Origin of the sequence: Pseudomaricurvus albidus (assembly GCF_018863235.1) — a bacterium.
Classification (GTDB): domain Bacteria; phylum Pseudomonadota; class Gammaproteobacteria; order Pseudomonadales; family Cellvibrionaceae; genus Pseudomaricurvus; species Pseudomaricurvus albidus.
This window is the reverse complement of the sequence record NZ_JAHKRS010000006.1, coordinates 173,014-230,684: the sequence shown is the minus strand read 5'-3', so window position 1 is coordinate 230,684 and position 57,671 is coordinate 173,014. Positions and strand designations below refer to the sequence as shown.

Below are 57,671 nucleotides of genomic sequence, written 5' to 3'. Positions count from 1 at the left end.
CGGCTTTGCAGTTGGGGGCTGAGTGACACATTCAGATATCTGCATCCCGAAGAGAATCAGGTATTCAGCTGGTTTGACTATCGCAGTAAAGGCTTTGAGCGTGAACCTCGCAGGGGGCTTCGCATCGATATGATTCTGACGTCTGACAGCCTGTTGTCACGCTGTAAGTCAGCTGGTGTCGATTATGATGTAAGAGCTATGGAAAAGCCCTCCGATCATGCCCCAATTTGGGCTGAATTTTCAGTTGATTGATCTTTATTTTAATTGAAAGCGTAACAAATCAGCATAACTGACGTCTAATCCTTAAATATCCAAGTCGTGCTTCTCGTAGCAGTACGAGAGACACGCTTGCTTAACGTATCATGGATGGAAGTGGTGACAGAATGCTGATCAAAAAACGAGTTTCACATGAAATTGCTGAAAACAGCGTAACGCCTGAAAATATCTATCTTAACCGCCGTTCCATTTTAAAAAGTTTCGGCATAGTGACAGCATCGGGCCTGGCCATGCCTTCCCAGGCCGGCTTTCTGGATAATCTTTTGGGGGGCTCTGCTTCTGAAGTGCCTCAGGCTCCCAGAAAGCCTTTGGAATACCGTCCAGATAAACCAACAGATTTATCGTTAACACCCGAGCCGAAAGTTATTAACCACAATAATTTTTATGAGTTCGGTACGTCCAAAACAGATCCGGCAGAAAATAGCCAACACCTTAAAACAGAGCCTTGGACATTAACCATTGAAGGGGAAGTTGAAAACCCCGGCGTGGTTGATGTGTGGGAATTGATGCAACAATCCAATCTGGAGGAGCGTATCTATCGCATGCGTTGCGTAGAAGCCTGGTCAATGGTTATCCCCTGGTTAGGCTTGGAATTGAACACTCTGCTTAAAAAATTCAAGCCCACAAGTCGAGCCAAGTACGTAGCATTCGAAACACTCTATGACCCAAAACAAATGCCGGGTCAAAGATCTCGTCACTTCGGCGGTGGCATCGCCTACCCGTATGTTGAAGGCTTGCGCATAGATGAAGCGATGCACCCTCTAACTATCCTGGCTGTAGGTCTCTACGGTAAAACATTACCGACTCAGAATGGGGCTCCAGTACGTTTGGTTGTACCCTGGAAGTACGGCTTCAAAGGGATCAAGTCAATTGTCAAAATTCGTCTTACGGAAAAGCAACCTCCAACATCCTGGAACCTGTTGGCACCCCATGAGTATGGTTTTTATGCCAATGTTAACCCTGAGGTTGATCATCCACGTTGGTCACAAGCCAGTGAGCGTTTTATTGGTGAAGGCGGCCCGTTCTCCTCTACTCGACAAAAGACACTGATGTTTAATGGCTACGCTGAACAGGTAGCTTCATTATATTCAGGTATGGATTTGAAAAAATACTATTAGTATGAAGAATACTATGAGGGTATGGGAGTCACACTGGTGAAAGGGTTCAGGCCGGGCAAGAAAACGTCTCTGACTTTGCGTATCGTAGTTCACGTTGGCGCTTTTCTTCCTTTGCTTTGGTTATTCTGGGCAGTTCCTCAAGGGGCACTTGGGGCAGACCCTGTCAAAGAGCTCATTCATTTTCTTGGAATGGGTGCCCTGCGCCTTTTGCTGTTGACCTTGTGCGTCTCACCGCTAGCCAAAGCTTTAAAGTTTGGTTTGTTGGTGCGGTTGCGAAGACCACTTGGGTTGTGGTGCTTTGTGTGGGCCAGCCTTCATTTTGTAACTTGGTTGGCGCTGGATCTGGGGTTTGACTGGTCTCTGATTGGCGAAGAACTGGTAACCAGAACGTACATTGTCGTGGGTTTTGTGGCTCTGTTTTTATTGTTAGCACTGGCAGTCACTTCTATCCCAAAGATACTCCGTTCAATGGGTAAAAACTGGAAGAAACTCCACCGTACAATTTATTTAATTGTTGTATTGGCCAGCATCCATTTTTGGTGGTCAGTGAAAAGTGGATGGATCGAACCCGCCATTTATTTATCCCTCGCCCTCTTCCTCTTGTATCTGCGTCGACGGACGATTCTTCCCGGGTTGTTTACAAATGAGAAGCTAACTGATCTGAAAGGAAGCTTGCAAAAATGAAAGGTTAGCTAACGCTATCAGGTCAGTTCTTCGTCATTGATACTGTTTCCCAGCCATCGCAAAAGGTGGCCCTGCAAAGTATCGTATTTCACAGGTTTAGCAATGTAATCATCCATGCCACAGGCAAAACACTGAGATTGGTCTTCATCTCCTACGTGAGCGGTCATGGCTATGATTGGTGTACGTTGATTGCTGGCATTTTCACTTTCTATTTGACGAATACGCCGTGTGGTTTCAAAGCCATCCATTTCTGGCATCTGACAATCCATCAATATTAGATCAATCTGACGATTCTGAAACTCCTGAAGAGCTTCCAGCCCATTTCCCGCCAGCCTGACATGATATCCCAGCTTTTTTAGCATGCCCTGCGCTACCATTTGGTTGACGCGGTGATCATCAACCACGAGCACACTAAAATCCTCGGCCCCTAAATGTTCCTGATTGAGTACTTGTTCATCGGCTATAGGCTTGCCGAGCAGATTAAATGCGATCAGGTCGTGAAAACTCTGAGGTGAAATGGGTCGATAGTGAAAAGAGACGCTCTCGTTCTCGTCTACCAGGAGCCGAACAGACCTCTCGTTCAAATGATTATAAGACAGCAAGTAAACCTGCGGGATCGGGTGCTCATGAAACTGCGTTAGCAGTCTTTGGGAGAAAGACAGGGGTGCATCAACATTCTGAAAAAGATTAACAAGCACCATGTTGTATGGTGTGCCTTTCTCATGCGCATCGAGCAATTTCTGATAGGCCGCTTCATAGTCAGGTGCATGATTGAGAATCATCCCCCACTCTTGCATTTCCTCCAGATGAAAGCGACCCACGGGAAGTTCAGGCGCGATCACCAACACCTTTTTGTCACGTAACTTTGGTTGACTGTTTATGCTGATGGATTGCTGAGCGGCTACCAGGGGCAGGCGAAGACGGTATTGAGTTTCTTTACCTGGAGCACTGTCCACATCAATTGAGCCGTTCATGCACTCAGACAGGCCCTTACAGATCGTAAACCACAAGCCTTTGGTGCGAGCCCCGTTATCTGCTTCTGTAGCATCTTGGTTAACGGTTCGGACCGAGCTGGATCGATCAACTATAAGTACTTCGAGACATCCCCCCTTCTCGCTTTCTCGCTTAAAATCGATGTCAATGAACACGTTGCCATGCTCTGAAAACTGCACGGCATTATTGAGAAGGTTTTTGAAAATCTGCCCAATACGCTTGGCGTCTCCATGAACTCGCAGTGGTACTTCATAGTGCATGTCGTAATCGATTTCGACGGCTTGCTGATGTGCGTTGACTGCAATATCTGTAATCCAAAGCTCCAGCTGTGAGCGTAGATTGAACACACTGTGGTCCAGAATCAACGTTCGATTGGTGATTCTCGAAAAATCGACAATATTGTTTACCAGATCCAGCTGCCGCTCACCAGCTTTCTGTGCGAGTTGTAACAGCTCGTGTTGATGAGAGTCCAGTTTGCTGTCTGTCAGCAACGATAAACCGCCGAGGATATCGTTAAGCGAGGTTCGAAATTCGTGCCCCAGATTGACTAAAAACTGAGAGTTAAGGTCAACAGAGGCGTCAATGCCTCTTTTCTCAACTTCAAGACTGATGGTTTTTTGCTTTAGTGCGTAATTCGCTTCCAGGCGTTCCCAGTAACCGTGGCACAAAGAATTGACCAGATGCAAAAGCAGTCCGAGGAAGATTAGCATCATCACACTGTACGTATAGCTCTGAACGCCACCGACATAAAAAGCGGCAAACACAGGCGGTAACAGTGTTATCAGCAGGTACACCTGGCTAAAAACGCGATAAGGGGAAGTCGCATGAATGGTCGTTGCGAAGAAGATAATGGTATAAAACCACAGAAGAGGTGTTTCGCCACTCATGCCCAGGGTCAGAGTTGAAACAACCAATATAACGCTCCACCAGCTTGCACCAATCAGCGTGGCAATGAAGAACATCGTTCTCCAGCGGGAGGGTCCGGTTGAATAAATCTGCTCGAACCGGGCGAGAAAAAAACCTCTGATCAGGGCGGTAATGATCAAGCCTGTCGTCAGTGCCACCGTCGTTGTTGGAGCAATACTGGTGAGATCGCCTATCGACAGACAGAGAAAATACGTAAAGACATTGACGATAAGCCCCCGACCGCTGAATTTCGCCAGGCGGGAGTCGGTGTCGTGCATGACCTTTCGGTCTTTCTGAACCTTGCTTTGAGGTTTAAATAAAATCACGTTTTACCCGTTCAACTGCTGAGATCATTCTCTTCTAAGAGTATAGACTCAAAATGCAATCTCGAAACGACTTTAAAAGTTTGTGCTTTTTATTTAAAAATCAATTAGTTACTTGGTAAATATAAAGCTATTTCTCGACCACTTCGACGAGCACGGTTTTGATGATAAAACCGAGTAAACCCAAGCCAAGGGCAACAAATAAAATAAACGTCCCGAATCGTCCCGCTTTAGATTTTTTAGCCAAGTCCCACATGATGAAAACCATAAAGGCAATCAGGCCGCCTACCCCAAGAATCAGAGACCATTGCTCAAATGTATCTATGTCCATTTATACCTCTATGAACCATGCATAACGTGCCTTTCACTGCCTCTGGGTGAGACACTGTATCAGGCTGATAATTCTGTAGTTGTTCGTTAATCTGACAATTTAACGAATTAGTGACAAAAAAGCCGGCAATAATGCCGGCTTTTTGGGAATCAATCGCAAGATCGATTACAGGCTGCTTTCCAGTTCAGGAACAGCGTCGAACAGATCGGCAACCAGACCGTAATCAGCAACCTGGAAAATAGGAGCCTCTTCGTCTTTGTTGATTGCAACGATTACTTTACTGTCCTTCATGCCTGCCAAGTGCTGGATGGCACCGGAGATACCAACGGCAACGTACAGGTCAGGAGCAACAATCTTACCGGTCTGACCAACTTGCATGTCATTGGGTACGAAACCAGCGTCTACTGCAGCACGGGAAGCACCAACAGCTGCACCCAGCTTGTCAGCAACTTTGTACAGCATTTCAAAGTTGTCGCCGTTCTGCATGCCGCGGCCACCAGAAATCACAATGCTTGCAGCAGTCAGGTCTGGACGATCGCTAACAGCCAGCTCTTCACCAACAAAACTGGAGGTGCCAGCATCGTCTGCAGAGGACAGGGCTTCAACAGCAGCAGAGCCGCCTTCAGCGGGTACAGGATCAAATGCAGTACCACGAACAGTCAGAACTTTAACGGCGTCAGAGCTCTGAACGGTAGCAATCACGTTACCTGCGTAAACTGGACGCTTGAAGGTGTCAGCGCTTTCTACGGAAATGATGTCGGAGATAGCTTGTACATCCAGCAGAGCGGCAGCACGAGGCGCAACGTTCTTACCGTTAGTGGTCGCAGGGAACAAAATGTGGGTGTAGTTTTTGCCGATTTCAGCAACCAGCAAAGAAACGTTTTCAGCCAACTGGTGTGCGAAAGCAGCGTTGTCAGCAACCAATACTTTGGCTACACCGTCTACTTTAGCAGCAGCTTCACCGGCAGCGGCACAATCAGAACCAGCAACCAGTACTTCAATGTCACCACCAATGGCTTTAGCAGCAGCAACAACGTTCAGAGTAGCGCCGTTGAGGCTGGCGTTGTCGTGTTCAGCAATTACTAAGATGCTCATGAGATTACCTTCGCCTCGTTTTTCAGTTTGTCGACCAGTTCAGCAACGTCAGCTACCTTGATGCCAGCTTGACGCTCGGCAGGTGGCTCAACTTTCAGGGTCTGAACGCGAGGAGCAGTATCAACACCCAGATCGGCTGGGGTGGTAGTGTCCAGAGGCTTTTTCTTGGCTTTCATGATGTTAGGCAGGGATGCGTAACGTGGTTCATTCAAGCGCAGGTCAGTGGTAACAATCGCAGGCAGAGTCAGCTCAACCGTCTGCAGACCGCCATCGATTTCACGAGTGACTTTGGCTTTACCGTCAGCAATTTCTACTTCAGAAGCGAAAGTACCTTGAGGCATAGAGGTCAGAGCGCCGAGCATCTGGCCAGTTTGGTTGTTGTCGCCATCGATGGACTGCTTGCCCATGATAACCAGATCAGGACTTTCGTTGGCGATGATCGCTTTCAGGCACTTGGCAACAGCCAGTGGCTCAAGAGCATCATCAGACTCAACCAGAATGCCTCGATCAGCACCTAAAGCCATTGCAGTGCGGATTTGCTCCTGCGATTGCTTAGGTCCCATTGAGACCGCTACGATTTCGGTAGCAACGCCCTTCTCTTTCAGGCGAACCGCTTCTTCGACAGCAATTTCACAAAAGGGGTTGATGGACATTTTAGCGTTGGCGATATCAACGTCGGTGCCGTCGGACTTTGGACGGACCTTCACGTTGTAATCAACAACGCGTTTAACTGCAACAAGAATCTTCATGGATTTCCCATTCGCTTATCTGTTAAGGATAAAAACCAGCCATTACCACGGCAATATACTAGCGTTTCCATGGCTCGGAAGCCTGACCCGACCTCTTAAATAAGGTTCTATCGGTCTTTTGAGCGGCGGATATACTGACCGTTTCGCCCTTTAAAATCAATACCCACGCATTTTTAGCTGCCTAAACGGCAGATAAAAAAACGTCTTTCATGTATGCAACACCCATAAAATAAGGGGCTTTGGGGATTTAACTTCTCTTTGGTCATTTGGCGGCGAAGGTAAGTATGGACTCTCATCTGACAATAGAAAGTGCCCAAAGTGCCCTTTTTAAGGGGCAAATGGTAGAAATTGCCATTGGTATCAGCTAGTTAGCTTCTATATAATCCGCCGCAGGTAAAGCTACCTTAGTGAAACTACCGTGACAGCCTAAGATTAGCCAAGGCTTTCTGTTTTGCAAAACGATTCATAACAGCCAGGAGAGAAGACTGTGGAACGTGAATATATGGAATACGATGTCGTCATCGTCGGTGCCGGCCCCTCTGGTTTAGCCGCTGCATGCCGTATTCGCCAACTGAACGAAGAAATTAGTGTCTGTGTGGTTGAAAAAGGCTCTGAGGTTGGTGCGCACATCCTCTCAGGTGCTGTGTTTGAACCCAAAGCACTGAATGAACTCTTTCCTGACTGGAAAGAAAAAGGTGCTCCGGTCAACGTTTCTGTAACCGGTGATGACATCTACGTTCTGAAGAACGAAGAGAAAGGCCAAAAAGTACCTAACTTCTTTGTGCCCAAGACCATGCACAATGAAGGCAATTACATTATCAGTCTGGGCAACCTTTGCCGCTGGCTGGCTGAGCAGGCAGAAGCTTTGGGCGTAGAGATCTACCCTTGCTTTGCTGCTTCTGAAGTTCTGTACCACGAAGATGGCAGCGTCAAAGGTATCGCCACTGGTGATATGGGCATCGGCATGAACGGTGAGCAGAAAGACTCATACATGCCCGGTATGGAACTGCACGGCAAGTACACCCTGTTTGGTGAGGGCTGTCGCGGTCATTTGGGTAAGCAGCTGATCGAGAAGTTCAACCTCAATGAAGGTAAAGAGCCTCAACACTATGGTATCGGCATCAAGGAAATCTGGAAAGTTCCCCCAGAGCAGCACAAAGAAGGCCTGGTTGTTCACACGGCTGGCTGGCCTCTGGCTGAAAACGGCGCTGCCGGCGGTAGCTTCTTGTACCATATCGAAGACAATCAAGTGGTTTGTGGTCTGATTACAGATCTGTCTTACGACAACCCTTACCTGAGCCCATTTGATGAGTTCCAGCGTTACAAACATCACCCTGTCATTAAGCAGTACCTCGAAGGTGGTGAGCGCCTGGTTTACGGTGCTCGTGCAATCACCAAGGGTGGTATTCAGTCTCAACCCAAAATGCACTTCCCAGGCGGCATGCTGATTGGTGATGATGCAGGTACGTTGAACTTCGCCAAAATTAAAGGCAGCCACACGGCCATGAAGTCCGGTATGGTTGCTGCTGAGTGTGTGGTAGATGCGATCAAAGCCGAGCGCGCAAATGATGATGTCACCGAGTTTGGCGAAGCCTACAAGAACTCCTGGGCCTATAAAGAACTTTGGGCGCAGCGTAACTTTGGTCCTGCCCAGCACAAATGGGGCAATATCATTGGCTCGGCTTACGCGTTTATTGATATCAACATCTTTAACGGCAATTTGCCCTGGACCCTTTCAGATCCGGTTGCAGACCACGCTCAGATGAAGCCTGCATCAGACTTCACTCCAATCACTTATCCGAAGCCTGATGGCAAGTTGAGCTTTGACAAGCTGTCTTCTGTGTTCCTTTCCAATACGAACCATGAAGAAGACCAGCCTTGTCACCTGACCTTGAAAGACAAAGATGTCCCCATCAACTTCAATCTGCCAACTTACGCAGAGCCTGCACAGCGTTACTGTCCGGCCGGTGTGTATGAGATTGTTGAAGAAGACAGCGGTGACAAGCGCTTCCAGATCAATGCTCAGAACTGTGTACACTGTAAGACGTGTGACATCAAAGACCCAACTCAAAACATTGTCTGGGTCGTGCCTGAGGGAGCTGGTGGCCCTAACTACCCTAATATGTAATCTTTGTATTAGGCACGTGAAAAAAGGAGGCATAGCCTCCTTTTTTTATACCCGTTAAGCGCCCTGACAAGGCGGGCAGTCGACCTTGTATGCTATTCGATACTGCCGACGCTATAAGTTTCCCCCGCACTTTCGAAGGTCCATAGCTCTTTGCCATCTGCACTCTGGACAGGACTGCAAAGCTCCACCAGCTCGTAAAATACATTCCGGCTTAACAGTCCTGGCAGACCGTTTCTCACCATCATCATCGGCAAAGGGGTACTCTCCAGACCCGACTCGATCCAAAAGGGGTTTTCAGGCCCGATCAGTACATCATTACCTACATTGCTTGTGAGAACCACACCCTGCTGGCCTTTCTCTTCTTCAGTGCGCAGGGAAAGCATGACAAAGGGAGCTACATCGACAGTAATGCGCCACTTCTCTACAGGGGTTACCAGAAAGTAATCATCGCCTTCCCGCTTGAGGATACTGGAGAACATCTTGACCATGGCTGGACGTGTGAGCTTGCCACCCTGATAAAACCACTGCCCTTCACGGTCAATGCGCATATCGAGATCGCCGTTAAGCTCGGGGTTCCATTTCTCGACGGGTGGCAGGCTGCTTTCATAATCGTGCTGTATGTCCTGCAGAGACTGGAACAGTCTCTCGGAGGCATTTTCTGTCATCATATCTGCTCTTTATAGTCGCTTTAATCTCGAGTCACTCTGCCGCTATTCGTCTGGCTGAGGAGTTTTAACCCCCATGTGCAAGCCAAGATCCATTATGAATTTCATGAAATCCGGCTTGTCAGCAATCAAGTCGTGAAAGGAGTGATTGTGATAGAGCTCTACTGCACCATGGGTGAGCGCCCAGTAAGCAAGGTAATAATAATATGGAGGAACATCCTTGATCAGGCGCCCTTCTTTAATGCGATTGGCAAAGGACTGATTCAGATTGACCAATGCTGCCTGACGAAGGCTTTCCAATTCTTCCAGCTTTTCTTTTTCTTCACCATTAGCGACCATCTTTTCCTCGAGCCGCTGGAATAACCTGGCCCTTACTGGATCGGACATGCGCTTGCCGAAATAGACTCGTGCAGGCGCACTGTAATCACCGGCTTCTGCGTCAATAATGGCCTGATCCATATCGGCTTTAAGTTGCTGCTCATAATCAAACAGCAAGCGGATGTAAATCTCCGACTTGGAAGTGAAGTGCTTATAAATTGTGCCCTTGCCAATATCGACACGAGCTGCAATTTGTTCAACAGTGACCCTTTCTTCACCGTGCTCGATCAATAGCTCCAGAGCAGTATCGAGAATGGCTTGTTCCCGCTGCCTGAATTGCTGAACTTTCTGTTTTGCCTTATCCATTAGCTCACCTTCTATAGCGGTACAGTACAAATTGAACGGCTGGACGCTGCACCTGTACTTGATACAGAGTAAATGATTTGAAAGTTAATAAGTAGTGAACATTTTGGCATTTCCGGTCACAAACCGAAAGAAGTGAAATATATTTGGCTATATTAATAAGCCGTTTTATAGACTATAGAACACAGGCTGCGGGAGGCATGACATAATATTCCGGCTTGAGACAAAGTTCTTGGTTGTCCGTCTATGCCATAGGAGTTCACACTGATAATGAAGATTATGCCTTTCCTCGGCTTGGCCGGGCCGGACAACTCCGAAAACCAGCGGGCATTGATCTGCTACCGAATACTTGAATGGCCACTGTTGGCCGCCGGTTTCTGGATGCTCGGGATATGGTATGAAGGCAGCGTGCTGCATAACCCTCAGTTTATGAATACCCGCCTGGATATAGCACTCTGGTCGATGTTTGTTTTGGAAACCTCGTTAATGTTGTTGCTGGTGGATAACAGGCGTCGATATATCCGCAATAACTGGATGAATATGGCGATTATTGTGGCCGGGCTACCGATGTTGCTGGGCGTTGAATCATACTTCGGAGCACTGCGCTTATTGAGGTTGCTGATTCTGCTGGATTTGACTGTCCATATGGGGTCATCACTGGCACGACTGTTAACGCGAAACGCATTACTTCCCACGTTTTTGGGCTCAGCCATTGTGGTTGTGATGGCCGGCTTTGTAATCAGTGAGATTGATACCGCGATAGATGATGCAGGTGATGGCATCTGGTGGGCCTGGGTGACGATTACCACCGTAGGCTACGGAGATATTGTACCAACGAGTACCGTCGGGCGTATTTTTGCCGGGCTGTTAATGTTGATCGGATTGGGGCTGGTTTCTTTGCTAACCGCAAATATAGCAGCATTCATAATTGAGCGGTCCTCTCACGCCGACGCTCGGCGCATACGCAAGGCTGAGGCCAGAGACATTGCCCGGCTCGAGCAACAGCTTAACCGGCTGGAGAAAAAACTGGATCAGCTCACCAAGGATAGAGAGAATTAAAAGATATAGCCTTTTATACGAAGAGATGTATAAGGATATTGCAAATCCGTTTAAGAATCGATCTGTGCTGACTGGAAGTTTCTTCGAGCTGGATAATACTTAAATCAACTGGTGGCACACATCCCCCAAGTGTTAGTAAGCACCGGTTGAGCCTGAGGGTGAGCCCAAAGGTTCAATTTTAAGGATCTGCCTTCACAGACGCCTGAGGCACCTCCTTAAAATGTTTCACTCCTAATGGTCTTACGGACAGTCCCTCCCCCTGGGCTGTCCGATTTTTTTTGTCTGTTACTTTTATCTAGCATGTCGTCCATCAATTTATGCAGCATCTGCTACTTTGCTGCTTCACGAATTTTGCGATACCAATCGGCTGGGTTAATGATCTCCCCCTCCTCATCTATTGGAGGGTATTCCAGTCCGCGCTCATCACAGAATTTGGTTACAACAGGCTGACACCACTGAAACAATTTGATGTTGTACACCTCGTCAGAAAGTCTACGGGTATCATACAGTCCGGCTTTTTTTCGCTGCCTCTGCACTTCGGTCAGTATGATGGCGCAAGCCACCGATACATTAAACGACTCCACCATCCCCATCATGGGTATTACCACCTCTTCATCGACAAGTGCCAAAGCCTCGGTGCTGACGCCCTCTTTCTCTGTCCCCATCAATAAAGCAGTTGGGACGGTGTAATCGACCTCTCTGAAATCCACCGCGGCATCAGAGAGGTGAGCAGCGACTATCTTGAAGCCCTTCTGTTTAAGGTGATTGATTCCGGTTGAAACCTCTGAGTGCAAGACCGTATCAACCCATTTATGACTGCCCAGTGCCGTGCCCCGGAAAGCACGATAACCTTTGCGCGGTTCTACACAGTGAAACTCCTGGATTCCTACGGCGTCACAGGTTCTGACAATCGCAGACAGGTTGCGCCCCTTATGGACCTCGTCAGTGATGACGGTTAAATCGGGCTGTCTTTGTGACAGGACTTTGCAAATGGTTTCAAATCGTTCGGGAGTCATAGTCAATCAGTCAATAAGTGGCGAAAAAGTTTAGCTGGGCAGATCACGTTGCAACCCAAAAAACAGGTAACGAAAAGTAACGCTTTCCGAATTGAATTTCATCAAAAATTCACAAACAAATTCATCCACAGAAACGGTGGATAACATTGTGTGTAACTCGATTTGAACGCGTTTTTATACTGCATATAAAGGTTATTTTACAAATTGGTTAAAAAATAGACTGGCAGAAAAATACTTTAAATATCAGTATATTAGCGAAGTCAATGTCAATTTTTGGTCATTTTTACAGGTTTTCGTTGCCGTTTTGAACCAACATTAGCGGCGTGTGCATAAAACGTTAGTGTGCCTTAACGCTCGAGCCAGCATGGTCACAAAAGATTCACTGCAACCACTGTCGAAGTGTCACAAACCCCTGATTTGTCAGGTCAAAAAAAACCCGGCTATTTGCCGGGCTGTAAAGGTGGAAAGAGTAATTGATCGGGCGAAAATGTTACTGTGCTTTGTACTCGATGCGGTAAGCGTGTAACAGTGGCTCAGTATAACCGGAAGGTTGCTCTTTGCCTTTAAAGACAAGATCGCAAGCCGCTTTAAAGGCAATACCGTCAAATGAAGGCGCCATGTTTTTGTAGTCAGGGTCGCCAGCGTTTTGTTCATCAACAACCGCAGCCATACGCTTCATGGCTTCGAGTACCTGCTCTTCTGTGCAGATGCCGTGCTCAATCCAGTTGGCCAAATGCTGAGAAGAAATCCGCAGGGTTGCACGGTCTTCCATCAGGCCAACGTTGTTGATGTCGGGTACTTTCGAACAACCCACGCCGGCATCAATCCAGCGAACAACGTAGCCCAGGATGCCCTGTGCGTTGTTGTCGAGTTCGAATTTAATTTCTTCTGGCGTCAGGTCTGACGGATTTTCCAGCAGTGGAATATGCAGGATATCGTCCAGGCTCGCACGGGCACGCGAGGCCAACTCTTTTTGACGTTCAAATACATTCACTTGGTGATAGTGAGTGCTGTGCAGTGTCGCGCCATTGGGTGATGGTACCCAGGCGGTGTTAGCGCCAGACATTGGATGGCCAATTTTTTGCTCCAGCATAGCCGCCATTTCGTCTGGCATGGCCCACATGCCTTTACCGATTTGAGACTTGCCTGGCAGTCCGCACTCAATACCAATGTCCACGTTCCAGTCTTCGTAGGCACCAATCCAGGCCTGTTGTTTCATGACGGACTTGGGTACAAAAGGCCCGGCCAGCATGGAGGTGTGGATTTCGTCACCGGTACGATCCAGGAAGCCGGTGTTGATGAATACCACACGATCCTGAGCGACACGGATACATTCTTTCAGGTTGATTGTGGTACGGCGCTCTTCGTCCATAATGCCGACTTTCAAAGTGTTTTTGGCCAATCCAAGGGCTTGCTCAACACGCTCGAACAGCTCAACGGCAAAAGCCACTTCTTCTGGGCCGTGCATTTTGGGCTTCACAATGTTGACACTGCCTGCGCGACTGTTTTTTCGAGTCGTGGTGTTGTTCAGGTCGTGGATTGCTGCCAGTACAGTGATCATGGCATCCATAATGCCTTCCGGCACTTCATTGCCGTCTTTGTCGAGAATCGCCGGGTTGGTCATCAAGTGTCCAACGTTGCGAACAAACAGCAAGCTGCGGCCGTGCAAAGTCAATTCAGAACCGTCAGCGGTTTTGTAAGTGCGGTCCGGGTTCATGGCGCGAGTGATGGTTTTGCCGCCTTTCTCAAAAGACTCGCTGAGGGTGCCTTTCATCAGGCCCAGCCAGTTTTTGTAGACTTCCACCTTGTCTTCTGCATCAACGGCAGCCACGGAATCTTCACAATCCATAATGGTTGTGACAGCAGCTTCTACCAGCAGATCCTGAACATTGGCGGCATCGGTTTTGCCGATGTTACCTTCAGCGTCTATTTGGATTTCGATATGCAGGCCATTGTTTTTCAGCAGTACGGCAGATGGTGCCGCCTCACTGCCATTGTACCCAACAAATTTCTCAGGTTGAGCCAGGCCGGTCTCGGTACCATCACTCAAGGTGACACTGAGCTTGCCGTCTTTAATCGTGTAGGCGGTGGAGTCTGCATGGCTGCCATTGGCCAGAGGCGCTGCGGTGTCGAGATGTTTACGGGCAAAGGCAATAACTTTTGCGCCGCGAACGGGATTGTAGCCCTTCCCTTTTTCAGCGCCATCGTCTTCAGAAATTGCGTCTGTACCATACAGCGCATCGTAGAGGCTGCCCCAGCGAGCATTGGCGGCATTCAGTGCAAAACGGGCATTTTTAACCGGTACCACCAATTGAGGACCGGCTTGCTCGGCAATTTCCTGATCGACATTTTGAGTCGTGATTTTGAAATCTGGTCCTTCTGGTAACAGGTAACCGATTTCCTGCAGAAACGCTTTATATTCTGCTGCATTGTGAGGCTGACCGGCACGCTCGGTATGCCAGGCGTCAATACGGGCCTGCAGATCGTCACGTTTGGCCAGCAGTGCTTTATTCTTTGGAGCGAGATCATTCAGAATGTTTTCAAATTCTGTCCAGAAGTGATCGACGTCGACACCGGTTCCCGGGGCTATATCGTTGGCTACCAGGTTATAGAGTTCCTCTGCGATCTGAAGACCGCCTTTCTGGATACGTGAAGTCATAAACAATCCGCCTTTATGAATGGGTGGGAGATGAATCCCCAGTTGAGATAGGCCAAAAAGCCTGAGATTCAAACAGCTATCGCAAAAGTGTAGCCCAGCGGATCACCATTAAACTAATTTATCGTTTTTATTCTCGCTATTCATGGGTTTGATAATGGTTGGTTGTTCCAACACCACTGCCCCATAAATCAGGATTGATCGAGGGTTTCAGCAGTTTCTGTGATCAGGCGACGCATCCATTGATGGGCAGGATTGTTTTGCAATAATGGGCTCCAGGCCATTTTCAGCTCAAGTGGAGGTATTTCAAAAGGCGGAGGCATAATACTGACTTTGCTGTTGGACATTTGCAGTTTCGCGAGCTTACTAGGAACGGTAGCGATCAAATCTTTTTGTTCTGCCATTAAAGCGGCAGCCTGATAGTGTCGTGTAAAGACGGTAATTTGCCGCTTTTTGCCCAGAGACTTCAGTACCTCGTCTACCCACCCCAAACGCTGGACATCTGACGGGTTGACCCCGACCCCAATACCCATGCCGGTTTTACTGACCCAGACATGCTGAGACTCAAGGTAACTATCCAGATTAAAGGAACCCAACACAGGGTTGTCTTTACTGAGCAGGCAACTGAAGCTGTCCAGCCATAAGGTTTTCTGGTGGAAGGACTGAGGCATACTGTCAAACCGGTTGATCACCATATCAACCCTGCCCTGCTCTACATCCAGAAACGTAACATCGCTGGGTGTCAGAATGTCCAACACAATATTCGGCGCAAGAGTCCTCAAACGCCGCAAAATGGCGGGTATTAACGTACACTCTGCATAATCACTTGCCATAATACGGAAGACTCTTGAGCTGTCGAGAGCGCTGAATTCGGTTCTGGGTTGTACGGTCTTCTCCAGACTGACCAGAATTGAGCGCACTTCCGGTTCCAGCTCCTGAGCTCTTTCCGTGGGGGTCATGCCTTCGCTCGTTCTTATCAGAAGTGGATCATCAAACAGTGCTCGCAGGCGTTTGAGCCCGTTACTCATCGCCGGCTGGCTGATTCCCAGCTGATTGGCGGCTTTTGTAACATTGCGCTCACGCAGTAAAACGTCCAGATAAACGAGCAAATTCAGGTCAATGCGAGCAATATTCATAAGAGAAATACCGAATATAGAAACTATAAATTAGTTAAATTCTGACAGACTCTCTACACTTTGTCAGGTAACAAATTCACCCACCGTTGTTAAAGTAAAGGATCGATCATGTCTACTTACACTCAGGACATCGAAGCCGTTGCAGGCCTGAAAGCCGAAGCTGGCAGCCCTTGGGACGCTATCAACCCAGAATACGCCGCTCGCATGCGTGCTCAGAACAAATTCAAAACTGGTCTGGACATTGCCAAATACACCGCGGGCATCATGCGTCGCGATATGGCTGAGTTCGACAAAGACAAAACCAAGTACACTCAATCTCTGGGTTGCTGGCACGGTTTTGTTGGTCAGCAAAAACTGATCTCCATCAAGAAGCATTTCGGTTCCACTGAGCGTAAGTACCTGTACCTGTCTGGCTGGATGGTTGCTGCTCTGCGTTCTGAGTTCGGTCCTCTGCCTGACCAGTCCATGCACGAAAAAACTGCTGTTGCCAGCCTGGTTGAAGAGCTGTACACCTTCCTGCGTCAAGCTGACGCTCGTGAGCTGGGTGGTCTGTTCCGTGAGCTGGACGCTGCTCGTGAAGCTGGCGATGCTGCTAAAGAAGCTGAAATCCAGTCTCAAATCGACAACCACGAAACTCACGTTGTGCCTATCATCGCTGACATCGACGCTGGTTTCGGTAACGCTGAAGCCACTTACCTGATGGCCAAGCAAATGATTGAAGCTGGTGCTTGTGCACTGCAAATTGAGAACCAGGTTGCTGACGAAAAGCAATGTGGTCACCAGGACGGTAAAGTTACTGTTCCTCACGCAGACTTCCACAACAAACTGCGCGCTCTGCGTTACGCTTTCCTGGAGCTGGGTGTTGATGACGGTATCATCGTTGCCCGTACTGACTCTGAAGGCGCTGGCCTGACTAAAGAAATCGCTGTTGTTAAAGAGCCAGGCGATCAGGGTGATGTATACAACTCTTACCTGGACTGCGAAGAAGTCTCTCCTGAAGACACCGCTGAAGGTGACGTACTGATCAGCCGTAATGGCAAACTGGTTCGTCCTAAGCGTCTGCCTTCTGGTCTGTACCAGTTCCGTCAGGGTACTGGCCACGAGCGTTGCGTATTCGACTGTATCGAAGCCATCAACGCCGGTGCTGACCTGCTGTGGATCGAAACTGCCGTTCCTACTGTTCACGAAATTAAAGGCATGATGGACGAAGTTCGTAAAGTTCACCCAGATGCTAAGCTGGTGTACAACAACTCTCCGTCTTTCAACTGGACCCTTAACTTCCGTCAGCAAGCCTATGACGCTTGGGTTGAAGCTGGTAAAGACGTTTCTGCTTACGATCGTGACCGTCTGATGTCTGCTGACTACGACGATTCCGAGCTGGCTGCAGAAGCTGACGCACGCGTTAAGACTTTCCAGGCGGATACTTCTCGTGAAGCGAACGTTTTCCACCACCTGATCACTCTGCCTACTTACCACACCACTGCTCTGTCTGTTGACAATCTGGCTAAAGAGTACTTCGGTGAAGCTGGTATGCTGGGTTACGTTGAAGGTGTTCAGCGTAAAGAAATCCGTCAAGGTATTGCGTGCGTTAAGCACCAAAACATGGCTGGTTCTGACATCGGTGATGACCACAAAGAGTACTACGCTGGTGAGCTTGCTCTGAAAGCTGGTGGTGCGAAAAACACTTCTAACCAGTTCAACAACATCTAATTGTTGCTGAAAGGTTAAAGTATGAAAAAGGCGGCTTCGGCCGCCTTTTTTGTTAGAATGTCACATATTTAGTCTTAATTTTGTCGAGGTTCGTTATGAGCACCACTCCATCTTACTTGCGGGATTCCAACCAGCTGTTGACATCTGACGGCTTTAAAACCGGCGATGTGTGGTATCACGGTACCTCATCGGCACTAATCCCCTCCATAAAAGAGCATGGTTTGATTCGCTCTGGTGACAAAGCCATGAATCAGGCAGCAAAGCAAACCATGGCTACGATTGGCAACAGCTATACAGAATCCATAGAGCCGATCTTTTTGACACAAAGCAAAGAACTGGCCTATTACTGGGCCGAGCAAACTGTCCGTAATCGCAGTGTGCGTATTGAGGGTGAAGAGTCTCCGGCCGTTGTTGAGGTCAAACTGCCAGAGGATTTGCAGGCTGGCGTAAAGCCCGATGTAGGAGCTGCAAGCTTGTTGATGATCAAGGATGGCGAAAAGTTTCTGGCGTTTGTTACTTCGCTCTACGAGGCAGCAAACCTGCCGGTACCGTCCATCGATCTGATGAAAGCTGACCGCCTCGATTACCTGAACAAGCTCGGCATGGCCTATTACAACCAGGATATCGACGCTCAGTATGTGAGTGAAATAACGTCCTGACGGCTTAAGCTCGTCCCATGCTCTATTCCATAGGTTATGCTACCAAGCCCATAGGCACTTTTTTGGAACAGCTGCAGCGTTACAACATTACCGCTGTGGCCGATGTGCGTTCTGTTCCTTTCAGTAAAGTCTTCTACGATTATCATCAGGGAGCCATTGAAGGCCATTTAAAGCGTGCCGGCATTGATTATGTGTATCTGGGCGAAGAGTTGGGCCCCCGCTCGAAAGACGACAGCCATTATGATGAATGTCGACAGGTACAGTTTGACCGCTTGATGTGTGCCCCTCTCTTTCAGCAAGGGATTGATCGCTTAAAAAACGGCCTGGCGAAAGGTTACAACATCGGTTTGATGTGTGCTGAAAAAGACCCAGCCACCTGTCATCGAAGCTTGTTGATTGGCTATGCCCTCAAGCATCAACTGAATATGGAGTTGCAGCACATTACTCATGACGGCGAACTGGAAAGCCAGCAGGCTCTGGAAGAGCGCCTGCCTGAACTTCACAGTGTGGAAGAGGATTTATTTCTTTCCCGTGATGAAAAAATGCAGCAAGCTTACCAGCTGCAATTAAGAAAAACCTCGTACCGTCGCCCCGAATAACGTCGGTGTCTCCCAAGACGAATGATTACAGCTGCTTTTCCAGTTGCGGTAATTGTGCATAGAAAACATCCAAAACGCGCTCAATCAACGATTGTATTTCGCTTAGAGGCGGTAATCTGTGCGCTGCTCCCTGAGCCATTAACGGTGACCTGAAACCACCGTCTTTCCCAGCGTAATACTGAGAATTTTCCAGCGTTGTGGTGGAATGGGATAAGACGTTGTCGCGTTGTTCGAGCAGGTATCGATGCAGCAAATGATCTTCTTCAGAAGCCAGAGGCAGTCCTAAAGAGTGCCGTTTCTGCTGTACGCCAGAATCCTTGAAGGGTTTGGCATACTCGATCAGTGCCATATTGATCGCCGCGGTCGCCAGAGACGGTGGCAGAGGCTGGCTTTCCAGATCCGACAGGATCGCCCATGCACGATTCAGGCTCGCCAGGCATTCCTGGAAATGAGTGTATAGCTCTTCTTCACGGGACATGGTTTATTCCACTACTATTTGACTACAGGCTGCTGACTTTGAGAGTCAGCAGCGAAATCAGTCTTTCAGGCTTTTTGACACAACCTCATAGACGTCTTTCGACAGTTCTGGCTCGGACATGATGCGCTCAAGAGCTGCACGCATAAGAGCCTGTCGACCACTGTCGTATTTGCGCCACTTGGTCAGCGGTGTCAGCAGTCTTGAGGCAATCTGAGGGTTGAGTTTATTCAACGTCAGAATCTGATCTGCGAGAAACTCGTACCCCGCCCCATCTTCTCGATGGAAATTAACGGGGTTACCGCCACAAAACGCACCAATAACAGCCCGTATCTTGTTGGGGTTTTTGATGTCAAAAGCTTCGTGCTGCATGAGCTGCTGAACGCGCTCAAGGCCACCGACTCTAGAGACTTGCGCCTGGGCCGTGAGCCACTGGTTAACCACCAGGGCTTCATCGGACCAGCGTAGATAAAAGTCCTGCAGAACCTGATCGCGAAGGGATTCCCCAGCATGCTCGCTGTTAATTATAGCGGACAATGCGGCGAGCTCGTCGGTCATGTTGGTGGCTGCATCCAGCTGAGCCTGAGCAAGGTGCAGACTTTCGTCGGTTTCTGTGACAATCAGGTAACTCAATACGGTATTTTTCAGGCTGCGTTTGGCCATGGCAGTGGCAGACGCTGAAAACGGTTCTGGATTACTGTTTGCTCGATAGACTGACTCCAGCTCTTCACTCAGCGATTCTGCCAGAGCCTTGCGAACGTATTGACGTGCAAAGTGAATGGCTTCTACATCAATCTCGGTAGCGATTTCACTCAGGTAGGCCTCGGTAGGCAGCTGAAGCATCAGAGCAACCATGGCTTTATCCAGCGATTGGTCAATTAAGATGGCTCGGCAAGTTTCAATAAAAGCATGGTCTATGTCGTATTTCTGATCGCCACGATAAGCATTCATCACATCTTCAATCACGGCTACGGCCAGTTTCTGACAGGCATCCCAGCGGCTGAAACCGTCACTGTCACGACTCATGATGGCTGTAAGTTGCTCACGGCTGTAGTTGTAATTGAGTTTTACTGGTGCTGAGAAGTCACGCAACAATACCGGAGTGGGTTTTTCGTTCAGGCCTTCAAACACAAAGGTTTGTTCAAAGTCTGTCAGTTCCAGTACCAGATTGGTATTGTCTTCTGTATCAGCATCAATCGGTTGCCCCTGAAGCTTCAAGGGCAAATTACCCGCATCTCCAAGAAGACCCATGGCGACAGGTATATGGAACGGCTGCTTTTCTTCCTGCTTTGCTTCGGGCGTGGTTGGGCAAGACTGAGTCAGGGTTAAAGAGTAGGTTCCACTCTCTTCATCATAGGCATCTGTGGCGTTGATACGTGGAGTACCCGCCTGGCTGTACCAGCGAGTAAACTGGGTCAAATCACGTCCGGAGGCATCTTCCATGGCTTTAACGAAGTTTTCGATGGTTGCGGCTTCTCCATCGTGGCGACTGAAATAGAGGTCACTGCCTTTACGGAAGTTCTCTGCGCCCAGCAGCGTGTGGATCATACGCACAACTTCACAGCCCTTCTCATAGACAGTAAGGGTGTAAAAGTTCGAGATTTCGATAAACGATGGTGGACGTACCGGATGAGCCATAGGACCACCGTCCTCTGCGAACTGCAAGGTTCTCAGCAGGCTGACATCCTCTACTCGCTTCACAGTGCGTGAGTTCATGTCGGCAGAGAACTCTGAATCACGGAATACCGTGAAGCCTTCTTTCAGACTCAGTTGAAACCAATCGCGACAGGTAACACGGTTGCCTGACCAGTTGTGGAAATACTCGTGCGCTACAACGCCTTCAACTCTCTGGAATCCTGCATCGGTCGTGGTTTCGGGTTTGGCCAGGACGCAGGAAGTATTGAAAATGTTCAGGCCCTTGTTTTCCATGGCCCCCATATTAAAATCATCCACCGCTACGATCATGAATATGTCGAGATCGTATTCCAGTCCGTACACCTCTTCGTCCCAGCGCATGGCCTTTTTCAGCGACAGCATGGCGTGGTCACATTTATCGAGATCCTTGGTTTCAACAAAAATGCGCAAGGTAATATTGCGACCGCTTTTTGTGGTGAAGGTGTCTTCGATAAAATCCAGTGTTCCGCCAACGAGGGCAAATAAATACGCTGGTTTTTTAAACGGGTCGTGCCAGGTGGCAAAGTGTTGACCATTTTCTCTTTTGCCGGAATCAATCAGGTTGCCATTGGACAACAACACCGGAAACTCAGACTCACTGGCTTCAATGGTCGTGGTAAATTCACTCATGACATCCGGGCGATCCAGATAATAAGTAATCTTGCGGAAGCCTTCTGCTTCACACTGGGTGCAGTACATGGTGCGCGACTTGTACAAACCTTCGAGACTGGTATTCCCCTCCGGGTTGATTTTGACCTCAGCTTCAAAGACGAACTCGTTAGGCACGGTATTGATTGTCAGAGTTTCTGGGCCGATTTCATATTCAGAAGGCTGAAGCGTTTTACCGTCAATGTGGAGGGAGATTAATTCCAGATCCTGGCCGTGAAGTGTCAGCGGAAGTGACGGAGTATGAGCTTCGGGGTTTCTACGAATTTTCAGGCGAGATTTGACCACAGTTGCACTGGGATCAAGATTAAAGTGCAGTTCCGTGGTTTCTATCAAAAAATCAGGCTTACGGTAATCTTTTAAATAAATGCTTTTAGGCTGTGCGTCTTTCATGAACTTCTCTACCTTCTGTTCGCGAGTCTCGTCAGAGGTGCCAGTGTAATTGTTAAGTATCAGACCTCGGTCTGAGCGTAAAATTCGATATGGTATGCGCCAAATTTACGAATATTGATGACGCCAGAGTCCAGAATCAGGTATTGCCCCTTGATGCCTTTAAGCACACCTTCGACTGTGGGTGTTTTATCCAGATTGTGAGTTGTCACTTTGACCGGATATTCATCAACTGGATAATCAAATTCATAGACATCCCCATCGTCAATTGCCTGAATGGCAGACAGCCCAAAGCGTTTCTGCAGAGCAACAATATCATTCCAGGCGTTGTCCAGAATCTCGTCACGAAGGCTTTCCAGATCCAGGTATTCCACTTCCCCTTTCAGCATTTTGCGCCAATTGGTTTTGTCAGCCACTTGCTGTCTGAGAATATCTTCGACAAAGCCCGATTGCTGTCGGGTGGCTACGCGAAAAATGGGCAATGCCTGAATTGCGCCCTGATCCATCCAGCGTGTAGGCACTTGGGACAACCGTGTAATGCCGACCTTGATACCTGATGAGTTCGCCAGATAGACGATATGGTCGGTCATGCAGAATTCTTCACCCCACTCCGGTTGACGGCAGGTGCCAGCGTCATAATGGCACTTTTCAGGGCTCATAATACAGCTGTCACACTGGGCCAGCGCCCTGAAACAAGGATAGCAGTATCCCTGATTAAAACTCTTGTTGGTTTTGCGTCCGCAGTGGTGACAATGGATGTCACCGCCGTACACCAGCTTGATTGACTTTCCTATTAAAGGCATCAAATCAATGTGAGTGTCGCTTAACGGCAAGCTGTAGTTTACCGGCTGGGCATGATCGGTTTTCATTTTGGCAAGATGGCCGCTACCCAATAGTTCAAAGCTCATAGGGTCATTACTGCCATTTCAACGGTTTATCTTCAGGCTCGGCAACTTCGCCATCGCCGCCACAATGGCTGTGTGGCTTGGGAGGCACATATCCGGTTCGCTCTTCAGCGGGTACATGCTTTAACTCATAGGCAATGACGGCCTGCATGCAACTTTCTTTTTGTTCCTGAGTGAGTTTTCGTCCGTCAGCCCACTTGCCCAGCTCAATGGCGCGTTTGAGGTTTTCATAAACCTCGGGGGTCATGGCGTTCAGAATGTCGTCAATGTTCATAGCAGTTGATCTCATGATTGTAAGCATTGTCGCTTGTAAACGGTCTTATAAAGTGAGTGGTTATGAGGCATGGATAACCGGGATTAAAACCAAAAAATATGGGCAAATACCCGACTCAAAACCCTGGACAGCTACTTTCGCATTGCAACGATAACTGCAATCAGCATGCCCGATATTAATCCACCCACATGTGCAGCGTTGGCTATGCTGCCATCCATGAAAAAGTCCACCGCACCTGTCATACCCAATACGACCCACACCAGCATAAAGCCCACAATACCAGGCTGAAGAGTGAATACAGGATGCGGTTTGAAACGGTTGTAGATCCAGAGAAAACCCATCAAACCATAGAGGACCCCGGAAAGCCCGCCAAACAGTGAGGGCCCTCCCCACAGGTACTGAGTCAGATTACTGGCGATGCCGATAAGCAAAATCAATGCGGTCAGAGCAAAGCTGCCTAGCCCGATTTCTATACGGCGTCCAAACTCCCATATCCACATGGCATTAAACAGGATATGAAATAAGCCAAAGTGAAGAAATATCGGGGTAATCAAACGCCAATATTGTCCAGCTTCGAGCCCTGCGCCCACAGAGGCTAGCCCGAGATACTCTCCCATGACACGGACAGGCTGGAAGGTTAGCCAGCTAACCCAGTCCAGTTGTTGATCGTAGTGAACCAACAGCGCTCCAAGAACCCCCAATAACAAGGTCAGCAGTGTAACCGGGTAGCGCCCCAGAGCCCCATGGAAGTCAACCAGTTTGCGGGTTAAAAACTGTTCACCATCCTGGAGGCTGGCAGTATTCCTGTGGGAAGACTCCGCCATGGATGGAGGTGAAATGCTGTCCAGTCCGTTCTGACGTATAAATTCCCTGAGCTGTTCGGCCTGCTGCTGATCATCTAGCCACAGGCACTGGCCTTTGGGCTCTTCCGTCACCCGATAGAGAATGCCTTTTTGTTGCAACTGGGTTAATAGGGGGCTCAAATCCAGCGATAGCGCAAACAAGTCGACCTTGTACCAATTCATTGTGTGTCACCTTTTTGGTCACGATCGACATAGACCCATTTGAAGTGCTCTTCCTTAAGATCGCTCTCCCCCTCAAATCGATAGGCTGTTAAACGACCAAAACCAACAGCACTGTAATCCAGACAGGCAACATTTGGCTGTAAAGGTTTCGGACGTCCCTTTAACCAATAGTGACCGAAAAAGACGGGTACAGCATGGGTATCGTATTGCAGCAAGCTTTGTTTGTGTTTGGTCTGGATTGGATGTTCAGCCAGGTCATACGGCAGCGGGTCTGGTTGAAACACGATGTCTCCATAGGTTTTGGGGCTTTCTTCCCAGAATTTGGTGCGGAAAAAACGTCGGATAAACCCGTCTTTGCTTTCAAGTTGAATACCGTCGGGCAGTGGCATGCTGGTACCGCGGGTCAAGCGATCGACCGTGCGGCTTTCAAGAGAACCTTTCTCTCGGGAGGCCTCAATAAATTCAGGAGTAATCCCGTCCGTAGGGTAATGAGCCTTGTATTCATTGATCAAGTCTTCATCCCAACAGGCATGCACAACCCGGAAGTTTGGGGTCTCAATAAACAGGGGTAGCCTTGAAAACCACTGGATGAATTGTTGCCACTGCTCGGGATAATCACGGAACTGTTCCAGGGTTTCCTTCATCAGCTTTTTCAAACGCTGGGGGATAGTCTCCGATTCCTCATCCATCAGGTAATCCAGCGTTTCCTGCTTAAAGCGGATGGCGTTATATTCGTGGTTCCCCAGCACCACCATGGCGCTTCCGGCCTGATGCATATCGTGGACAAGCTGAAGCGTTTCCCGAATATGAGGGCCGCGGTCAATTAAATCGCCAACAAACACCGCTGTGCGCTCGGGGTGCTGATAAACGCCATCCACAAGTTCGTAGCCCAAACGCTGCAACAGTTTGAGCAGTGGTTTGTAGCAACCGTGAACATCACCAATGATGTCGACTCTAACGGGATCTGGAGATTCAGAGCTGTAATTCGCCGGGGACTTCGTCATGACCTTGTTTGATGCTCCGCGTCAATTACCCAGATGACTACCCCACCCCAGCTTGGTGCGGCAGGTCTCATAAAAGTTATGGTTTAGCGGGTGTATCAAATGCAGCTTGTGGGGCTTTTTGTGGATGTGAATCTCATCGCCGGGATTTGTCACAACATGATTCTGACCGTCACAGGTAACGTGCGGATAGGCAGAATTTTCCTCACCGATAATGATCTTAATTTCGCTGTTGCCATCCACCACAATCGGTCGACTGCTCAGTGTATGGGGATTCATAGGCACAATCACAATAGCATCCAGCTTGGGATGCATAATCGGGCCCCCGCCACTCAGGGCGTATGCGGTTGAACCGGTAGGTGTCGAAATGATCAGTCCATCGGATCTCTGACTGTAAACGAACTGCCCGTCAATGTAGAGTTCAAATTCAATCATACGGATCAGACGGCCGGGATGAATAACCACGTCGTTGAGCGCGTCTCCGCCACCTATGAGTGCCCCTTTACGTATGACAGACGCATCCAGCAGAAAGCGGGTTTCCATCATATACTTGCCGTCCAGCACATCCGCCACACGGACCTCGATATCGTCCGGGGTAATGTCGGTCAGGAACCCCAGACGTCCTCGGTTAACACCCAGCAGAGGTACCTTGTATTTGGACAGTGAGCGTGCAGCACCTAAGAGGCTGCCATCGCCGCCAACAACAATAACCAGGTCACAGGTTTTACCCAGAGTTTCGTTATCCGAGATCTCCAGCTGGTGCCCGGGTAATGCAGTAGCGGTGTCTTCTTCAAGTACAATGTCCAGTCCGCGGGATTGCAAATAGCGTATAAGCCGCTTGAGGGTACTCAAAGCATTTTCACTGCCGGGGCGACCGACCAGACCAATTCGATTAAATTCCGACATATTCGGGCTCTGTAGCGGGAAAGTTAGCTATTATAGCGGTTTAAGCCATTGTCGTCAGGGATACCCGAGGTGTTAATCCGGTGCAGTCTAGTCGAATACACAGTGAAATAAGCGATTGTTCAAAAAACTCTCAAACTGACCTCCACAGGCCTGATTTATGAGTCGTGAGACAACCGCAGAACCCTGGTCCGAGCTCAGACACCCCCTGGTCAGAAATCTGGCCTGGTGTATTTTCAGTCCTTCACTGGCCCAAACGCCTCAAAATCTGCTCGGTTCGGATCAGGACGCGTCTGCTTTTCGTATGTGCCAACCGTCGTTTACAGAGGAGGACAGGCAATTTCTCGGTCTTCTGGATCAATCGCCCGCTCCGCTAGAGAAATGGATAAGCAGTAACCACACCACTCGCCTTGGGTTTCAGTTCGAATATTATTGGCAGTTTTGGTGGCGGTATCGACAGCCGGGATATGAACACCGCTTTAATGTTCAGCTGACTCAAGGAGGCAAAACATTGGGTGAGCTGGATGCATTAAGCTGGAACCCGGAGACTCGTGAGCTCATTCACAGCGAAATGGCAGTGAAGTTCTATTTGGGAATTGAAAGCAAGCTGCTCCCGGCTCACAAACGCTCGCAGGAGAGTTTTAGCTGGGTTGGGCCCAATATTATTGATCGATTTGATCTGAAATGGGATCAGTTGAGTCATCGCCAATTGCAGCACTTGCAAAGCAGCGAGATTAATATTGATGACATTGTGCCAGTACACTGGGAGTGCTCGCAGTTGCACACGCAGCTCATCATGAGAGGCAGATTATTTTACCCCTTTGATGGAGGTCTTGAGGGGAGCCAACTACCCTACATTAACCCCCACCATCATCGTGGTACCTGGATGAGGCAGAGTCAATTTTTTGAGCATATTAAGGGCAATTGTGCAGATTCCGATCACGCCCGAAGACGCTGGATGGCGCTGCAGAGAAGCCAGTGGTTTGCCCCGTTATCTATTGACCCTCGGGTTGTTGATGTTGCGGGCAATGCCTCCGTCAATAAAGAGGAGGTAATCGGGACGTTAAGCAATCACTTTGAGTCATACCGCCAGCCGGTTCAAGTAGCGGCGCTATTTCTGACAAATGGACTGTGGCAGGAGACCGAGAGGATATTTATCGTACCTGATCAGTGGCCAACAACCACCTGACCATCTTTCAAAATAAAGTCTTCTGTGCTCCAGCAGGCTTCAAGCTCTGCTTGTGGCAATTGGTCCAGCCCCTCCTGCAGCGCTTGTGCAGAATAGCCTAACTCTTTTAGAAACTGACAAGCCACTTTTGCACGGGTCCCGGTGTTACAGCAAGTGATGTAGGATTGCGCCGGGTCGAGAATTCGACTCTTCAAATGCATCAAATGCAGTGGCAGGTTAACAGCACTGGCAAAGTGTCCCAGGTTGTATTCGACCTCGGTTCGCACGTCCAGCATGATGGGGTTTGAAGTATCCTTTTCGATGCTATCGAACTCAATTCTGTTGATGACAGGCTCTTTCAGAAGTGACAGAAACTCCTGCTTGTCAAGGACCAAGAGTACCCCGGCGGTTTTCATGACAACGTTCGCATTGCGAACAGTTTCCTGAATCAGGGCATCCTCCCCAAAACAACGCCCTTCCGAAATGTTTGCAACGTGATTGGGTGCCGGGTCGTGGTCTGTATTTCGTGTGACCTCTGCCACCCCCTCTTTAATAAAGTAACAGCTGTCACCCAGCTCACCCTGACGAATAATGATTTCACCTGGATCCACCATTCGCGTCTGGAGATGCTTCAGAATATGACCGACATTTGTCGGGGGAACCTTAAGAAACAGGTTTGAACGCAGGACCGTATCCAGCCAAACGGCGTCTTCATCAAGTTCTCTGCGAGCAGCCAGATCCACCAGCAGATACTCAGCTGCCTGACTCCAGGCCAGCAGCTGGTCTTGCCGCTCACGGTTGACTTTCAGCAGTGTTGCATCAGTAGCAGCTGTTGCCCGACATGATCGAGGCTGCCGTGGACTAATGGCTGTGAATGTGCTCCGGGCCTTGATGGTTTGACGTATACCCTGAGGATCTTCCAGAAGAACTTCACCGCTAAGCAAATAGTAGTCAACACGGTCAAACTGTCCGAAATCAAAAAGCAGATCGCCTTCAAAAGCATAGATAATTTCGCAATGGTTGAGTAGATCCTCGCGGTGAGCAGGCATCAGGCTCTGTAACGGCACTAGTGTATTGAACAATTCGCCATTGAGTGGATGAGGGTCAGATAAAAAGTGAGTCATGCCTGTATATCCATGTCGGTCAGTTCCCTGTATCCACGCCGTCCCTGAAGCCCCCCGGTGTGAATGACGACCAGTTCATGTCCTGGAGCCCAGTATCCTGCTTTAGCGAGATGATTTGCACTAAACAGCAGCTTGGCAGTGTATATCGGATCGAGCAAAATCCCTGTTTCTGCTTCGAATTCGCCCATAAATTCAAAGAGTTTCGGCGTGGTTTTGGCAAAACCGCCGAAATGCAATTCATCAATAATATCCCATGTGGCGCAATAATCACTACTGAAAATGCTGTTTTCGATGCCGGACTTATAGCTCTCAAGCTGATTTCCCAACTTGAGAGCGGAAAACCCCAATAGATTCTCGCCCTCTTCTGAGTGCGACAAAAGTCCCGCCAGGGTGGTTCCGGTTCCACAGGGGACGCAAACCGTTGAGTTCGAAAGATCCAATTCCTCGCGAATGGCTTGCATAATGGCCCCGCAGCCTACGGTGCCGGCCAGGGTGCCGCCGCCCTCAGGAATGATCAGGCTATCGGGATGCTGCTCCTGCAGGACTGCGATACTGGATTCCTTTTGAAATTCTCGATAATCCTTGCGACTTAAAAACTCAAGCTCCATCCCCTGTGAAAGACAGTCCTGAAGTGTTGGAGATAGCTGGTCTGGCTCGTGCCCTCTAATCAAACCACGGGTTTTCATGCCTGCCGCCTGCCCCAGGTAAGCCAGAGCATGGAGGTGATTTGAATAATACCCGCCGAAACTGATCAGCCGGGTGGCTCCTGTTTCACGCGCCTTTTGGAGGTGGCCATACAATTTATAAAGCTTATTGCCTGACAAGCGGTGATCAAGGCAATCCTCTCTTTTGACCCTCAGAGTAATGCCCAACCTGTTTAGAGGGGGGTAACTCACAAGCTGGGCTGGGTTTTTTCGTGCCCAGACAATCGGACTTTCAGAGCAAAGCTGTTTTAGGCTGATCACGAGTTAAAAACCTATAGTTACTGATCCTGTCAGCCTTACATTTGAGGTCAAATTGAAGCAGCCTGATCAGACTGCGAACGTGTGACATTATGCTCCGAACAACGATCGCTATCACCTGGAAAAAACTCTCCTGGGCGCTCAACCCTGTCAATGGGGCGCCGACAAGCTGTACCGTCCGTATTTTTATGGATGCACCGAGGATTATGGTAATGATCACGCCACAACCTGAAGGCAGCCTCATCGACTTTACAGCGTTGCGCCGTATAGGCATCTGCATCCGCCATAAACCGGGCAATATCGCCTATTGGGAGTGTCATGTGACCCGCCCCCGGCTGGAAAGTCACAAAACTGATGCCGGATTTGTGGAGCTGCTCTAAAAGACTGTCGCCACTGCTACTGAGGAGCTCTTCTTTTTCTTTTTGCAGTCTTTCGATTTCGTCCTCAAGCCCCGCAATTCGAGTATCGCGGTACATAACCTCAATGTCGCGCATCTGAAGTTGTTCGGTCAAAGATTCTGTCGCTTCACGTAATTCAGCCTGTTTTTCATCCTCGATACGGCTTCGCATGGTCTCAAGTGACGCATCATCAAGACTTTTCAGTGAACTGAGCTTGTGTTCAAAATAATCCCGGAGGCCACTAATCTTCTGAGCCTGCCCTTCTGTCAGAGCTTCAAGCTCGCGGCAGCGCTCCTGGGATTCAGCCAGAGAGTCGCTAAGTGTCGCAATCTGCTGGAGTTGTTGCTGATTTTTGGCCGTCCATTCGCTTTCAAGCTGTTCGAGAGCCTGTCGATGCTGTTCTTGCAAGGTGGCAACCCGAAGACGCTGCTCCTTGATAGCTTGCGCCATTCGTTTCCTGAGCAGCTCTTTATCAGCCGCACTGGCCTCTACATCCGATGTCGCATCTGTATCTGACTCGGGTTCTGGAGTGCTGAGATTTAAACGGAGACGATTGCGCTTGAGCGCTTTTTTTATGAGACCGAAGTGGTTGCACTCCGGAGTCATTTGCGGATCCCATAGCTGTTCTTGATGCCAGGCAATTGAGCACTGACTCCGGCAGGCCAAACGAATCGGACCGGCGCCCATATCAGGACCTTTAAGAGCGGTATCGGCCAGTTGTTCCAGAGGAACCCCCCAGCGCTTGTCCGGGTACCCCTGGTCATCGAAATCAATTTTGAAAAATACAGCTGCTCCAGCGTGATAGCCGCTGGCAATACGAAGGTAGACTGCCGCGACTGTCTCCCCGGCCTGCTCCGGGAGGGGTATGAATCCATCCAGAACCGCCTCGAATTCCGAGTACAATAGCTCTCTGACAAGTAACTTGCCGGAAAAAAACAAAACCGCTTCAGCTTCAGTGGTTGGGTAACTCATGTGATCAAACAGCTCATGATGTTGGGGCTCTTCCAGAATTCGTTGTTAATCTTCTTCTGCGCAAGTTTACAGCAAAGTCTCAATTCGGGCGTGGAAAAGGGTATCCCGGGATCTGAAAGCTTGAGGAAAGCTCCCTGAGGTCCTCAGCTTTTTAACCCCCTGTAATACACATTAGACTGCCTTAAAGCTGTATGGCGCATTTTTCTATGGTTAATTATCGAACTTGCCATCGACGGGATCTGTGATGGCGTCATCAAAAGAAAGAATCAGGTGGCAACCACTCCGAGCCATATCACAGAGATTAGGCATAACAGATCAAATACTGAGTGAATTCCGGGCGGTGATGGCGAATTAAGACGGGAAAGGAATATGTAATTTCATATAAAAAAAGGCTTGGGGAGCCCAAGCCTTTTAAACGTCGCTGTAATCTTCTGTCCAATCGTCATCTTCGAATTCTTCGAAGGCATCGTCGAGAAGCTCTTCCAGATAATCTTGCATAGCGTGACCTCCTTGCTATTCATCTTTGGTAGCTTGTGAGACACCTGTTTTGTCCATTCTATCCATAGGAGTGTCAGGATAACTCTCAAGCGAGATCAGCTGGTTATTTAAATAAAATGAGTTTCGGAAGGGTTGCGTTAGAGCTCATCCAAGTATCGATCGAGATCTATATAACAAAACACCTTCAAATCCAGCCTTAAACTAAAGATAGCCAAGACTTGTGACATTTCTATGAATCAATTAGATGAATCGGTTATAAGAAAATAGCTGGAAATGCAGTGGTGCAATTCAGATTAGGAATAAATAATGGAAGTGATGTCTAGCAGAAGATGCTGAAGGAGGTCTTGATTTAGGGTTATTGGCGGACCGGACGGGACTCGAACCCGCGACCTCCGGCGTGACAGGCCGGCATTCTAACCAACTGAACTACCGGTCCGCTGTATAACCATTTCTTGCTTGGTGGGTGGTGAGGGGATCGAACCCCCGACCCTCGCCTTGTAAGGGCGATGCTCTCCCAGCTGAGCTAACCACCCCCGTTCTGCAAGAGAGGCGCATTCTACCTAAACCATTCGGAGTGTCAAACCTTTTTGACAAAAACTCTAATATCCTGCTAACTTGCTGATTTTATGAACAAATTGCGAATACAATTACAGATTGGGAGCGTCCTGAAATTTTAACTTCAGCCGCCAGCAATAAAACGCTAACGATGTACGCTTGCCCTTTATCTTCCAGGCGCGAAATGACAAGGATTGACCCCCGATGAATGGCGGAGATTTTGAAACTCACACCCTCCTCTGGGTCATTGTTGTCCTGCAAACCATCATCATAATTGGTGTTCAGCTCAGCCGCACCCGGTACAAACGGACAAAAGAAGATCTTAAACAGGCCCAAAAAGATCTGGAACAGCGGGTCATTGAGCGCACCAACAAGTTACGCAATATCAATAATCAGCTGTACGATGAAATTGCCAAGCATGAAATCACCGAGGAACTGCTTAGGGAAACACAGGATTATCTGAACAGCATCATTAATTCCATGCCATCTGTGTTGATTGGTATCACCCGACAGGGGGTGATTACCCACTGGAACACAGCAGCGGCCAGAGCTACGGATATCGATGCCAAAGAAGCCTTGGGGCAGCACCTGACAGAAGTTTACCCGGATCTTCCTGTAACCACGGAAATGATCCACGAGACCATTGATAAAGGGATTCCACAAATTAATGAGAACATTCAGCACGGTAGTGGAAACCATGCCCAGCACAGCGACCTGACCATCTACCCTCTTCTGTCTTCAGAGATCTCCGGGGCTGTTATTCGTCTGGATGACGTAACCATGCGTGTTCGTATCGAAACCATGATGATCCAGAACGAGAAGATGCTATCACTGGGTGAGTTGGCCGCAGGTATGGCTCATGAAATCAATAACCCACTGAGCGCAATCCTTCATGGCATACAAAACATCTACCGACGCACGTCCCCAGACCTGGAGCAAAATCACAGGATTGCCGATGACATAGGGATCAAAGTTGAACAGGTACACGCCTATTTGAAAGCCCGGGACATCTTCAAATTCCTCGATGCCATTCGGGAAGCGGGAGACCGCTCCGCACGCATCGTGACCAATATGCTTGAGTTTTCACGAAGCAACAACCGCGATCATCAATTGGTTAACCTCCCGGAGCTGCTGGAACACAGCCTTGAGCTGGCGAAGAACTCGTTTGAATTACAAACGCCTGAAGGCTCAGAGCAGCTGGAAGTGATCAAAGAGTTTGATCTGGACATTCCTCGGGTGCGCTGCTCACCCACCGAAATGCAACAGGTTATCCTGAACCTGTTGCGCAACGCCTGCCAGGCATTTAATGACGAAGAATACGGACCGCCGCTCTACCCGAGAATCACCTTGCGACTTCGCTCAGGAGCTGGAAATGTCAGCATTGAAGTCGAAGACAATGGTCCGGGCATGAGTGAGGCCGTAAGTCGCCATATCTTTGAACCGTTTTTCACTACCAAGGATGTTGGCAAGGGTACAGGGCTTGGCCTGTCAGTGACCTATTTCATCGTCACAGAACACCATGATGGCACCATTGAAGTGGAATCCGAGCCCGGCAAAGGAACCAACTTCATCATCACCCTTCCTGTAGTTGAAGGGTGATGACTGAGGAACGCTACTCTATCGGGTAGTAGTCCCACCCTCCAACTTGGACAATGTGATCTCAGAGGGTTCGGTATTGGAGGGTTTTTCGGTATCCCCTGTTGATGGCTGCTTATCCATCTCGGCAATTTTGTTCGCCGGTGTTTTTTCTTCGGGTTCAGGGGTAGAAGCCAGCATAGGTTTGTTCGTTAAATTCTCCGGATATCCCAACCCCGGCTGAGTAAAATCGCAAACTCCGTCAGGAAAAATATGCTCCAGAGTTTCCTGGTAAGGAGTCATGTCCACCCTGCCGTATACACCGCTTGCAATAGCGTGCGATACAGATTGCGTCTGGCACTTAAAGATATCGCCTGATATGGGAGCTCCGGCGATTTCACGGGAAGTCATGTATGAAGGAAACACCTGCATGCAAGCACCTACTGGCTTTTGATTCCAGGCGCCATCCCAAACGCTGGTGCCCTGAGCGATGGTTCCTCCCTCTTTGTTGAAGCAAGCGTCCTCTGCGAAGTATGGGCGGTTTTCTACCACGCTGCGATTTGGATTCATTTTGATATTGAGAAGCCAGTCATCCATCACCTCAAAGGCATGCACAACGGGGTTATAAGCCGGATCACTGATCCAGATAATCTGATTGTCAGCATTACCCTGATTTTTCAGCATTCGTGATCGTGTCATAAATGATGCGGAAGAATGGTGCATATCCAGCTGTGGATCCAGATAGTGTCTGACATCCAAAATTGGGATCCCAAGCCTGCCCAAAAAGACATGTCCAGAACGGAAGATACCTTCAATAGCTTCAACTGAGGCTGAAGTACGCCTGGCTGGCTGCTCCGGCCCTGACGGCAAACGCTGATTTTGATGGCTCCATATTGACAGCTCAATGGGGAGAATATCCCCCTGGAGGAACCAAAACTGTTCCTGCTCCATTTCTTCCGGCGACTTCCACCCACCCACACTGGCATTAATTTTAAGAAACTCTTCTGCAGTAATGGACTGATCAATAAGCGCTTTAAGTCCGTACTGAACACCGACATTATCCCAGGTACTCTGTGCGTATCCTTTTTCGTCACGGCCGTAGAATTGATAGAGATCCTCCCAGTGCGTCCAGCGAATTTGTTGTTGAATATGAGGGCTAAAGTTCTTGGCAAAATGAACAAAGTTGGGATTATTGACCAATGGAGTGAGCCCCCGCCATGACGCGACGCACTCACTACTGCCTCTCAGACGTTGAGCAACACCCTGAAGATTACCCTTGAGAACACTGGCGGCGGATGACATGGCCTGAAAGTAATTGATGTTTGATTGAGTCGAGCTGAGTCCCTCAACGGAAACCCGCTCTCCCCAGTCTTCCCACCGGGGGTTTTGGTTATCCTGAACGTCAAAGAAATACTCAAGCGGTTCACAATCCATAACGTAGGTAGTTTGAGAGACCATATCCGGGTAAGAATAAAGAGGGATAATGCCGTCCAGTAAACCTGGGTGATTTTGGGCTAGCAGGTATTGCTGTATGGCTCCTCCGGAACCTCCAATACCTACTGTATACAAGGGCTCACCGTAGAGTGATATAAATTGTTTTTTAACCCGAACGGCAACATCCTCCGCAACCCACATATTGTAATGGTTGCTTGTCTGGTTGGCGGATGAATAGACAACAGCATAGCCTTCGCCAAGCTGATTCTTGCGACGCTTAAGAATGTCATTGGGCTTAATGTTTCCTTGGCGCTTGCCAATGCCAACGCCTCCACGAAACTGATAGATTAACTTTCGATTCCAAAGGTTACCCAGTGGTCGATCCAGGGTTTCCCCCTCTCCTTTAAGGGCGGCAATAGCATAGAAGTAACGATTGATCGTTCCGGTTTCCAGCCGGACAATGAAATCTCTCGGCGCACCGCTGACGTTGATAATCGCAACATCTTGATCTGAAGTTTTTTCATCCAGCGGATAAAACTTGCCATCATTGGCATCGAGAAAGTAGTAGCGTGCGGCAGTTCGATGTAAACAGTCCTGGCTGTAGCCAACAACCTCATCCGTTGGTTCTCCTTCTTCATCCACCGAAAAGACAGGAACACCAATACCTTCGAAATTATCAGCCATGGGCTGTTCATCCGTTACCGTATTTCGACCACACCAGAAGGGATAAGTATTTCGACCGGAAAACAAGGGCTCAACAGGGCCTACGTCACCCACTTTTATGGGGAACGGATAGGTGTCGTGGGGTCTTGGTGTAACGCTGGGATGGGGCCCCTGGTATGCCGGATAGGCTTCGTAGTTTCCCTCTCCCGGAGGCAAATACTGAACCACAGCCTTGGGCGGTTCATGCAGTGAAGGCAGCACTATCATGTAGTAATAAGCTGAAACTCCAATCACGCCCAGCAATAGCAACCCTATTACGCCAAAAGTCCACTTTAGCAAACGCAACATAGCTCCCGCCTCAGTATTTATTTTTAAAGGCAACACGATCTACAAAGAAACTAAACAGCCAGTTTCAACGCATCCGAATAACCTATCTATTTTGGAAGCCAGCTGTTTTTAATAAAAGTATAGAAGCTCAAGAATCACGACATTGAAAAAATCAACCGGTTGGCGAGCAGCTCGATTGAGCCGAGCCATGGGGAATCGAATGAATTCAAACTAAAGGCCTTGTTAATTCTGAATTGCAGCCGTATATCGCATCTTTTTGATATAGCCAGCGGCCACAAAACTTCGATCTTTCAATTCAAAATGATCTTAGAGGAAGCTGCGTTGCGAATTGTATCTGCAGGTTTGAAATGGCCTGTCAGGCATTTATTACCAGCCAGAGAAAGGCCTGAGACCTCTCGTATCAGTGGCGCTAAGCCAGTATAATGCGCCCTCCTTGCCCTTCCTCAGATAGAATCATGGCCATCAACAGCGTATACCCCGAACAATATCAAGCACAGCTGGCAGACAAGGTTCAGCGAATCAATGACCAGTTTTCCAGATTCTCCCCACCTGAACTTGAGGTGTTTGAATCACCGGTCAGTCATTTCCGGATGCGTGCCGAATTTAAAATATGGCACGATCACGGACGTGCCGATTACGCCATGTTTCAACCTGGAGAGTACAAGAAGCCATTTATTATTAATGAGTTTCCGGTGGGGAGTCTGCTGATCAATCGCCTTATGCCTTTGCTGCTGGATGCCATTAACGCGGATGAATTGCTGTCTAAACGCTTGTTTCAGGTCGAGTTTCTGACGACATTGAGCGAGCAGGCAGTGATTACCCTGATCTATCACCGCCCGCTCAATGAGGATTGGGTTGCAAAAGCCAAAGTATTGGCTGAAGAACTGGGGGTACATATTATCGGCCGCAGCCGTAAACAAAAGACCGTGATCGGACAGGATTATGTTATAGAAACCCTTGAGGTTGACGGCGCCCGCTATCAGTACCAGCAGGTGGAGACGGGGTTCACCCAGCCAAATGCCAGGGTGTGCGAAAGCATGCTTGGATGGGCTGTTCGGGGTGCAGCCCCCTTATCGGGTGATCTGCTGGAGCTTTATTGCGGCAATGGGAACTTCACTATTCCTCTCTCCAGAGCCTTCGACAAAGTCCTGGCCACTGAGATTTCCAAAACATCCGTGAATTCTGCTCAATTCAATCTGGAAGCTAATGGCATCGACAATGTCGCCATTGCGCGCATGTCCAGTGAGGAGTTCTCACAGGCGATGGATAAGCAGCGCGAGTTCAGGCGTTTAAAGGATATTGAGTTAGACAGCTACGACTTCTCAACCGTGTTTGTAGATCCACCAAGAGCAGGACTCGATGAGCACACCACCACCATCGTGAAAGGCTTTGATAACATCATGTATGTGTCCTGCAACCCGGATACTTTGGCCCGCGATCTGGAGTCGATCACCGAGACGCATACCATAGAGAAGTTTGCCCTTTTCGATCAATTTCCCTACACACATCATGTGGAATGCGGAGTACTGCTCAGCCGGAAAACGTCAACCTAACCCAAACTACAGTACAGGCTAACCTCAGGCTTATCAAAACCGCTGCCCCAGTATTCTCTGGGCAGCGTCAATAACAAACTCACGGTGGTCACTCTCTAATTTAGTACGTTGACTATCAAACTCGAGCTTTTTCTTGGTCGGCAATGACTTCCAGCTTTCCAAAATGGGTATGTGATCAGTGGCAGCTGCCAGATGATAGAACGCCGCATAGGACTCTTGAATCTCAGTATCAACTGCTAAACCATCCAGTAACACCTTGATTCGGATCGCTCCCTCAGTCAATGTGAGTTGGTCATCAATAATGCCCTGCGCAATAATTTGAATGCTACGGTTAATTCGTTCCCGCTGCTCTTCACCCTGCTTTTTCAGTTCCTCTGATTTCTTCTTCTGTTCCTGTCTGAGCTGTCTGACCTGGTAGACGTAGTAAGCAGCGACAACTGCCAGGACAAGAATGATGGCAACGGCCACTATGGATAAAATTGTCAATGTTGACATAAAGTGCAGTGCTCCAGATTAAGCCTGTGAATGTTTGGTTCGAGGGAGTATTTGAAACAGCTACATTAGCTGCCAAAAGGTCAGTAAAAATACACCCAGACTGATACTCAATAGTGATCCAATGGTGGTAAATACCACGATATTCGCCGCGAGTGTTGCATTGCCGCGATAGGCTTTAGCCATCACAAAGCTGGCGGCAGCGGTTGGACTCGACATCAGCAGAAACACCATACCCAGATTTTGCCCATGTTGATCCATCAATATCAAAGGCAAGATCGCAACCACGGGCATCAAGACCAGCTTTAAGAACGCGGTTTTCAACAAAGGCTGAACATTATCCTTGACGCTTCGATAACTGAGGGTTCCACCAATGCAAATTAAAGCGATGGGCAATGTGTATTTTACAAACAAATCACTGACGCCAAGTACCCGTGAGTCGATAGAAAAATCCATCAAGGCAAGCGGCAAGGCTGCTAATATGGCAAGAATCAGCGGGTTTTTTAACAGGCTTTTCAGCAGTAGCGCAGGACTTAAGCGTCCTTCATTCAAGCCATCTACAAAGATATAAACACTGATGATGTTATAGGCAATTGTGATCATTGCCATCAATAGCGAGACCTGAGCCAGAATACCGTCACCATAAGCGTTGATGCACAGCAGAATACCTATAATGCCGAGATTGCCACGCAGCGCGCCCTGCTGCATAACGGTTGCATCTTCTTGCGGCAGCGAATCCCTTTTAGCCCATAATCGAGAAACGGTGAGGATAAACAGTGTTGCTATCAAGCAGATACCAAAAAGTAGAGGCTCAACTGCATCAGCGATTGGCTGCCTGACGGTACTGGTAAACATCAGCAGCGGCAGACTGACATAGAACACGAATGTAGAGCCCCGATGGATCCATTTCTCAGACAATAAGCCGAGCCCTTTTAGCGCTGCACCTAACACCAACCACAAAAAGATCGGTGCTGTCACCGAAACAGTAAAGCGCAATACCTCTAAAAACATGGATTTATTCGCCGTCTAAACTATCAGAGACAAGACTGGCAGTATCCACTGAGTCATCTTGATCAGCTTTATCGAGTGCTAACTGCTTTTTGGTTTTCGCTCCAAGCAACCTAAGGCTCTCAACCCGTCTTATCAAATTACCACGACCGGTGGCCAAACGTTTATGGGTCAATGCATAGGCCTGACTTGCTTTATCGATCTGCTTACCGACATCTTCCAGTGCGTCTATCAGCAAGGCAAATTGATCGTACAATCCACCAGCCTGACGAGCGATTTCTTCAGCATTTTGGTTTTGCTTTTCATAACGCCAAATATTTTCAACGGTGCGTAAACTGGCCAGCAAGGTGGTCGGACTGACCAGAATAATGTGTTTGGCATAGGCTTCCTGGAATAAACTTTGATCAGCCTGCAGGGCAGACATGAACGCTGCTTCGACTGGAATGAACAGGAAGACAAAGTCCAGACTGCGTATTCCCTCGAGCTTCTCGTAGGACTTTCCGCTCAATTGCTGGACATGGGTTCTGACAGAAGCCAGATGCTGTTTTAACGCTTGCTGACGGCTGGCATCATCAGTTGCTGATGTGTACTGCTCATAATGTAGAAGAGATACCTTGGAGTCGATAATTATATCTTTACCCTCCGGAAGACGAACAATCACATCCGGATTACGCCGTTTACCGTCTTCGTCCTTCAGGGCAACCTGAACATCATATTCGCGACCACGCTGCAGACCTGAGTCCTCAAGTAGTCGCTCCAGAATAACCTCACCCCAATTACCCTGGGTTTTATTATCGCCTTTCAATGCATTGGTCAGATTGATGGCATCCTCACCAATCTGACGAGTCTGTTTTTGTAACTCAGCAATTTGACCAACCAATTTGCTACGTTCTGAATTTTCTTTGTCGTAGGCATCCTCAACCTTTTTACGAAAGGCCTCAATCTGCTCCTTGAGTGGATTCACACTGGCCGAAAGTGTTTGCTGGCTTTGCTCAGTAAAACGCTGTTGTTTATCGTCAAAAATTTTGTTGGCGAGCAAACTAAACTCGCTGTTCAGCTGTTCTCTGGCTTCTTTAAGTAAGGTCAGCTTCTCTTCCAGATTGGTTTTGTCAGCCTGACTTTTGGCTTGCAGACTCTGGTGCTCAGCATGCAGACGGCGTAACTCACTTTCTTTAGCCTCCATGGCAGCCTTCAACGCCTCGAGGTCACTCGCTTTATTATTCAAAACTGCTAACTGAGCATCTTTTTCTGAGAGGCTTGCTTGGTATTGTTGAAGCTGGCTCTGTAATGAGGTTATTTCTTCACGACCTCTCTGCTCACTGCTTATCGTCTGATCAAGGCGCTGATGGCATAAGGTGAGATCCGTGGAAAATTGATGCAGCTGCTCCTGCAACTCCCGCTCTTTGCGAGAAAACATCTGGCTTTGTCGCTTTAACACGATGCCCGCTAACACTGCCATAGCCAGTGCAGTGATCAAAACCCACTGGATATCAGCTAATGTTAAATTATCGAATGTCATGCATAAATCCGTTGTAATGTCAGTGAAGGCTGATTTTGAGCCAAAGCTGCAGCTGTTTATCAGGTCTTGCTTTGTTTTTCTCGAGGTAGGCCGTTATTATCCGCATGTTCAGTGACTGGCATTGAGATTGGGCTCCGGGATCCATTATTTGTTAGCTTTTTGATGTTAGCTATCAGAATCTTTGAAGCTGTATTTCTATAATAAGGCCAACAGAATTGAGACAAGCCAATAGTTGAGCAAAAAATGACCGAATTGCCCAATGAAACCACCGAGAAAATCAGAACACTCTGTGCTGATGCTTATGAGAGCTATGATCAGGGTGATTTCAGAAAAGCATTGCGCCTATTCTATCAAGGTTGGCTACTGCTGCCCAAGCCTCAAACTGACTTCGCTGAAGCCGGATGGGTTCTGACGGGCATTGGCGACAGTTATTTTCGACTCAAGCAGTATATACCCGGATGTGAGGCTCTTCGGTCTGCCAACCACTGTCCTCAGACCCGTGATAACCCATTTATTCATCTCCGGCTGGGCCAGTGCCTTTATCAGATAGGTGAAAGAGCCTCAGCCCGCACTCACCTGCTAAAAGCTTACCGGCTGGGAGGTTCAGGCCTCTTTAAAGCCGAAAGGCCTGAATATTTGGATTGCATATCGAAGCACCTCTAAGCTTTGCCCAATATTTGAACAATTCCTCCCGCTCCGTTTAAAAAATCATTTTTTTGGTCACATTTCTCACATTTATCATTAAAGTCTTGTAAATCACAGCCGATACCTTTGATGCCAACAGATCATTTTCTCGTCAGGGAAACCCGTTCTGACGACTTAACTATTAACAATTGCATTAAAGGAATACGCCAATGAAGCGCAAAACCCTACTACTGCCAGCTTTAGCTTTTGCTGCCTTTGCTCCACTGTCCATGGCTTGTAGCAAGCCTGCTGCCCCCAGCCTGCCAGATCCCTCTTCTGCAGTTACTCCTCAAATGGTAAAAGCCAAGAATGACGTAAAGGCCTTTATCGATCAGGCTGAAGCTTACTTAAAGTGCAACATCAGCACCAACCAGCACAATGCCATGGTTGATGAAATGAAGTCTGTTGCTGACAATTTCAACAGCATCGTTCGTGCCTACAAGGAACGTATGGCCGGTTAAGATAGCCTGTCCCCGCCACGCCTGATTTTTTCTCAGATTTGGCGGGGTTAGGTTAGCTTTCCCCTATCCCGCTATCGTTCTTCAACTGCCTGCCACCTGGCCGGCAGTGACACTCTCCCGCAGCTATGCGATGATTTCGGCTTTCTCACCGGAAGGACTCCCTAGCTCAAATGCCTATCAGCTTGTTCGATATTCAGCCGCTTCTTGAGCCAATCAATGAAGGCGTACTCATTCTCACACCTAACAGTCGTCTTAAGAATAAGCTGGTTGCGGCCTACAATCAGTTTCAGGAGCTGTCCGGAGCCAAGGTCTGGGAAGCCCCGAGAGCCTACTCCCTGAGCGAATGGGTATCTGAGAGCTATCAATTACTGCTCGACCAGGCACTCCTTGCCTCTCCATCTACCCCGGCCAGTGAATTTGTACTGCAACAATTGTGGCTGGAAATCATTCAAGAAGATGCAATTGGCGCAGAACTGATCAATCCTCACAAGCTGGCCAGTGACGCGCAAACCGCCTACCGCACCCTGCAACGCTGGAATCTGAATGCTTCTGCTCTTATCAATGAGGGTGCTGCAGAAGAGAATCCCCTGATTCGATGGGTAGACAAGTTTGAAGATGTATTGACTCAGCACCAACTCTGCACACCAGAACAGGTGCAACAAGAAATAATCCAGAGCTATTGTTCAGGTCTTGTGCCCAAAGAAGACAAGTTATTGTTGCTGGGGTTCGATGATATTCCTCCTTTGAGTCGCATCCTGTTTGAAAGCATGTCTTGTGAGTGTCAGGAAAGAGCAACCTTTACCTCCACGACAGCCAATCGCCAAAGCTTGCTTGGCTGCCCCAACCAGCAGGATGAAATACGAGCTGCCGCTTGCTGGGCGCAATCTGTCCTGAAAAAAGACCCCGGTGCATCTATTGGTGTGATCGCACCAAATCTTGGTCAGATTCGTAAAACCGTAGAGCAAATTTTTGTCGAAGTCCTTGAGCCTCAATATTCGTTGCCAGAAACCGCGCGCTACACCCTGCCTTTCAACTTCTCTGCAGGGATACCCTTGGGCAGTGTGCCTCTGATTCATGATTCTTTGATGCTTCTGCAACTGAATCACTACCGAATCAGGACCGAAGACCTTATAGAGCTTTTAAGTTCTCCGTTTTGGGGAATAGCAGACAGTCTGTCAGTGAGTGAGTCATTGGCACAACAACTGAAGAAGCTTCAGCGAGCCAGAATTAAAGTCAGTCAGTTAAGACAAATCTGCCATAAACTGGCTCAGCATGAAGCCCCCCCTTCTTCAACAGAAGACCTTGAGTCAGAACAGTGGCAATTGCTGGATCAGCGATTACAACATATTGAGTCATTACGCCGTCAGCGTGCCAAACAGCTATTACCCAGCCAGTGGCTGGAATTGTTTGAGTCTCAATTGCGGCATCTGGGCTGGCCTGGAACGCGCCGGCTGGACAGTAATGAATTCCAGCAAATGACCCAGTGGTATCAATTGCAGGAGAAATTTTGCCAGCTGGAAAGTACTGGCAAGCTATTCACCTGTGATGAGGCCATTAACCTCTTGACCCAGCTGGCAGGCAGCGAACATTTTCAGGCACAGACACCTGAGTCTCCCGTGCAAATCCTGGGTATTCTGGAGGGTGCTGGACTGCAGTTTTCTCATTGCTGGGTCTTGGGGATGAGTCAACAAAACTGGCCACCAGCGCCAGAGCCCAATCCACTGTTACCATTGAGCTTGCAGCGTCAGCATGGCATGCCCCATGCCGATGCCGATCGTGAACTTGCCTTTGCCGAACGCCTGACGGAAGGCTATCGGCATTGTGCTCCAGAGGTGGTGTTCAGTTACCCCTGCTTTGATGCGGATATGCCATTGCAACCCAGTGCTCTGGTCAAAAACCTTGTTGCCTCTTCGGCCGAAGACACTCTTAAAGCATTGGATTCTTCGCTTTCAACAGGCTGGCCCAACTACCTGCAGGAAATCGTTGCGCACCAGCAACTTGAATGGATTAACACTGGCACCGGCCCAGCAGTAAGCCCCACTGAGCTCGCCCAGATTCGTGGTGGAAGTCAGATCCTGAAAAACCAGGCAATATCCCCTTTTGCAGCTTTTGCCCTGCATCGTCTTGGCGCTCAACAAGCCGATCCCGAGGCGTTAGGTTTTACACCGATGCAACGCGGGCAGATCCTGCACGATGCGTTATCCGATATCTGGAAAGCGCTGGTGGATCAGAAGACCCTTATAGCAATGCCTGATATGGAGCTTAAAGCACTGGTAAATGCACGGGTACAGGAACACATCCACCAGTTCCGCAAACGCGAACCTGACTTCTTTGGGGAAAACTATTCCGCCCTTGAACAACAGCGTCATTGCCAGCTAATCCTCCGTTGGCTTGAGTTGGAGAAACAACGCCCGGAGTTCACTGTCGTGGCCAATGAAGACGCCATTAAGGCCAATTTCGCCGGTTTGCCTTTGACATTACGTCTGGACCGCATGGATAAACTGAGTGATGGAGAGCTCATTCTGATCGATTACAAAACCGGTTCTCCGACCCCTAAAAGCTGGGGTGGTGAACGTCCGGATGAACCGCAATTACCGCTCTACTGTTTATGTTATCTGCAGGATCAGGAGACCGACATCAGTGCTGTTATGTTTGCTCAGGTGAACGCTAAAGAAGTTGCCATCAAAGGCTTGGGGGGGCTGTCAGTGGATCATCCAGACATTTTGCCCGCAGGCAAAGCAGATTCTCTGGAGCTGCCCACCGATTGGCAATTAATTCGAGAGCACTGGCAACAGCAGCTGGAAATGCTGGCAACCACCTTCTTGCAAGGTGACTGTTCACTGGATTTTAAAAGCCCTTCTTTAAAACGGTTTTATGAAGATTTGGCCCCTATCCTGCGCTGGCAAGAAGAAGACTTTGTACGCGATGCCTTTCAGCTTCATGGGGGGCAAGCATGATGCAGCCACAAGATCATCTGGCTCGCGCCGAAGCCCTGAATCCTCAAAAGTCCTTCGCGGTCACTGCACCTGCGGGCTCCGGCAAAACCGGCTTGCTGACTCAGCGGGTTTTAACCCTACTTCCCCTGTGTGATAACCCGGAAGAAGTGGTCTGCATTACCTTTACCCGCAAGGCTGCGGCGGAAATGCAGGAACGAATCACCGACGCCATACAGTTTGCCGCCGAGAATCCCCGCCCGGAAGAACCTCACGAACAGTTAACCTGGGATCTGGCACGTAAAGTTATCGAACGGGATCAGCAACAACAGTGGCAACTGCTTAAAAACCCCAATCGATTGCGTGTCCAGACCATCGATGGCCTGTGTCGGTCGTTAACTCAATACAACCCCATTACCAGTGGCATTGGTGGCTCCAGTCAAATGCTCGAGCACCCGCAGGTTGTTTATCGTCAGGCGGTTGAGCAAACCCTTGCGTCGCTCGAGCAGGAAGGACAGCTTCAGCACGACTTAAAAGAGCTGTTTGTTCACCTGGACAACAATATTGAGGCGGTTACAAACCTGTTGATCAGTCTTCTAGGCAAGCGTGATCAGTGGCTGTTGCCACTTCTCAGCGCTAGGGATGCGCGAACCTATTTGGAAAATGTTCTCCAGCAATTGGTCATCGAAACACTGGAAGAGACCAGCGAACTTTTGCTGCCACACGCCAGCGATCTGTGCTTACTCGCCGATTACGCGGGCACCAACAGCCTTGAAGACAAACCCGGCTCGCTGATCTGTCAGCTATCTGGCATGGTCGAGTTGCCCCCCTGTCTGCCGGAGAGTCTGGAGGATTGGCGCTGTGTCGTAGAGTTGCTACTGACTCAGGCAGGACAGTGGCGCACCCTCAAAGGACTCAACAAGAATTTTGGGTTTCCCGCCGGGACAGACAAAGACAGCAAAGCTGCTGCCAAACAAAAGAAAGAGGCCATGGCGGCCCTGATAGGCCACCTGAGTGAGCAAAAGAAACTGCTGGATCTGTTACAGCTTATCCGGATTCTTCCTCCAACCCATTACCCCCACCAGCAATGGCGCCTTCTTGATGGTCTGACCCGCATCATGCCCTATGCTGTTATTCAGCTGAAATTGGCCTTTCGCGCTCTGAACGCGACGGACTTCAGTGAAATCACTCAAGGGGCTCTCATGGCCTTGGGCGATGAGGATTCCCCCACGGACCTGAGTCTGCTGCTCGACTACCAGATCAAACACATTCTGGTGGATGAGTTTCAGGATACTGCCACTCCACAATTGCAACTGCTGGAAAAACTGACCGCCGGCTGGCAACCGGATGATGGCCGTACTCTGTTTATCGTGGGTGACGGCATGCAGTCCTGCTATGGATTCCGTGACGCAAACGTCGGTATTTTTCTGGATGCCCGCAACAATGGCATCGGCGACATCGCTCTCACGCCTCTCGAATTGACGGTCAATTTCCGCTCCCAATCCGCTGTAGTGGACTGGGTCAACATGGCATTTAAAAACGCCTTTCCCGAAGCGGATGACATATCACGAGGTGCAGTAACCTACGCGCCGTCTGTGGGGTTTAAACCAGCTCTGGACGGACCGGCAGTGAAAACCCACGTGTTTCTGGACGCTCCGGATCGCAAGGCCGAAGCCGAGAAAGTCGTTGAGCTGGTCAAGGAAGCACTTGCTGCAGATGACAAGGGGCGTGTCGCGATTCTGGTCAGAAACCGCCCTCACTTGCGTGAAGTCATCCATGCCCTGCAAACCGCCGGATTGCGCTGGCAGGCAACGGACATCGACCCTCTTTCGAGCCGTATGGCAATCGTCGATTTACTGAGTCTCACCCGCGCCCTGCTCGATCCTTCTGACCGCAACGCCTGGCTCGCTATCTTGCGATGCCCGATGATTGGTTTGAGTAATGAGGACTTGCTGAGACTGGTAAGGCACAGCAAAACTGAAGATCAAAAAAACTTTCCTGCCATTCTGAACAATCTTCTTGATCACACAAGCATCGAGGGATTAAGCAAGGAAGCCAAAAAGATACTCAGCCGGACTGTCCCACAGATTAAAACCGCCTGGCAAAATCGTCGCCGTAAAAGTTTAAGACAGTGGATCGAAGGACTCTGGGTGTCTCTCGGCGGGCCTGCCTGTGTGCCTGACGCTATTGATTTGACCAACGCCCAAGACTTTTTCAATCTGCTGGACAAATTCGACGAAGGCGGAAAGCTGCTGCAGTGGGACGAGTTTTCCCGCTCGGTAAAACAACTCTATGCCCGCCCTGCGGCAGATGCTGATCCGCGGATTCAGGTAATGACCATTCATAAATCCAAGGGGTTGGAGTTTGAAACCGTCATCATCCCCGGACTGGACAAAACCCAGCGCAGCGATGAAAAGCAGCTGATTTTGTGGCAGGAACGAATCAATACCAACCACGAAAAACAACTCATGCTGGGACCTCTATCCGCCACGGGTGACGATGATGATCCTCTGTATCAATTCCTGCGCCAGGAACAAAAAATCAAAAACACGCTGGAGGCTACACGGTTACTGTATGTAGGTTGTACCCGTGCGATCAAACGCCTTCACCTGCTGGCCAATCTTAATGTGGATAGCAAAAGTGAACTGCCAAAAGCCCCCTCTGCCGGAGCGTTGCTTGCACCTTTGTGGCCAGCCGTGCAGGAAGCGGCACAATACACTGTGGTCGGTGAAACTGAAGAAACCCGCCACAACCTTCAGCCCATCGCCATGATTCGTCGCCTGACACCGGATTGGCAGCGCCCGACGTTGGTACCCTCCAGTCTTTTGGCCGCTTACCGGGGCCGGGAGTTTGGGGATGAAGAAAACATCGTCAACGATGATTATTTGCGACATAGGGCATCGCGCTATACCGGCACAGTGTTGCACCGAACCCTTGCGCAAATTGTCAATGATGGGATCGAGACCTGGGACAGTAACCGTATCCGTCGCCAGCACCCCTTCTGGCTCAGTCAGCTTCGCCAACAGGGTTTATTTGGCCATTCATTAACGGAAGCTCTCAACCGGATTGAGCTGGGCCTGCACCGTATGCTGGCTGATGACAAAGGCCGCTGGTTACTGGACAACCGTCATGAACAATCGGCCTGTGAACAGAGCTTTTGGTCGGCTCCTCAGGGAGAATCCAAGACACCTGGGGCGCGCAACTCCATCATTGATCGTACGTTTGTTGACCGGGGTGTTCGCTGGATTATCGATTACAAGTCCAGCGAGCCCACAGCCGACCAGGATTTAAACAGCTTTTTGAGTGCAGAAACTGAAGCATATTTACCTCAGCTGCAACGCTATCGCCGGTTGTTCCCTGAATTGGATGACGAACACGTAAAAATGGCACTGTATTTCCCGTTATTGGCTCATCTGGAAGTGTTGAGTTGACACGGATTGTAAAAACCAGCTAAAAACCAGCCTTTAATGGCCAAAATCAGGCCATTAAGTTTCACTATTTATGTTGTTTTTCAGTAGAATAGCCCGCTTACCGAAAACAACCGTATTGGGTAGTTCAATGACAGAGTTCGCTGTAGACGATCTGAACATCGTCTCGCAAGAGATCCTGATTTCACCAGCTGCAATCAAAAGCGCCTTACCGCTGACCGATAAAGCACGCAAAGTAGTGACTGAAGGGCGCGAGACCGTTCGTAACATTTTAGAGGGTAAGGATCACCGCTTGATGGTCGTGATTGGCCCCTGCTCCATCCACGACGTAGATGCTGCGATAGACTATGCGCATCGCCTGAAAGCACTCTCAGATGATGTTAAAGACTCTCTGTTTATCGTGATGCGTGTGTATTTCGAAAAACCTCGCACCACAGTGGGCTGGAAAGGCCTGATCAACGACCCATACCTGGATGATTCTTTCAAAATCGAAGAAGGCTTGCACATCGGCCGCAAACTGCTGCTGGATATTGCTGAAATTGGTCTGCCGACGGCTACCGAAGCTCTGGACCCGATTTCTCCGCAGTATATTCAGGATCTGATCTCCTGGTCAGCCATTGGCGCTCGCACCACCGAGTCTCAGACACACCGTGAAATGGCCAGTGGCTTGTCTTCTGCCGTGGGTTTCAAAAACGGTACTGACGGCGGTTTGACTGTAGCCATCAACGCACTGGAATCCGTTTCCAGCCCTCACCGTTTCCTCGGCATCAATAACGACGGTCAAGTGGCTATCACCCACACCAAGGGCAACGCCTACGGTCACGTGGTATTGCGTGGCGGTGCTGGCAAGCCAAATTATGACTCCGTCAGTATTGCTCTGTGCGAGCAGGAACTGGAAAAAGCCGGTGTATCCACCAATATCATGGTCGATTGCAGCCACGCGAACTCCAACAAAAATCACGAATTACAACCTCTGGTTATGGACAACATTGCCAATCAGATTCTGGAAGGCAACCAGACCATTATTGGCCTGATGGTGGAAAGTAATATCGGTCCGGGTAACCAGAAGATTTCCAGCAATCTGGACGATCTGACCTATGGCGTCTCCGTTACCGACGCCTGTATTGACTGGCCAACGACAGAGAAAACCATCAAGGATATGGCAGCAAAAGTCGCTGAACCCCTGAAAAAGCGTCGTTAAAATAGCCGATCAGATACAATTGTTCAGACACAAAAAAGCCGGCCTCATCTGAGTGCCGGCTTTTTTGTGTCTCGCGACCGATGCCGAATATTAATCCCACCAGGGGTAAAATGCGGGCAAGTCTGAAGGAGCCTTCTGAGTAAACTCTGCCTTGCGTTTCTCCAGAAACGAGGCGACCCCCTCTTTACCGTCTTTTTGACTGGCATAAAAAATGGCCAGCGAGTCGACCTTGTGCGCGTCGCGGGGATGAGGCATTGCCGAATTGCGATACATCATCTGACGTGTCATTGCGATGGCGACAGGTGAGCTGTTATCGGCGATGTGACGAGCAATCTTGTAGGCCTCATCCAGCAGCTCTTCCGGCTCGTAGACATCTTTAACCAAACCGTAAGCCTTGGCCTTATCCGCATCCAGTATTTCTGCTGAATAGGTCAATTCCAAAGCCTGAGACAAGCCCACTACTCTGGGCAAAAACCAGGTAGAACAGGCTTCAGGAGTAATACCTATCTTATTGAAAACAAAACCAATTCTGGCCTTGGTTGATGCCAGGCGAATATCCATTGGAAGGGTCATGGTGGCACCAATGCCCACAGCGGCACCATTGATGGCAGCGATTACCGGCTTGCAACACTCATAAAGTGCCAGACTGACCCTTCCCCCGGTATCACGAACACCAGAGATGTACTCAGGGTCTTCGTAATGCTCTTCCACATCTTCAAGGCTGGGCTCAAGCTCTTCGTTGAGTCCAAAAACGTTACCTTCAGCGGTTAGATCCATTCCAGCACAAAAAGCCTTGCCAGCGCCGGTAAAGACAATCACTCGAACATCGTCATCATCACTGGCGCGATTAATGGCATCTACAAGCTCGTTGGCCATAGTGACGGTGAAAGAATTCATATGCTCCGGGCGATTCAAGGTGATGGTTAGAATGCCGTCGCCAAGCTGATAATCCAATGTGGTGTAAGTCATAGGTTTTCCTGATACTTCATTTTGTTATACGGGTTAACCCTACCACAAAAAGCGGTTTTTCAGACATAAAAAAAGCCGCAAAACGCGGCTTTTGAAATCCAAATGTGTCGCTGTAAACAGCTCGAAAGTTAACCTTTAGGCGTATGCATTAGAGGTATCACTGTGATCTGTCATATCCCGAACACCTACCAGACCGGGAATTTTTTCGATCAAGGTCTTTTCGACACCTTCCTTCAGGGTAATGTCGACTGCGCTACAGCCCTGACAACCGCCACCAAACTTCAGTACGGCATAGTTGTCTTCAGTGTATTCAACCAGTGAGACCTCTCCGCCATGGGCAGCCAGTCCGGGGTTGATTTCGTTGTATAAAACGTAGTTGATGCGATCTTCAACCGGACTGTCGTCAGTCACTTGAGGCATTTTCGAATTGGGAGCCCGAATAGTGAGCTGCCCACCCATGCGATCCGGTGAGTAATCAACTTTGGCGTCTTCAAGGAAGGGTAAACTGCGCTCTTCAAAATAAGCAGAGATCTTATCAAGGTCGAGTTTAACGTCTCCGTCCTGCTCTTCACCCGGGCGGCAATAGGCAATACAGGTCTCAGCCTGAGGGGTGCCGGGATTCGCGACAAACATCCGAATAGCGATACCTTCACAATCCTGTTTGCTGAGCAGCTCTGCAAGGTATTCCTGAGCCGAATCTGTAATCGTTACGTTAACCATCAAACCTAAACCTCACTAATTGACTCAGGTATTTTACGGAAAAATGCGCCCGATAAAAACCACTGAAATAGCAAGGTTTAATTAATTGTCTGTTGTTGATAACCGCTCTCATGCCCGTTGATAGGGATTCTCATCGGCTGTGAACACCGCTCACCAAGGGGCCAATTAACCTAAACTTTTATTTCCGGATTGGGTTAAAACGGTGATTGCTGCTAGAATGCCGACCTACATCAAAATATTTTGATATAGATTGTATTTTTGATGATTTTGAGTGCTTTTTGTACAAAAAACTATCACTTTCAATCTTTATTGGTTTTGAAAGAACGCTTTTCACTTAATAAAAGGTTTTTAAACGATGTCTGATCGCAACGCTCGCCTCACTGCCCTTCACGCCGCCATTAAGGATCGCATTCTGATTCTCGATGGAGGTATGGGTACGATGATCCAGAGCTATCAGCTGGGTGAAAGTGATTACCGCGGTGACCGCTTCGCCGATTATCACCTGGATATCGCCGGTAATAACGACCTGTTGTCCATTACCCAGCCGAAACTGATCAAAGAGATGCACACGGCCTATATGGAGGCCGGTGCCGATATCATTGAAACCAATACCTTTAACAGCACACAAATCTCCATGGCTGATTACGAGATGGAATCTCTGGCCCATGAGATCAATGTGGCTGGAGCCAGACTCGCCCGTGAAGCGGCGGACGAGATGACTGCCCGCAACCCAGACAAGCCACGTTTCGTGGCAGGTGTTATCGGGCCGACCAGTCGTACCTGTTCCATCTCGCCGGATGTGAATGACCCAGGCGCCAGAAACGTCACTTTTGATCAGTTGGTAGAGAACTATCTTGAGTCCGTGGATGGCCTCGTTAAAGGCGGCTCTGACCTGATCTTGATCGAAACCATCTTCGATACGCTAAACGCCAAAGCGGCGATCTACGCCGTACAGGAATACTTTGAGCGCGAAGGTGTGGAACTGCCAATCATGATCTCAGGCACCATTACCGATGCCTCCGGTCGCACGCTCTCCGGACAGACAACGGAAGCGTTTTACAACTCATTGGCTCACGCCAAACCTTTATCCATCGGGTTGAACTGTGCACTTGGCGCCAAAGAGCTGCGTCAGTATGTGCAGGAGCTTTCCAGAGTCGCTGAGTGCCATGTCTCTGCCCACCCGAATGCTGGTCTGCCCAATGAGTTTGGTGAATACGACGAAACCCCAGAGCAGATGATTGCCGTCGTCAAAGAGTTTGCCGAAAGTGGTTTGGTAAACATCATCGGTGGTTGCTGTGGTACTACCCCAGGTCACATCAAAGCCATTGCGGATGAAATGACCAAACACCAGCCGCGAAAGATCCCTGACATCGAACCCGCCTGTCGCCTCTCCGGTCTGGAGCCTTTTAACATCACGGCAGACTCCCTGTTCGTCAACGTGGGCGAACGCTGTAACGTTACAGGTTCCGCTAAATTCAAGCGCCTGATTGTTGAAGGTGACTACGACACTGCGCTGGAAGTTGCTCTGGAGCAGGTAGAAAATGGCGCTCAGGTAATCGATATCAACATGGACGAAGGCATGCTCGACGCTGAAGCCGCCATTGTCCGCTTTCTGAATCTGATCGCTGGTGAGCCGGACATTTCCCGCGTGCCGATCATGGTGGATTCGTCAAAGTGGGAAGTCATCGAAGCTGGGTTGAAATGCATCCAGGGCAAGCCAATCGTGAACTCCATCAGCCTGAAAGAAGGTGAAGCGGAATTTATTGAAAAAGCCCGCCTCTGCCAGCGCTATGGTGCAGCTGTTGTGGTTATGGCTTTTGACGAAGATGGTCAGGCGGATACCCTGGCGCGCAAAATCGAAATTTGTGAGCGCTCTTACCGGGTGCTCGTGGACAAGGTTGGATTTAATCCAGCCGACATCATCTTTGACCCCAACATCTTTGCTGTGGCCACGGGTATTGAAGAGCACAACAACTACGCGGTTGATTTTATTGAAGCGTGTCGCTGGATTAAGCAAAACCTGCCCCATGCGGGTATTTCCGGTGGGGTTTCCAACGTCTCCTTCTCCTTCCGGGGAAATAACCCTGTCCGTGAAGCGATTCACTCCGTGTTCCTCTATTACGCCATCCAGGCTGGCCTCAACATGGGTATCGTGAATGCCGGACAACTTGCGGTTTACGATGACCTGCCCGCAGAGCTCAAAGATGCCGTTGAAGACGTAATCCTCAATCGCAACGAGGACGCTACCGAAGCGTTGCTGGCCATTGCCGACAAGTTCAAAGGTGATGGCAGCACCGGGGAGAAAAAAGAAGATCTCGAGTGGCGCAGCTGGGACGTTAAAAAACGCATTGAGCATGCACTGGTAAAAGGTATATCGACCTTCATTGTGGAAGATACCGAAGCTGCACGCCTTGAGGCTGACAGACCTCTGGATGTGATCGAGGGTCCTCTGATGGACGGCATGAACGTGGTCGGCGACCTGTTCGGAGCCGGTAAAATGTTCCTGCCCCAGGTGGTGAAATCCGCACGAGTCATGAAGCAGTCTGTTGCTTATCTGAACCCGTTTATTGAGGCCGAAAAAACCGAAGCCACCAAACCTAACGGCAAAATTTTGATGGCAACCGTAAAAGGTGATGTTCACGATATCGGCAAGAACATTGTTGGCGTGGTGCTGCAGTGTAATAACTTCGAAGTCATCGATCTTGGAGTAATGGTGCCTTGCGAGAAAATTCTGCAAGTTGCACAAGAAGAGAAGTGCGACATCATTGGTCTGTCTGGTCTGATCACCCCATCGCTGGATGAGATGGTCACCGTGGCCAAGGAGATGGAGCGTCAAGGTATCGACAAGCCACTCCTGATTGGTGGTGCCACCACCTCCAAAGCCCACACTGCCGTTAAAATTGAGCCACAGTTCAAGCTCAATCAGGTGACTTATGTTGCAGATGCCTCACGTGCTGTAGGTGTTGCCAGTCGTTTGCTAAACGATGACCAGCGCGATGCTTTTGTTGCAGAAACCCGTGCTGAATATGAGCAGGTCCGCGAGCGTAATGCCGGGCGCAAGGCTCGCGGCACTGTGCGCACCTATCCCGAAGCCATCTCCCGTGGTTTGAAACTGGATTGGAGCAACTATACCCCACCGGCACCCACATTCACGGGCACAAAGGTATTCGATGATTACCCTCTGGAAGAGTTGATTGAAACCATCGACTGGACCCCCTTCTTCATTACCTGGGACCTGGTGGGTAAATACCCCCGAATCTTTGAGGATGAGGTCGTTGGTGAAGCCGCTAAAAACCTGTTCAACGATGCTCAGGCCATGCTCAAACGTATTGTTGATGAAAAGCTGCTCACCGCTAAAGCAGTTATCGGCTTCTGGCCGGCCAATACCGTCAATCACGATGATATTGCCGTATTTAAGGATGAGGATCGCACCGAAGAACTGGCGACACTCCACCATATTCGACAGCAGGTACAGAAACCCGGCAACACCAAGCCGAATACCTCACTGGCGGACTTTATCGCCCCGAAAGACAGCGGCAAACAGGATTACATTGGTGGTTTCGCGGTAACAGCTGGCATTGGTTGTGACGAGCTTTGCGCTGAGTACGAAGCCAAACAGGATGACTACAGCAGCATCATGGTGAAGGCTCTGGCAGATCGTCTGGCAGAATCTCTGGCAGAACGCATGCATCAGCGTGTACGCAAAGAGTTCTGGGGCTACATCCCTGACGAACAACTGGATAACGAAGAACTCATTAAAGAGAAGTATCAGGGAATTCGTCCTGCGCCGGGTTATCCCGCCTGCCCAGACCACACAGAGAAAACCACCCTCTTCAATCTGCTGGATGCCACTAAAGAAATTGGCGTTGAGCTGACAGAGCACTTTGCCATGACACCGACAGCGGCGGTTTCTGGCTGGTACTTCTCGCACCCTGAGTCGTATTACTTCCCAGTGGGCAAGATCCAAAAGGATCAGGTGGAGTCCCTGTCTGAGCGTAAAGGCATGGATGTACCAACACTTGAACGCTGGCTGCAGCCGATTCTGGGGTATGACGACTAATTTCCAGCCTCGCAACTTCTCCGTGCCAGTAAGCTCCTGGCGCGGAGAATCCTGATACTCTTATCATTTTATTGTCATCTTTGGCGCGTATATTCTCCTCATATTCCAAGAGGTACCGCCATGTATATCTTCAAAGACCCCTACTTTCTGGCCATTCTGTTTTTTACCTCCTTAGTCATGAGTCTTTTGACGGCCGTTCAGGCCCAGGCTGATGATCAAATCAGTGATGAAATGGTTGTATTGTCACAACAGATTGTCCGCGATTACCGGGAATTACGAACCAGTTGCAGTGAGAAGGAAGGCGAAGCCATGAAAATGTGTTATTTCCGTCTTCGCATTGGCCTGTGGGATTACAAACAAGCTCGGGACACTCTTCGCAAGAAAGGGATTCACTTAGGCGCAGATCCTGAAGAGCAAGTTGCAAAGCACTGAATTGCTCTTCAAAACAACGGCTTGCTTGAGCAAGAAAGAGACAAGCTGCTACTCTACCGACATAAAATAAAAGAGTGGCAGCCTACTATGGAAGAGTCTCACAAAGAGGATTCACAAAAACCCGGTTTCTGGGCCGTTGTTTTTAGCACCTTTGCGGCAGCGTTTGGCGTTCAAAGTAAACGTGCACAAGAGAGGGACTTCAAGCATGGCAACATCTGGGTGTTTATCGTTGCTGGGCTTATCTTCACTACGCTGTTTGTGCTCACCATTTACACGCTGGTTCAAACCGTTCTGAACTCTCAGCAATAATTACCGCTTTCCCAGAAAATCACACCGAGCACCATAGCGCTTAACCGTTTCTATGATGATGACTACCGGAATTACTCATAAGATAATTTAAGTCAATTTAGGCCGTTCAAGCATGCTTCCAGAGCGAAGCAGACTCAATGCCACCGGCGCGTAATAGCTTCTGAATATTCCCCTTTAGCACTCGATATTCGGTAGTGTGTAACTCCTGAAGAAAGATTTCCTGATGTTTTTCAGCCGCATCATCCAGATGCTGCACCATCATTTTTCCCGGCTCAGTAATGTGGATTTTAACTGAACGACGATCCAGACCGTCGTGCTCACGGAGCACCAAACCTTTCTTTTCCAGTCGATCAACCAGTCGTGTGACCGCTGAACGATCAATGCCAATCTGTTCTGCAATGTGCGCGGGAGTGTTGGCTAGCTCGTGAGTTAACACATTCATCACCATCCACTGGGGCCAGGTTACGTCCAGAGTTTCCAGCTCTTTATTGAATCTGTCCTGCATAACGCTGGCCAAGCGAGAAATCCAGAATGTATAGCTGTTATGAAGAAGAAAAGACATAAGACCCGCCAATTTCAAGGTGCTTGAGAAACATAGATGCAAAAAAAATAATTGATTAATCAATACTTGTCAAAGCATAAAGTAGATATTCAATCAGGCTGGGCATTATTTATACAGGTCGGATGTGCTTCGGAGAGAGAAAAGAGAGAAGAAAAAGCGAAGCCTTCGGGCTCCGCTAATTCCATTTATTGGCCACTGATCCAGAAGATACAGGTGGAAACAAAGATGGCGATAAGTGCAACAGCTGCGATAGCATCAGCGGTGCTATCACCCGATTCCTGCATTTCAAATTCATCGTGCATTATTATTATTCTCCATATAAATGTGAGATACGTATGAATGGAAAAGCTAGTACTGCATAGCTGAAGTCATTATAGGCATAGAAGAATTCTGTCTATCAAGGCAAAAAAACCGGTTATTCATTTATTGTCTAAAATTTGCCCGACAGATCAGAAAGTTAGAATATGAGGTAACTTTTTCTGTTACCTTTTCCCCCATGAGACCCCATTTTGACCCTATCGCGAAACACCATGATTTGGTGTATCCTTTCGCGCCTCGACTTTGGGTACAAGTCTCTGATCTATAAAGAGAAGCGCCTTTTGTCGTCGTGATTAACCTAACTGAACCAGGTGTACTTCTCAATGTACAAATATGATGAGTATGATCAAAAGATCGTGCGCGAGCGTGTCGCTCAGTTTCGCGGTCAAACCGAGCGTTATTTGGCCGGTGAATTAAAGGATGAAGAGTTTCTTCCTTTACGACTGCAAAATGGCCTGTATATCCAGCGCTTGGCTCCCATGCTGCGAGTCAATGTGCCTTACGGCATGCTGAACACCACACAGCTTCGCAAGCTGGCCCATATTGCCCGCCACTATGACAAAGGCTACTGCCACGTCAGTACTCGTCAAAATATTCAGTTTAACTGGCCTGAACTGGCTGAAGTGCCTGATATTCTCGCCGAACTTGCCGAAGTAGAGATGCACGCTACTCAATCCAGTGGTAGCTGTATCCGCAATGTCACTTCAGATCAATTTGCCGGCATCAGTAGCGACGAGATCGTGGATCCCCGCCCCTATTGCGAAATCATTCGTCAGTGGTCAACCTTCCACCCGGAATTCGCCTTTTTGCCACGCAAATTCAAAATTGCTGTGACCGGCGCCGCCAGTGACCGTGCAGCGGTACAGGTTCACGACATTGGGCTGGAAATCGTCAAGAACGAAGCCGGCGAAGTGGGCTTCAAGGTGCTGGTTGGCGGCGGTCTGGGTCGTACACCGGTGATCGGTTCAGTGATCAACGAATTCCTGCCTGAAAAACACATTCTGTCTTATCTCGACGCGATCGTGCGTATCTACAATCAGTTAGGTCGTCGTGATAACAAATACAAAGCCAGAATCAAGATTCTGGTTAAGGCCATGGGCGCGGACAAGTTCGCGGAAAAAGTTGAAGCCGAATTTGCACATCTGAAAGACGGCCCTACGACCCTGACCCAGGAAGAAATCGATCGCGCCAGCGCCGCTTTCCCTGAACCTGCCTACGAGCAGCTGGA

46 protein-coding genes and 2 tRNA genes (2 of these 48 only partly in view) are annotated in these 57,671 nt (G+C 49.0%); 20 read left to right on the top strand and 28 right to left on the bottom strand.

Annotation, left to right across the window (positions count from 1 at the left end):
- From xthA to msrQ, 3 genes are all read left to right on the top strand, one after another.
- Positions 1-252: the 3' end of an exodeoxyribonuclease III gene (gene xthA, locus KOI40_RS12065; protein WP_216097771.1), read on the top strand. It extends 567 nt beyond the left edge of the window; only the last 252 of its 819 coding nucleotides appear in the window; the start codon falls outside the window, past its left edge; its stop codon occupies positions 250-252.
- A 131-nt stretch (positions 253-383) separates the two neighbouring features.
- Complete coding sequence (gene msrP / locus KOI40_RS12060) at positions 384-1,394, top strand: protein-methionine-sulfoxide reductase catalytic subunit MsrP (protein ID WP_216097770.1); 1,011 nt, start codon at positions 384-386, stop codon at positions 1,392-1,394.
- Positions 1,395-1,415: 21 nt separating this feature from the next.
- On the top strand, positions 1,416-2,078 hold the full coding sequence (msrQ, locus tag KOI40_RS12055) for a protein-methionine-sulfoxide reductase heme-binding subunit MsrQ (RefSeq protein WP_216097769.1): 663 nt from the start codon (positions 1,416-1,418) through the stop codon (positions 2,076-2,078).
- A gap of 17 nt (positions 2,079-2,095) precedes the next feature.
- Here msrQ and KOI40_RS12050 read toward each other — a convergent pair whose 3' ends face one another.
- The 4 genes from KOI40_RS12050 to KOI40_RS12035 form a co-directional block, all read right to left on the bottom strand.
- Positions 2,096-4,303: a response regulator gene (locus KOI40_RS12050; protein WP_216097768.1), complete on the bottom strand. Its 2,208-nt coding sequence runs from the start codon at positions 4,301-4,303 to the stop codon at positions 2,096-2,098.
- Positions 4,304-4,430: 127 nt separating this feature from the next.
- A complete protein-coding gene (locus KOI40_RS12045; protein ID WP_216097767.1) occupies positions 4,431-4,631 on the bottom strand; it encodes a DUF2788 domain-containing protein in 201 nt (66 codons plus the stop codon).
- A 165-nt stretch (positions 4,632-4,796) separates the two neighbouring features.
- Entirely contained in the window at positions 4,797-5,726 is a 930-nt protein-coding gene (locus KOI40_RS12040) for an electron transfer flavoprotein subunit alpha/FixB family protein (protein ID WP_216097766.1), read from the bottom strand.
- On the bottom strand, positions 5,723-6,475 hold the full coding sequence (locus KOI40_RS12035; RefSeq protein WP_216097765.1) for an electron transfer flavoprotein subunit beta/FixA family protein: 753 nt from the start codon (positions 6,473-6,475) through the stop codon (positions 5,723-5,725). The genes KOI40_RS12040 and KOI40_RS12035 overlap by 4 nt, the downstream gene beginning before the upstream one ends.
- Before the next feature lie 502 nt (positions 6,476-6,977).
- On the opposite strand from KOI40_RS12035, the gene KOI40_RS12030 reads away from it, so the two are divergent.
- A complete protein-coding gene (locus tag KOI40_RS12030) occupies positions 6,978-8,603 on the top strand; it encodes an electron transfer flavoprotein-ubiquinone oxidoreductase (protein WP_233710242.1) in 1,626 nt (541 codons plus the stop codon).
- Positions 8,604-8,695: 92 nt separating this feature from the next.
- Here the strand turns inward: KOI40_RS12030 and KOI40_RS12025 are convergent, their stop codons facing one another.
- A complete protein-coding gene (locus KOI40_RS12025) occupies positions 8,696-9,271 on the bottom strand; it encodes a DUF1285 domain-containing protein (RefSeq protein WP_216097763.1) in 576 nt (191 codons plus the stop codon).
- Between the two features lie 42 nt (positions 9,272-9,313).
- Positions 9,314-9,952 (bottom strand): TetR/AcrR family transcriptional regulator, encoded by a 639-nt coding sequence (locus tag KOI40_RS12020; RefSeq protein WP_216097762.1) that lies wholly within the window; start codon positions 9,950-9,952, stop codon positions 9,314-9,316.
- Positions 9,953-10,219: 267 nt separating this feature from the next.
- Between KOI40_RS12020 and KOI40_RS12015 the strand changes: the two genes are divergently transcribed.
- Positions 10,220-11,008, top strand: a complete 789-nt coding sequence (locus tag KOI40_RS12015; protein WP_216097761.1) for a potassium channel family protein — start codon at positions 10,220-10,222, stop codon at positions 11,006-11,008.
- 329 nt (positions 11,009-11,337) lie between these two features.
- Here KOI40_RS12015 and trmH read toward each other — a convergent pair whose 3' ends face one another.
- The 3 genes from trmH to KOI40_RS12000 all read right to left on the bottom strand — a co-directional run bounded on the left by trmH (position 11,338) and on the right by KOI40_RS12000 (position 15,816).
- Entirely contained in the window at positions 11,338-12,024 is a 687-nt protein-coding gene (trmH, locus tag KOI40_RS12010; RefSeq protein WP_216097760.1) for a tRNA (guanosine(18)-2'-O)-methyltransferase TrmH, read from the bottom strand.
- A 490-nt stretch (positions 12,025-12,514) separates the two neighbouring features.
- Positions 12,515-14,683 (bottom strand): malate synthase G, encoded by a 2,169-nt coding sequence (locus KOI40_RS12005; RefSeq protein WP_216097759.1) that lies wholly within the window; start codon positions 14,681-14,683, stop codon positions 12,515-12,517.
- Positions 14,684-14,871: 188 nt separating this feature from the next.
- The gene (locus KOI40_RS12000; RefSeq protein ID WP_216097758.1) at positions 14,872-15,816 is read right to left on the bottom strand and encodes a LysR family transcriptional regulator; all 945 of its coding nucleotides are present in this window, start codon (positions 15,814-15,816) and stop codon (positions 14,872-14,874) included.
- A 108-nt stretch (positions 15,817-15,924) separates the two neighbouring features.
- On the opposite strand from KOI40_RS12000, the gene KOI40_RS11995 reads away from it, so the two are divergent.
- The 3 genes from KOI40_RS11995 to KOI40_RS11985 all read left to right on the top strand — a co-directional run bounded on the left by KOI40_RS11995 (position 15,925) and on the right by KOI40_RS11985 (position 18,784).
- The gene (locus tag KOI40_RS11995) at positions 15,925-17,526 is read left to right on the top strand and encodes an isocitrate lyase (protein WP_216097757.1); all 1,602 of its coding nucleotides are present in this window, start codon (positions 15,925-15,927) and stop codon (positions 17,524-17,526) included.
- A gap of 95 nt (positions 17,527-17,621) precedes the next feature.
- Positions 17,622-18,185 carry a hypothetical protein gene (locus tag KOI40_RS11990; RefSeq protein WP_216097756.1) on the top strand — a complete coding sequence of 188 codons (564 nt, stop codon included), beginning with the start codon at positions 17,622-17,624 and terminating at the stop codon, positions 18,183-18,185.
- A gap of 17 nt (positions 18,186-18,202) precedes the next feature.
- The gene (locus KOI40_RS11985; protein ID WP_216097755.1) at positions 18,203-18,784 is read left to right on the top strand and encodes a DUF488 domain-containing protein; all 582 of its coding nucleotides are present in this window, start codon (positions 18,203-18,205) and stop codon (positions 18,782-18,784) included.
- 25 nt (positions 18,785-18,809) lie between these two features.
- On the opposite strand, the gene KOI40_RS11980 is transcribed toward KOI40_RS11985, so the two are convergent.
- From KOI40_RS11980 to KOI40_RS11950, 7 genes are all read right to left on the bottom strand, one after another.
- Positions 18,810-19,262, bottom strand: coding sequence for a hypothetical protein (locus KOI40_RS11980; protein ID WP_216097754.1), 453 nt, complete (start codon positions 19,260-19,262; stop codon positions 18,810-18,812).
- Between the two features lie 57 nt (positions 19,263-19,319).
- Positions 19,320-21,992 carry an aminopeptidase N gene (gene pepN / locus KOI40_RS11975; RefSeq protein ID WP_216097753.1) on the bottom strand — a complete coding sequence of 891 codons (2,673 nt, stop codon included), beginning with the start codon at positions 21,990-21,992 and terminating at the stop codon, positions 19,320-19,322.
- Positions 21,993-22,051: 59 nt separating this feature from the next.
- Entirely contained in the window at positions 22,052-22,897 is an 846-nt protein-coding gene (locus tag KOI40_RS11970) for a DUF2797 domain-containing protein (RefSeq protein WP_216097752.1), read from the bottom strand.
- 7 nt (positions 22,898-22,904) lie between these two features.
- Entirely contained in the window at positions 22,905-23,168 is a 264-nt protein-coding gene (locus tag KOI40_RS11965) for a YeaC family protein (protein WP_216097751.1), read from the bottom strand.
- A gap of 131 nt (positions 23,169-23,299) precedes the next feature.
- A complete protein-coding gene (locus KOI40_RS11960) occupies positions 23,300-24,193 on the bottom strand; it encodes a rhomboid family intramembrane serine protease (protein ID WP_216097750.1) in 894 nt (297 codons plus the stop codon).
- A complete protein-coding gene (locus KOI40_RS11955) occupies positions 24,190-25,197 on the bottom strand; it encodes a metallophosphoesterase (RefSeq protein ID WP_216097749.1) in 1,008 nt (335 codons plus the stop codon). Before KOI40_RS11955 ends, KOI40_RS11960 begins: the two co-directional genes overlap by 4 nt.
- 21 nt (positions 25,198-25,218) lie before the next feature.
- A complete protein-coding gene (locus KOI40_RS11950) occupies positions 25,219-26,100 on the bottom strand; it encodes an NAD(+) kinase (RefSeq protein ID WP_216097748.1) in 882 nt (293 codons plus the stop codon).
- A gap of 157 nt (positions 26,101-26,257) precedes the next feature.
- Here KOI40_RS11950 and KOI40_RS11945 point away from each other — a divergent pair, with 157 nt between their 5' ends.
- Complete coding sequence (locus KOI40_RS11945) at positions 26,258-27,286, top strand: DUF1853 family protein (RefSeq protein WP_216097747.1); 1,029 nt, start codon at positions 26,258-26,260, stop codon at positions 27,284-27,286.
- Here KOI40_RS11945 and KOI40_RS11940 read toward each other — a convergent pair.
- The 5 genes from KOI40_RS11940 to KOI40_RS11920 all read right to left on the bottom strand — a co-directional run bounded on the left by KOI40_RS11940 (position 27,265) and on the right by KOI40_RS11920 (position 31,752).
- A complete protein-coding gene (locus tag KOI40_RS11940; protein ID WP_216097746.1) occupies positions 27,265-28,389 on the bottom strand; it encodes a cyclic nucleotide-binding domain-containing protein in 1,125 nt (374 codons plus the stop codon). The genes KOI40_RS11945 and KOI40_RS11940 overlap by 22 nt on opposite strands.
- Positions 28,386-29,354, bottom strand: coding sequence for a 1-aminocyclopropane-1-carboxylate deaminase/D-cysteine desulfhydrase (locus KOI40_RS11935; protein ID WP_216097745.1), 969 nt, complete (start codon positions 29,352-29,354; stop codon positions 28,386-28,388). The genes KOI40_RS11940 and KOI40_RS11935 overlap by 4 nt, the downstream gene beginning before the upstream one ends.
- A gap of 47 nt (positions 29,355-29,401) precedes the next feature.
- Positions 29,402-30,721: a hypothetical protein gene (locus KOI40_RS11930; RefSeq protein WP_216097744.1), complete on the bottom strand. Its 1,320-nt coding sequence runs from the start codon at positions 30,719-30,721 to the stop codon at positions 29,402-29,404.
- Between the two features lie 857 nt (positions 30,722-31,578).
- Positions 31,579-31,655: transfer RNA gene (locus KOI40_RS11925), tRNA-Asp, on the bottom strand.
- Between the two features lie 21 nt (positions 31,656-31,676).
- Positions 31,677-31,752, bottom strand: a tRNA-Val gene (locus tag KOI40_RS11920).
- A 226-nt stretch (positions 31,753-31,978) separates the two neighbouring features.
- Here KOI40_RS11920 and KOI40_RS11915 point away from each other — a divergent pair.
- Positions 31,979-33,373 carry a two-component system sensor histidine kinase NtrB gene (locus KOI40_RS11915; protein ID WP_216097743.1) on the top strand — a complete coding sequence of 465 codons (1,395 nt, stop codon included), beginning with the start codon at positions 31,979-31,981 and terminating at the stop codon, positions 33,371-33,373.
- Between the two features lie 18 nt (positions 33,374-33,391).
- Here KOI40_RS11915 and KOI40_RS11910 read toward each other — a convergent pair whose 3' ends face one another.
- Positions 33,392-35,794 carry a DUF6351 family protein gene (locus KOI40_RS11910; RefSeq protein WP_216097742.1) on the bottom strand — a complete coding sequence of 801 codons (2,403 nt, stop codon included), beginning with the start codon at positions 35,792-35,794 and terminating at the stop codon, positions 33,392-33,394.
- A 455-nt stretch (positions 35,795-36,249) separates the two neighbouring features.
- Between KOI40_RS11910 and trmA the strand changes: the two genes are divergently transcribed.
- On the top strand, positions 36,250-37,347 hold the full coding sequence (gene trmA, locus KOI40_RS11905) for a tRNA (uridine(54)-C5)-methyltransferase TrmA (protein WP_216097741.1): 1,098 nt from the start codon (positions 36,250-36,252) through the stop codon (positions 37,345-37,347).
- A gap of 33 nt (positions 37,348-37,380) precedes the next feature.
- On the opposite strand, the gene KOI40_RS11900 is transcribed toward trmA, so the two are convergent.
- From KOI40_RS11900 to KOI40_RS11890, 3 genes are read right to left on the bottom strand one after another with little or no spacing between them, the layout of a single operon-like run.
- Entirely contained in the window at positions 37,381-37,842 is a 462-nt protein-coding gene (locus KOI40_RS11900; protein ID WP_216097740.1) for a DUF2489 domain-containing protein, read from the bottom strand.
- Positions 37,843-37,902: 60 nt separating this feature from the next.
- Complete coding sequence (locus KOI40_RS11895) at positions 37,903-38,850, bottom strand: AEC family transporter (RefSeq protein WP_216097739.1); 948 nt, start codon at positions 38,848-38,850, stop codon at positions 37,903-37,905.
- 4 nt (positions 38,851-38,854) lie between these two features.
- The gene (locus tag KOI40_RS11890; protein ID WP_233710220.1) at positions 38,855-40,366 is read right to left on the bottom strand and encodes a DNA recombination protein RmuC; all 1,512 of its coding nucleotides are present in this window, start codon (positions 40,364-40,366) and stop codon (positions 38,855-38,857) included.
- A gap of 243 nt (positions 40,367-40,609) precedes the next feature.
- Between KOI40_RS11890 and KOI40_RS11885 the strand changes: the two genes are divergently transcribed.
- From KOI40_RS11885 to KOI40_RS11865, 5 genes are all read left to right on the top strand, one after another.
- Positions 40,610-41,029 carry a hypothetical protein gene (locus tag KOI40_RS11885; protein ID WP_216097738.1) on the top strand — a complete coding sequence of 140 codons (420 nt, stop codon included), beginning with the start codon at positions 40,610-40,612 and terminating at the stop codon, positions 41,027-41,029.
- Between the two features lie 191 nt (positions 41,030-41,220).
- A complete protein-coding gene (locus KOI40_RS11880) occupies positions 41,221-41,511 on the top strand; it encodes a hypothetical protein (protein WP_216097737.1) in 291 nt (96 codons plus the stop codon).
- Between the two features lie 170 nt (positions 41,512-41,681).
- Positions 41,682-44,468 (top strand): PD-(D/E)XK nuclease family protein, encoded by a 2,787-nt coding sequence (locus KOI40_RS11875; RefSeq protein WP_216097736.1) that lies wholly within the window; start codon positions 41,682-41,684, stop codon positions 44,466-44,468.
- Positions 44,465-47,875 (top strand): UvrD-helicase domain-containing protein, encoded by a 3,411-nt coding sequence (locus KOI40_RS11870; RefSeq protein ID WP_216097735.1) that lies wholly within the window; start codon positions 44,465-44,467, stop codon positions 47,873-47,875. The genes KOI40_RS11875 and KOI40_RS11870 overlap by 4 nt, the downstream gene beginning before the upstream one ends.
- Positions 47,876-48,002: 127 nt before the next feature.
- On the top strand, positions 48,003-49,073 hold the full coding sequence (locus KOI40_RS11865; RefSeq protein ID WP_216097734.1) for a 3-deoxy-7-phosphoheptulonate synthase: 1,071 nt from the start codon (positions 48,003-48,005) through the stop codon (positions 49,071-49,073).
- Positions 49,074-49,163: 90 nt separating this feature from the next.
- On the opposite strand, the gene KOI40_RS11860 is transcribed toward KOI40_RS11865, so the two are convergent.
- Together KOI40_RS11860 and nfuA are read right to left on the bottom strand one after the other, a co-directional pair.
- Positions 49,164-50,042 carry a crotonase/enoyl-CoA hydratase family protein gene (locus KOI40_RS11860; protein WP_216097733.1) on the bottom strand — a complete coding sequence of 293 codons (879 nt, stop codon included), beginning with the start codon at positions 50,040-50,042 and terminating at the stop codon, positions 49,164-49,166.
- Positions 50,043-50,177: 135 nt separating this feature from the next.
- Entirely contained in the window at positions 50,178-50,762 is a 585-nt protein-coding gene (gene nfuA, locus KOI40_RS11855) for a Fe-S biogenesis protein NfuA (RefSeq protein WP_216097732.1), read from the bottom strand.
- A 355-nt stretch (positions 50,763-51,117) separates the two neighbouring features.
- Between nfuA and metH the strand changes: the two genes are divergently transcribed.
- The 3 genes from metH to KOI40_RS11840 all read left to right on the top strand — a co-directional run bounded on the left by metH (position 51,118) and on the right by KOI40_RS11840 (position 55,563).
- The gene (metH, locus tag KOI40_RS11850) at positions 51,118-54,822 is read left to right on the top strand and encodes a methionine synthase (RefSeq protein WP_216097731.1); all 3,705 of its coding nucleotides are present in this window, start codon (positions 51,118-51,120) and stop codon (positions 54,820-54,822) included.
- A gap of 120 nt (positions 54,823-54,942) precedes the next feature.
- Positions 54,943-55,254 (top strand): hypothetical protein, encoded by a 312-nt coding sequence (locus tag KOI40_RS11845; RefSeq protein WP_216097730.1) that lies wholly within the window; start codon positions 54,943-54,945, stop codon positions 55,252-55,254.
- Positions 55,255-55,275: 21 nt separating this feature from the next.
- Entirely contained in the window at positions 55,276-55,563 is a 288-nt protein-coding gene (locus KOI40_RS11840) for a DUF2970 domain-containing protein (RefSeq protein ID WP_233710219.1), read from the top strand.
- A 106-nt stretch (positions 55,564-55,669) separates the two neighbouring features.
- Here the strand turns inward: KOI40_RS11840 and KOI40_RS11835 are convergent, their stop codons facing one another.
- On the bottom strand, positions 55,670-56,125 hold the full coding sequence (locus KOI40_RS11835; RefSeq protein WP_216097729.1) for a MarR family winged helix-turn-helix transcriptional regulator: 456 nt from the start codon (positions 56,123-56,125) through the stop codon (positions 55,670-55,672).
- Between the two features lie 641 nt (positions 56,126-56,766).
- Between KOI40_RS11835 and KOI40_RS11830 the strand changes: the two genes are divergently transcribed.
- Positions 56,767-57,671 carry the 5' portion of a nitrite/sulfite reductase gene (locus tag KOI40_RS11830; RefSeq protein WP_216097728.1) on the top strand. Its footprint extends 760 nt past the window's final position, so 905 of the gene's 1,665 nt are visible here — the first part of the coding sequence; its start codon is at positions 56,767-56,769; the stop codon falls past the right edge of the window.

Bases quoted from the DNA above. Each gene is read 5' to 3' on its own strand.
- msrP (WP_216097770.1), top strand. From the start codon at position 384: ATGCTGATCAAAAAACGAGTTTCACATGAAATTGCTGAAAACAGCGTA.
- msrQ (WP_216097769.1), top strand. From the start codon at position 1,416: ATGGGAGTCACACTGGTGAAAGGGTTCAGGCCGGGCAAGAAAACGTCT.
- KOI40_RS12045 (WP_216097767.1), bottom strand. From the start codon at position 4,631: ATGGACATAGATACATTTGAGCAATGGTCTCTGATTCTTGGGGTAGGC.
- KOI40_RS12040 (WP_216097766.1), bottom strand. From the start codon at position 5,726: ATGAGCATCTTAGTAATTGCTGAACACGACAACGCCAGCCTCAACGGC.
- KOI40_RS12035 (WP_216097765.1), bottom strand. From the start codon at position 6,475: ATGAAGATTCTTGTTGCAGTTAAACGCGTTGTTGATTACAACGTGAAG.
- KOI40_RS12030 (WP_233710242.1), top strand. From the start codon at position 6,978: ATGGAATACGATGTCGTCATCGTCGGTGCCGGCCCCTCTGGTTTAGCC.
- KOI40_RS12025 (WP_216097763.1), bottom strand. From the start codon at position 9,271: ATGATGACAGAAAATGCCTCCGAGAGACTGTTCCAGTCTCTGCAGGAC.
- KOI40_RS12020 (WP_216097762.1), bottom strand. From the start codon at position 9,952: ATGGATAAGGCAAAACAGAAAGTTCAGCAATTCAGGCAGCGGGAACAA.
- KOI40_RS12015 (WP_216097761.1), top strand. From the start codon at position 10,220: ATGAAGATTATGCCTTTCCTCGGCTTGGCCGGGCCGGACAACTCCGAA.
- trmH (WP_216097760.1), bottom strand. From the start codon at position 12,024: ATGACTCCCGAACGATTTGAAACCATTTGCAAAGTCCTGTCACAAAGA.
- KOI40_RS12005 (WP_216097759.1), bottom strand. From the start codon at position 14,683: ATGACTTCACGTATCCAGAAAGGCGGTCTTCAGATCGCAGAGGAACTC.
- KOI40_RS12000 (WP_216097758.1), bottom strand. From the start codon at position 15,816: ATGAATATTGCTCGCATTGACCTGAATTTGCTCGTTTATCTGGACGTT.
- KOI40_RS11995 (WP_216097757.1), top strand. From the start codon at position 15,925: ATGTCTACTTACACTCAGGACATCGAAGCCGTTGCAGGCCTGAAAGCC.
- KOI40_RS11990 (WP_216097756.1), top strand. From the start codon at position 17,622: ATGAGCACCACTCCATCTTACTTGCGGGATTCCAACCAGCTGTTGACA.
- KOI40_RS11985 (WP_216097755.1), top strand. From the start codon at position 18,203: ATGCTCTATTCCATAGGTTATGCTACCAAGCCCATAGGCACTTTTTTG.
- KOI40_RS11980 (WP_216097754.1), bottom strand. From the start codon at position 19,262: ATGTCCCGTGAAGAAGAGCTATACACTCATTTCCAGGAATGCCTGGCG.
- pepN (WP_216097753.1), bottom strand. From the start codon at position 21,992: ATGAAAGACGCACAGCCTAAAAGCATTTATTTAAAAGATTACCGTAAG.
- KOI40_RS11970 (WP_216097752.1), bottom strand. From the start codon at position 22,897: ATGAGCTTTGAACTATTGGGTAGCGGCCATCTTGCCAAAATGAAAACC.
- KOI40_RS11965 (WP_216097751.1), bottom strand. From the start codon at position 23,168: ATGAACATTGACGACATTCTGAACGCCATGACCCCCGAGGTTTATGAA.
- KOI40_RS11960 (WP_216097750.1), bottom strand. From the start codon at position 24,193: ATGAATTGGTACAAGGTCGACTTGTTTGCGCTATCGCTGGATTTGAGC.
- KOI40_RS11955 (WP_216097749.1), bottom strand. From the start codon at position 25,197: ATGACGAAGTCCCCGGCGAATTACAGCTCTGAATCTCCAGATCCCGTT.
- KOI40_RS11950 (WP_216097748.1), bottom strand. From the start codon at position 26,100: ATGTCGGAATTTAATCGAATTGGTCTGGTCGGTCGCCCCGGCAGTGAA.
- KOI40_RS11945 (WP_216097747.1), top strand. From the start codon at position 26,258: ATGAGTCGTGAGACAACCGCAGAACCCTGGTCCGAGCTCAGACACCCC.
- KOI40_RS11940 (WP_216097746.1), bottom strand. From the start codon at position 28,389: ATGACTCACTTTTTATCTGACCCTCATCCACTCAATGGCGAATTGTTC.
- KOI40_RS11930 (WP_216097744.1), bottom strand. From the start codon at position 30,721: ATGAGTTACCCAACCACTGAAGCTGAAGCGGTTTTGTTTTTTTCCGGC.
- KOI40_RS11915 (WP_216097743.1), top strand. From the start codon at position 31,979: ATGAATGGCGGAGATTTTGAAACTCACACCCTCCTCTGGGTCATTGTT.
- KOI40_RS11910 (WP_216097742.1), bottom strand. From the start codon at position 35,794: ATGTTGCGTTTGCTAAAGTGGACTTTTGGCGTAATAGGGTTGCTATTG.
- trmA (WP_216097741.1), top strand. From the start codon at position 36,250: ATGGCCATCAACAGCGTATACCCCGAACAATATCAAGCACAGCTGGCA.
- KOI40_RS11900 (WP_216097740.1), bottom strand. From the start codon at position 37,842: ATGTCAACATTGACAATTTTATCCATAGTGGCCGTTGCCATCATTCTT.
- KOI40_RS11895 (WP_216097739.1), bottom strand. From the start codon at position 38,850: ATGTTTTTAGAGGTATTGCGCTTTACTGTTTCGGTGACAGCACCGATC.
- KOI40_RS11890 (WP_233710220.1), bottom strand. From the start codon at position 40,366: ATGACATTCGATAATTTAACATTAGCTGATATCCAGTGGGTTTTGATC.
- KOI40_RS11885 (WP_216097738.1), top strand. From the start codon at position 40,610: ATGACCGAATTGCCCAATGAAACCACCGAGAAAATCAGAACACTCTGT.
- KOI40_RS11880 (WP_216097737.1), top strand. From the start codon at position 41,221: ATGAAGCGCAAAACCCTACTACTGCCAGCTTTAGCTTTTGCTGCCTTT.
- KOI40_RS11875 (WP_216097736.1), top strand. From the start codon at position 41,682: ATGCCTATCAGCTTGTTCGATATTCAGCCGCTTCTTGAGCCAATCAAT.
- KOI40_RS11870 (WP_216097735.1), top strand. From the start codon at position 44,465: ATGATGCAGCCACAAGATCATCTGGCTCGCGCCGAAGCCCTGAATCCT.
- KOI40_RS11865 (WP_216097734.1), top strand. From the start codon at position 48,003: ATGACAGAGTTCGCTGTAGACGATCTGAACATCGTCTCGCAAGAGATC.
- KOI40_RS11860 (WP_216097733.1), bottom strand. From the start codon at position 50,042: ATGACTTACACCACATTGGATTATCAGCTTGGCGACGGCATTCTAACC.
- nfuA (WP_216097732.1), bottom strand. From the start codon at position 50,762: ATGGTTAACGTAACGATTACAGATTCGGCTCAGGAATACCTTGCAGAG.
- metH (WP_216097731.1), top strand. From the start codon at position 51,118: ATGTCTGATCGCAACGCTCGCCTCACTGCCCTTCACGCCGCCATTAAG.
- KOI40_RS11845 (WP_216097730.1), top strand. From the start codon at position 54,943: ATGTATATCTTCAAAGACCCCTACTTTCTGGCCATTCTGTTTTTTACC.
- KOI40_RS11835 (WP_216097729.1), bottom strand. From the start codon at position 56,125: ATGTCTTTTCTTCTTCATAACAGCTATACATTCTGGATTTCTCGCTTG.